This is a genomic window from Pseudomonas sp. FW305-3-2-15-E-TSA4, from assembly GCF_058787295.1.
Genome location: NZ_JBYSZP010000007.1, coordinates 1 through 55110 on the forward strand (window position 1 = coordinate 1; position 55110 = coordinate 55110).

The window sequence follows — 55110 nt, forward strand, 5'->3', positions numbered from 1 at the left end:
TCCGCTTTCGACCGAGAAGATCGAACCGTCAAAAGAGCCAAACATCACCGCTCTTTCAACTCCTTCCAGGCTTCGATAAACTGAAGCAAGCCGCTGCCGAAAACCGCGTAACTCATTGAATCTCAAGGAGTTTTCCGTTTCGACTGCGCCGGAAGTGGGGCGAATTATAGACCTCCTGAATCTGCCGTCAACCGTTAATTTCAGTTTTCTTTCAACAACTTACAGATCGGTTAAAAAACGCACAAATCCATCTATATATAGGCAGGAAACAGCCTTCTTCTATATAGAAGATAGAAGCGATACTCAAAGCACTCCATCAGCCTTGAGTGCTTCTACCGCGCCAGCGCCCAGACCCAGCACCCGCTGCAAAACCTCCAACGTATGCTCGCCCAATAAAGGAGGCGCGCGAAGGTACTCGACCGGCGTCTGCGACAGCCGGATCGGACTCGCCACCTGCGGGACCATCCCCGCCAGTGCATGCGGCAGTTCTATCGCCAACCCCCGCGCCTTCACCTGCGGATCCTCAAACACCTGGGACAGATCATTGATCGGCCCACACGGCACGCCCGCCTGCTCCAACTGCGCCACCCATTCGGCGGTGGTCTTGAATACCGTCGCCTGGCGGATCAGAGGAATCAACACCGCGCGGTTAGCCACCCGCAGCTTGTTAGTCGCGAATCGCGGATCGTCCGCCCACTGCGGCTGGCCCGCCACCTCGGCAAACTTGCGGAACTGGCCGTCATTGCCAACGGTAAGAATGAAATCACCGTCGGCCGTCGGGAAGTCCTGATAAGGCACGATGTTCGGGTGTGCATTACCCAGACGTTTCGGCGCATTGCCGGTAGTCAGGTAGTTCATTGCCTGGTTCGCCAGGCATGCGACCTGTACATCCAGCAAAGCCATATCGATGTGTTGCCCGCCACCGTCGTGATCACGATGAGCCAGCGCCGCCAGAATCGCCACGGTCGAATATAGCCCCGTAAGAATGTCCGTCAGCGCCACTCCCACCTTCACCGGCCCGGCGCCTTCATCACCTTCAGGGCGACCGGTCAGGCTCATCAGCCCGCCCAGCCCCTGGATCATAAAGTCATAACCCGCACGCTTGGCATACGGCCCGGTTTGACCGAAGCCAGTGATCGAGCAATAGATCAGATCCGGATTGATCGCCTTCAGCGACTCGTAGTCCAGCCCATAGGCAGCCAGCCCACCGACCTTGAAATTCTCGATCAGAATGTCCGACTTCGCCGCCAGCTCCCGTACCAGGTTCTGCCCTTCAGGCCGAGTGAAGTCGATCGTCACCGATTGCTTGTTGCGGTTGGCCGACAGGTAATAAGCCGCCTCGCTGGTGTTCTCACCATAAGCGTCCTTAAGGAAGGGCGGCCCCCAGGCGCGCGTGTCGTCGCCATTGCCCGGGCGCTCGACCTTGATCACCTCGGCGCCAAGGTCGGCGAGAATCTGTCCGGCCCACGGCCCGGCCAGCACGCGTGATAAATCCAGTACTCGCAGATGCGACAGCGCGCCCATGGTCGTTCTCCTATTAATAGAACGCCTGCAGACCGGTTTGCGCGCGACCGAGGATCAGCGCGTGAACGTCATGGGTGCCTTCATAGGTATTCACCACTTCCAGGTTGACCAGATGACGGGCCACACCGAACTCGTCAGAGATACCGTTACCACCCAGCATGTCACGGGCCATGCGAGCGATATCCAGCGACTTGCCACAGGAGTTGCGCTTCATGATCGAAGTGATTTCGACCGCCGCAGTGCCCTCATCCTTCATGCGCCCCAGACGCAGACAGCCTTGCAGCGCCAGAGTGATCTCGGTCTGCATGTCGGCCAGCTTCTTCTGGATCAGTTGGGTAGCGGCCAATGGACGCCCGAACTGCTGACGATCGAGGGTGTACTGGCGAGCGGTGTGCCAGCAGAACTCGGCAGCTCCCAAGGCTCCCCAAGAGATGCCGTAGCGTGCGGAGTTCAGGCAGGTGAACGGGCCTTTCAGACCGCGCACATCCGGGAAGATGTTCTCTTCCGGGACAAACACGTTGTCCATGACGATTTCGCCGGTGATCGAGGCGCGCAGGCCGACCTTGCCGTGAATCGCCGGTGCGCTCAGGCCCTTCCAGCCTTTTTCCAGTACGAAGCCACGGATGTCGCCGGCATCGTCTTTGGCCCAGACTACAAATACGTCGGCGATGGGGCTGTTGGTGATCCACATCTTGGCGCCGGTCAGGCTGTAGCCGCCGTCGACTTTGCGCGCACGGGTGATCATCGCACCCGGGTCGGAACCGTGGTTTGGCTCGGTCAGACCGAAGCAGCCGATCCATTCACCGGAGGCCAGTTTCGGCAGGTATTTCTGCTTCTGTGCTTCTGTACCGAATTCGTTGATCGGCACCATCACCAGCGAGGACTGCACACTCATCATCGAACGATAGCCGGAGTCGACGCGTTCTACTTCACGGGCGATCAGACCGTAGCTGACGTAGTTCAAGCCGCTACCGCCGTACTGCTCAGGAATGGTCGCCCCCAACAGGCCGACTTCGCCCATTTCGCGAAAGATCGCCGGATCGGTTTTCTCATGGCGGAAAGCTTCAAGCACGCGGGGCGCCAGGCTCTGCTGAGCGAATTGGGCGGCGGTGTCACGGATCATGCGCTCTTCTTCGGTGAGCTGTTGATCCAGCAGCAGGGGATCGATCCAATTGAAGCTAGCTTTACCGCCCATGAGTGTGTCCTCGCAAATCGGTGAATTAACGTGGCATTGATCCTAGGCCCGCTTTGCCAGCGCGGCAAACGAGGATTTCGCATCCTGTTGTGCTAATTTCTCACTCCGACACGTCGCTGAATGCCTTTTATGCGGCGCATTAGTGAGGTAGACGTACATGCGCAGGAAGATTCCCAGCACCACCGCCCTGATCAGCTTCGAAGCCGCCGCTCGCCACGAAAGCTTTACCAAGGCTGCCGAAGAACTTTCCCTCACTCAGGGCGCCATTTGCCGACAGATCGCCAGCCTTGAGGACTTCCTCAGCGTGGAACTGTTCCGACGCTCGCGACGCGGAGTCAAACTGACGGAAGCGGGCCTTTCCTATAGCCGTCGGGTGGCCACGCAACTGGACGCCGTCGAGCGCGACACACTCTCGGTCATGGGCCAGCAGGGCGCCAACGTGATCGAACTGGCGGTGGTGCCCACCTTCGGCACGCAATGGCTGCTACCACGGCTCAAGGACTTCCAGCTCAAACACCCGGAAGTGACGGTCAACCTGACCAACCGCACCCGCCCGTTCCTGTTTGCCGACACTGATTTCGACGCGGCGATCTACTTTGGCGACGCCGATTGGTCGGGTACTGAATCCCATAGGTTGATGGGAGAAAATCCCATGCCGGTGTGCAGCCCCGCCCTACTCGGCAGCAGGACACATCTGACACCTGACGAGATCGCCGAGCTGCCTCTGCTGCAGCAAACCACACGCCCCTACGCCTGGCGCCAGTGGTTCAACTCACAGCACCTGAACATCCCCCGCGACATGACAGGCCCGCGCTACGAGCTATTCTCCATGCTGGCCCAGGCGGCCATGCACGACATGGGGATCGCGCTGATTCCACCGTTCCTGATTCAGCGCGAACTGGCAGAGAAACGCCTGGTGATCGCCAACCCGAATGCCCTCTCCAGCATTAAGGCGTATTACCTGATGATTCCGGAGCGAAAGGTCGAATCGGCATCACTCAAGGCTTTTCGCGATTGGCTGGTCAACCAGGCACACAGCTACAGCCTAGAAGAATAAAGGCTTACAACGATTACTAACCCGGTAGTCAGGAAAATCAAAGCCCTACAGATATAAGTATTTGTCGCAAAATCGCAGACTGTATCCGAAAGTCGTACAGACGTCCCACAAGCGCCTGCCGACGTGGCTTTGAGCCTTCATCCACGACGCATTACGGCCTATTCACGCCACCGATGAGAAATTTTTTCAAATTCAGCCAGAATCCTTGCAAGGCACGGCCTACAAGGGATTCAACTGGGCATCTGCGACATTCGGTCACGGGATGACTTGTAGTTAATTTTCCGTCACCCGTCATAATCCCTTGAAGGGCATAAAGTTCGCCTGCAAAATGCCGCGCCCCGCCCTGATTTGGCGGGATCGTGCTGATCGGCCGCCCCAGTCGCACCATCCGCAGTGCCTGGGTTTACTCAATAAGATCACGCAGGAGATTTGACGTGCACATTGGTGTTCCTCTCGAAACCCAGACCGGTGAAACACGGGTTGCTGCAACCCCGGAAACCATTAAAAAGCTGATCAGCCAAGGCCATAAGGTCACTGTGCAAACCGGCGCCGGCGTTAAAGCCAGTGTTGTCGACAGTGCCTATGAAGCGGCGGGCGCAACCATTGGCAGTGCCAACGATGCGTTCGGCGCCGAGCTGATTCTCAAAGTGGTCGCTCCCAGCGACGCCGAACTGGCGCTGATCAAGCGCGGTACGGTGCTGGTGGGCATGCTCAACCCCTTCAATAACGACACCATTGCCAAAATGGCCGAGTGCGGGATCACTGCGTTCGCCCTCGAAGCGGCGCCGCGCACCTCTCGGGCGCAGAGTCTCGATGTGCTGTCGTCGCAGGCAAACATTGCCGGCTACAAGGCTGTGTTGCTGGCCGCGCACTACTATCCGCGTTTCATGCCGATGCTGATGACCGCTGCGGGCACCGTGAAAGCGGCGCGCGTACTGATTCTCGGCGCCGGTGTGGCCGGGTTGCAGGCGATTGCCACGGCGAAACGTCTGGGTGCGGTGATCGAAGCGTCTGACGTGCGTCCGGCGGTGAAGGAACAGATCGAATCCCTCGGCGCGAAGTTCGTCGATGTGCCTTACGAGTCTGACGAAGAGCGTGAATGCGCGGTCGGTGTCGGCGGTTACGCTCGTCCGATGCCGGCAAGCTGGATGCAGCGTCAGGCCCAGGCTGTGCACGAACGCGCCAAGCAGGCCGACATCGTCATCACCACCGCACTGATCCCGGGCCGCAAGGCGCCGACACTGTTGAGCGCAGACACCGTGGCGCAGATGAAGCCGGGCTCGGTGGTCATCGACCTCGCGGCAGCTCAGGGCGGCAACTGCCCGCTGACCGTCGCCGATCAGGTCGTGGTCGAGAACGGCGTGACCATCGTCGGCCCGACCAACCTGGCCGGTGAAGTCGCTGCAGACGCCTCGGCGCTGTACGCCCGCAACCTGCTGGACTTCCTCAAGCTGGTGTTCACCAAAGAAGGCCAGTTCGACGTCAACCTCGAAGACGACATCGTCGCCGCGTGCCTGATGTGCCGCGACGGCCAAGTCATCCGCAAAAACGCCTAAGCAGGGATTCAGACGATGGAAGAGCTTATCTCCCCCGGTATCTACAACCTGATCATCTTCGTGCTGGCGATTTATGTCGGTTACCACGTGGTCTGGAACGTTACACCTGCGCTGCACACGCCGTTGATGGCGGTGACCAATGCCATTTCGGCAATCGTGATCGTCGGCGCCATGCTCGCTGCTGCGCTGACCGTCACGCCGCTGGGCAAGACCATGGGCACCCTCGCCGTGGCACTGGCTGCGGTCAACGTGTTTGGTGGCTTCCTGGTCACCCGCCGCATGCTTGAGATGTTCAAGAAGAAAGCCCCGAAAGCAAAAGAAGAGGCGCCGAAGTAATGAGCATGAATCTCGTCACGACGCTCTACCTGATCGCGTCGATCTGCTTTATCCAGGCCCTCAAAGGCCTGTCGCACCCGACCACATCGCGGCGCGGCAACCTGTTCGGCATGCTCGGCATGGCGCTGGCCATCCTCACCACCGTCGGCCTCATCTATAAGCTTGGGGCTGAGCTGGCGACTGCGGGTATCGGTTACGTGATCGTCGGCCTGCTGATCGGCGGCACCGCCGGTTCGATCATGGCCAAGCGCGTTGAAATGACCAAGATGCCGGAACTGGTCGCGTTCATGCACAGCATGATCGGTCTGGCGGCGGTGTTCATCGCCATTGCCGCGGTGGTCGAGCCGCAATCGCTGGGCATCGTCAAGCAACTGGGAGACTCGATCCCGGCGGGCAACCGTCTGGAGCTATTTCTCGGAGCGGCGATCGGTGCAATCACCTTCTCCGGTTCGGTGATCGCCTTCGGCAAGCTGTCGGGCAAGTACAAGTTCCGTCTGTTCCAGGGCGCACCGGTACAGTTTGCCGGTCAGCACAAGCTCAACGCAGTACTCGGTCTGGCGACACTGGTGCTGGGCGTGACCTTCATGCTCACCGGCAACCTCGCAGCGTTCGCGCTGATGCTGGCCCTGGCGTTCGTGATGGGCGTGCTGATCATCATCCCGATCGGCGGCGCCGACATGCCGGTGGTGGTGTCGATGCTCAACAGTTACTCGGGTTGGGCTGCAGCGGGTATCGGCTTCTCGCTGAACAACTCGATGCTGATTATTGCCGGCTCGCTGGTGGGTTCGAGCGGTGCGATTCTCTCGTACATCATGTGCAAGGCGATGAACCGTTCCTTCTTTAATGTATTGCTCGGCGGTTTCGGCAATACGGCTGACGCAGGACCTGCCGGAGCGAAAGAAGCCCGTCCGGTTAAATCCGGTTCGGCCGACGACGCAACCTTCCTGCTGACCAACGCCGACACCGTGATCATCGTCCCGGGTTACGGCCTGGCGGTGGCCCGCGCGCAGCACGCCTTGAAAGAACTGACCGAGAAACTGACCCACCGTGGCGTGACCGTGAAGTACGCGATCCACCCGGTGGCCGGTCGCATGCCCGGGCACATGAACGTCCTGCTCGCCGAGGCCGAAGTGCCTTACGACCAGGTGTTCGAGATGGAAGACATCAACTCCGAGTTCGGCCAGGCCGACGTGGTGCTGGTACTCGGCGCCAACGACGTGGTCAACCCGGCCGCCAAGAACGATCCGAAATCGCCGATTGCCGGCATGCCGATTCTCGAAGCGTTCAAGGCCAAGACCATCATCGTCAACAAGCGCTCGATGGCCAGCGGTTATGCCGGTCTGGACAACGAACTGTTCTACCTGGACAAGACCATGATGGTGTTCGGCGACGCGAAGAAAGTCATCGAAGACATGGTCAAAGCGGTGGAGTAATCCTCCGCAGCTGCACCGGACGCCCCGACTTGTCGGGGCGTTTTTGTTTGCGCACAGCGTCGGACAATTTGCCGCGTTGTTGCAGATCCGGTAACGGTGTTTTACTTCAAACCCGCTAAATAGACGCCTCGTTTGCGACCTTGGTAGCGGGACAGGCGCCCGCGAAATTCACTAGACTGCGCATCCTGCTACTCGCTTCCCGAGAAATAATCCATGTACCGTGACCGTATTCGCCTGCCTTCGTTGTTGGATAAAGTGATGAGCGCCGCCGACGCCGCCGCGCTGATTGAAGACGGCATGACCGTCGGCATGAGCGGCTTCACCCGCGCGGGCGAAGCCAAAGCTGTCCCTCACGCACTGGCCGAGCGAGCCAAGGTCACGCCGCTGAAGATCAGCCTGATGACCGGCGCGAGCCTGGGCAACGACCTCGACAAGCAACTGACCGAGGCCGGCGTGTTGTCGCGGCGCATGCCGTTCCAGGTCGATAGCACCTTGCGCAAGGCAATCAACGCCGGCGAAGTGATGTTCATCGACCAGCACCTGTCGGAAACCGTCGAGCAACTGCGCAACCAGCAACTGAAGCTGCCGGACATCGCGGTGATCGAAGCCGTGGCCATCACCGAGCAAGGCCACATCGTGCCGACCACCTCGGTGGGCAACTCGGCGAGCTTCGCGATTTTCGCCAAGCAGGTGATTGTCGAGATCAACCTGGCGCACAACGCCAACCTCGAAGGCCTGCATGACATCTATATCCCGACCTATCGCCCGACGCGCACGCCGATCCCGCTGGTGAAAGTCGACGATCGCATCGGCAGCACCGCGATCCCGATCCCGCCGGAGAAGATTGTCGCCATCGTCATCACTCAGCAGGCGGATTCGCCGTCCACGGTGTCGACCCCGGATGTCGACACCAATGCCATCGCCGAGCACCTGATCACCTTCTTCAAGCAGGAAGTCAATGCCGGGCGCATGACCAACAAGCTCGGCCCGTTGCAGGCCGGGATCGGCAACATCGCCAACGCGGTGATGTGCGGCCTGATCGATTCGCCGTTCGAAGACCTGACCATGTACTCCGAAGTGCTGCAGGACTCGACCTTCGACCTGATCGACGCCGGCAAGCTGAGCTTTGCGTCGGGCAGCTCGATCACTTTGTCGGAGCGGCGCAACAGCGACGTGTTCGGCAACCTGGAGAAGTACAAGGACAAACTGGTGCTGCGCCCGCAGGAAATCTCCAACCACCCGGAAGTGGTGCGTCGTCTGGGTATCATCGGTATCAACACTGCGCTGGAGTTCGACATCTACGGCAACGTCAACTCCACCCATGTCTGCGGTACGCGGATGATGAACGGCATTGGTGGCTCGGGCGACTTCGCGCGCAACGCACACCTCGCGGTGTTCGTGACCAAGTCGATCGCCAAGGGCGGCGCCATTTCCAGCGTGGTGCCGATGGTCAGCCACGTTGACCACACCGAGCATGACGTCGACATCCTGGTGACCGAAATCGGCCTGGCCGACCTGCGCGGCCTGGCCCCGCGCGAGCGCGCCCGGGTGATCATCGACAACTGTGTACACCCGGACTATCGCCAGGCGCTGAACGACTACTTCACCGCAGCGTGCGCCATCGGCGGCCATACCCCACACATCCTGCGAGAAGCCCTGAGCTGGCACATCAACCTGGAAGAAACCGGACGCATGCTCGCGGTGTAATCACACAGTCAAACCGCTGATGCAAACACAGTTTGTGTCAGCGGATTTTTTAACCCGCCACATCTGGCAAAAACTGTACTGCTGTACCGGTTATTTCCTACAGATTTTGCCTACCTCCTTCCTCGAATTGAGCAAAAACGCACCACATTAGTGCTGACAGGTACAGTTTGCTCAATTTCGACCCGTACACCCCCTATAAACAGTTAACTGGTCACTCACAATACAGTTGAACTGTATCTAGAGAGACTAGGCAAACGAGAGGATCATGGGCACCAGTTAAACCACTACCTGATCCCGCCACAAGCGGAAGGATGTCAACCATGGAACGTACACTCAGTTCCGAACTGTTCTTCGAAGACAAAGCTGCAAAAAACCAGGCTTCCCTGCCTCTGCGCGTTATCGCCAACCTGATGTTGTGGCAGCGACGCATCTCCAGCCGCCACCAACTGGCTCGCCTGGATTCGCGTCTGCTGGCTGACGCCGGTATCAGCGAAGCACAACGCTACGAAGAGCTGAGCAAGCCGTTCTGGCGCTAAGTAGCGTCGCTGGCTCTGGTCGTTAGACCCACCGCCAGCAACCCGAATTGAACACACAAGACCCGTCGCGGGAAACCGCGACGGGTTTTGTCGTTTCAGGGTTCGAAAATGCCCGTACAGCAGAATAATCAAAGTACAGGTACAGTTCTCAATAAACAAAATCTGAACCAGTACAATTTTTCATGAGTGTATCTGCTCGCCAAACTGCATCGGGCGCAGCATGTCCTTAACCCTCCTCGGTTTAAGGAAAACGCCATGAAAGGCTTACAGGATGTTTCGACAGCTTCGACTCTACCCCGCGCTCACTCGCACCTGCTGCGGCGCTTGTTTCGACCCCTGTGGCAAGGACTGGAACGCGCCAGGACGCGGCGCCTGCTGGCTCAACTAGCCCAGCGCGACCTCGCGGATCTGGGCCTCAGCCATGCCGATCGGCTCAGAGAGCTGGAGAAACCCTTCTGGCGCTAGCATTCTGCCCACTGTCCGAACCTCGCGCGCAAGCCTAATATCCACGCCAGAACGTGGCGAATCTTCTGTAACCCGCGTCTGACTCATCAGACACAAGCCACCTCTCAATACGGTTTACTATCAGGAGATCCACCATGTCCCGTCTTCGCCTGCTCAGCGCTGCCGCCTTGCTGGCCGTGGCTGCCAACGCCAGTGCCTCCAGCTTCATCGTGACCACCGATGCCGTAGTTGGCGCGCTGAAGTCCTCCTCGGACGCCACTTCCGACGTCAGCTCTTCGCTGCGTGACAACAAAGTCGTGATCGCCGCCCGTGACGACGCTGCCAGCTTCGTCGCCAGTGAAGGCCAGATCCGTGGCGTGAAACTGGAAAGCGCCCTCGACCTGATCCGCCATCAGGCACCGCAACTGAACGCGACCGACTTCCAACTGGCGCAAGCCATCCTCGCGATCTGATCCGCCGTTGCAGCACGGGGCACGCCAGTCGTGTCCCGATGTTTCGCCGCTGGCTCTGGCCCGGGCATTTGCGCTAGCCTTGAAGCTCGTTAACCGTTACCGAGTCTCATGCGTTTATTCAGACTGCTTTTCCCTTGCGTATTGGTCAGTGCCTTCTGGGCGACCTCGGTCGATGCCTTTGATGTCTCCACACAAAACACCGTGGTCAGCGTTTGGGCGACCGGAATGGTGTCTTCCGCACCGTTCGACCGTAAACTGATCATCGCCGCTCACGATGACGCGGCGGCGTTTGTTGCCAGTGACGGTCAATTGCGCGGCGCGCAGCTCGAATCCGCCCTGCATTACTTGCGCAAATCCCGACCAAAACTTCATGTCAGCGACCTTGAACTGGCACAGGCAATTCTCGTCCAATAGTTATCATGATCCCTCGTTAACATTGCCCTCCGGAGTCGTTCCATGCGTAGCCCGCTGATTGCTGCCGCCCTTGGCCTGTTTTTGTTGGCCGATGTGGCCCAGGCACACACCCTGGTAGCCACCAGTAACATCATCGTTCGTGCCTCCCAGCGCACCATCGATTTCACCTCCGATACCACGACGTCGATTCGCGATTCGAAAATCATCCGCGAAGCCCACGACGATGCGGCCAGCTTCGTTGCCACCAACGGCGATATCCGCGGTGCGCACCTGGAAGCCGCCCTCAACACCTTGCGCACGCGCGTGCCGGAAGCCCGCGACGCCAGTGATCAGGTGCTCGCCGAAGCCATCCTCGCCCTGTGAAGTCACTCGGCGCCTGGCTACTGGCCGGGGCGTTGTTGCTGCTTGGCAACAGCGCCCACGCCAGCCTGCAATTGCGGCTCAAGACCGACGGCCTGAGCCCCGCCCAGCAGCAGGCCAGCCAGGCGCTGCTCGATGAAGCCATGCACAAGTTGCCGCCCAGCTTCGTCGAACAACTGGACCGGCGCATCGATGTCGGCTGGACCGACGACATGCCCGGTAACGCCTACGGCCAGGCGACCCTGGTTGCCGAGCTCGACCTGAACCGCAAACTGCTCGCCGGCCTCACCGACGGCAGCGCGGCCAACGAGAAAACCAATCGCCCCCACGGCACGGTGCGTCAGGAACTGCTGGCAACGGTGCTGCACGAACTCACCCACATTTACGATCGCGCGCGTCTGTGGCCCGCCGCCGAACGCACGCTGATCCAGCGCTGCACTCGCCGCAGCAACAGCGCCGGCCTGGTCGGCATTCCCGACGAGTGCCGAGGCCAGACCGAGCGCCGCTTTACCCTCAGCGATGATCCACGTCTCCTAGATCTCGCCGGCTGGCAACAGTACGTCGGGCGCCGCGGCGAGCGTGAACAGCACAACCGTCAGGTGGCCCGCAGTCCGGACCTGTATGAGATCTCCAGTCCGAAAGAGTTTGTCGCGGTCAACATGGAGTATTTCCTCCTCGACCCGAGCTACGCGTGTCGCCGTCCGGCGCTCTATCGCTACTACAAGGAGCGCTTCGGCTGGGCACCACCGGCCAAGGACACCTGCAGCAATACCTTCGCCTTTCTCAACGCCGGCAACGACTTCGCCAAACAGCCCTTGGGCCAGGTCGACCCGGAGCGGGTGTATGCCGTCGATTATCTGCTGGCTGAAGCCAACCAGAACTGGGTCAGCCGCTGGGGCCACAGCATGCTGCGCCTGGTGATCTGCGCGCCGGGTCGACCACGGGGCCCGGATTGCCGGCTCGACCTCGACCAGCATCTGGTGCTGTCCTACCGCGCCTTTGTCGGTGACGTGCAGCTGTCGAGCTGGGACGGTCTGGTTGGCAAGTACCCGTCGCGGCTGTTCGTGCTGCCGCTGGCCCAGGTGATCGACGAATACACCAAGACTGAACTGCGCAGCCTCGCCTCGGTGCCATTGAATCTGTCACGCGACGAGATCGAAGGCGTGGTCGAACACGCTGCCGAAATGCACTGGAGTTATGACGGCAACTACTTCTTCCTGTCGAACAACTGCGCGGTGGAAGGCCTGAAATTGCTGCGCAGCGGCAGCAACAACAAGCAACTCGTCGGCCTCGACAGCATCATGCCCAACGGCTTGCTCGAAGTGCTCAAAGGCCGGGGGCTGGCCGACACCAGCGTGCTCGACAATCCCAAGGAAGCCCTGCGCCTGGGCTATCGCTTCGATTCGTTCCGCGATCGCTATCAGGCGATGTTCGATGTGTTGAAAAAGCAGCTGCCGATCAAGCAAACCAGCGTCGAAGATTGGCTATCGCTGTCTGCCGAGGAACGTCGCCAGTGGTTCGAACGTGCAGACCTGCGCACCAGCGCTGCATTGCTCCTGCTGGAACAGGCGAGCTATCGCCGTCAGTTGCTGCTGGCCCAGGACGAGGTCAAGCAGCGTTACCTCGGCGCTCGGGAGCTGGAAAACGGCGGCATGGACAAGGCCAACGCCACCCTGCAGGAAATTCTCGCCAACAGCGGCTTCCTCAGTCGTCCGGCGGAACTGCTCGACAGCCGCGGCTACGGGCTGCCGCAACCAAGCGAGTTCAAGCGCCTGCAGGACGAAAGCGCCCAACGCCAGAAACAACTGCTGGCGCTGAGCGGCGATCTGGACAAGGAAGTGCGCAAGTTGCTGGAACCCAAGCGAGCGGCCGAAATTGCCGCCAGCGAAGCCAACGTGAAGCAGATCGGCGAGCATCTGCGCAGACTGCACAAGGCGTCTGGCGGACTGGAGTTGCCTTAAAAGCAAAAGATCGCAGCCTGCGGCAGTTCCTACAGAGATAAATGTAGGAGCTGCCGCAGGCTGCGATCTTTTTATTGCCTGTAAATCAGTACAAAACACCGTCCAGAATTTCGTAAACGATCCCGGTACCCACTGCGATCAGCACGATATCGCCCCCGGCGCGGCGCCACTCATAACCCGGATAAACCGGCAGACGACTCAGCGCCCGACCGTCCAGCCGCTCGCCGTAGTAACCATGCGGTAACGGCCGGCCGCGTTCCAAATGGATTCCCGGTGGCGGCGGTGCGCCGCGCACGAAGTAGCCGTGATTGTCGCGAATGGTCTGCCGTACCGGGCCGAAGTCGCGTGGCGGGCCGCCTCGGTGGTCGTTCTGCGGGCCACGGTGATCGTCACCACGGTTATCGTAGTGGCCCTGCTGCGGGCCGCCGTGGTCATGATCATCGCGTGGATCGGCGCTGACCAGCAGCGGCGTCGCGCTGAGCATCAGCACGCCCAGTCCGGCAATCAGACGTTTCGGCATTTTCATCAAGTCTTCCTCACTGCACCAACAGCAAAAAGGGATTCAGAACGTGGTTCTGAATCCCTCGGTCTTGCTCATTTAGGTTGTGTTGTGAGGCGCTAATTCCTCTGTATCAGGAACTTTACCTTCAGTTGACGCGGGCCTGACGCACGCCTTCGGACAGCGCCTTGCACAGACCCAGCACACCGTCGACAGCCTGATCCGGCGTGGTCGCATTGGCGATGTGATCGATCAGTGCCGAACCCACCACCACCCCGTCCGCCAACCGAGCGATGGACGCCGCCTGCTCCGGAGTACGGATACCAAAACCGATGCTGATCGGCAGATCAGTGTGGCGACGCAAACGGGTGACCGCCTCTTCGACGTGTTCCAGAGTCGCCGCACCGGCACCGGTCACGCCGGCCACCGACACGTAGTAAACGAAGCCCGAGCTGCCATTGAGCACTTTCGGTAGACGCGCATCATCAGTGGTCGGGGTGGTCAGGCGGATGAAGTCCAGACCCGCAGCCTGTGCCGGGTCGCACAGTTCATTGTTGTGCTCTGGCGGCATGTCGACCACGATCAGACCGTCGACGCCCGCTTCCTTGGCATCAGCGATAAAACGCCCAACGCCATACATGTGAATCGGGTTGAAGTAGCCCATCAGCACCAGCGGCGTGTCGCTGTTGCCTTCGCGGAACTCGCGAACCATTTGCAGGGTTTTCGCCAGATTCTGCTTGGCGCCCAAGGCACGGATGTTCGCCAGTTGAATCGCCGGGCCGTCGGCCATCGGGTCGGTGAACGGCATGCCCAGCTCGATCACATCGGCGCCAGCGCCGGGCAAACCTTTGAGGATCGCCAGCGAGGTGTCGTAGTCCGGATCACCGGCGGTGACGAAGGTCACCAGCGCGGCGCGATTCTGTTGCTTGAGGTCGGCAAAACGGGTTTGCAGGCGGCTCATCAGTGTTTCTCCTGCTTCGACTGTTCCATGTGATGCATGACGGTCTGCATATCTTTGTCGCCACGGCCGGAGAGGTTGACCACCATCAGGTGATCCTTCGGCAGTTTCGGTGCGCGTTTGAACACTTCAGCCAACGCATGGGCGCTTTCCAGCGCCGGGATGATGCCTTCGAGGCGGCAGCACTGGTGGAACGCGGCGAGGGCTTCGTCGTCGGTGACCGAGGTGTATTGAACGCGGCCGATGTCATGCAACCAGGCGTGCTCAGGGCCGATGCCCGGATAGTCGAGGCCGGCGGAAATCGAGTGGGCGTCGATGATTTGGCCATCGTCGTCCTGCAGCAGGAAGGTACGGTTGCCGTGCAGCACACCCGGTACGCCGCCATTGAGGCTCGCCGCGTGCTTGCCGGTTTCGATGCCGTAACCGGCCGCTTCGACGCCGATGATCTCGACGCTCTGGTCGTCAAGGAACGGGTGGAACAGGCCCATGGCGTTGGAACCGCCACCGATGCACGCCACCAGACTGTCCGGCAGACGACCTTCCTGAGCTTGCAACTGCTCGCGGGTCTCCTTGCCGATCACCGCCTGGAAGTCGCGCACCATGGCTGGGTACGGGTGCGGGCCGGCCACGGTGCCGATCAGGTAGAAAGTGCTGTCGACGTTGGTCACCCAGTCACGCAGCGCTTCGTTCATCGCGTCTTTCAGAGTGCCGGTGCCGGCCACCACCGGGATCACTTCGGCGCCCAGCAGCTTCATGCGGAACACGTTGGCCTGCTGACGTTCGATGTCCGTGGTGCCCATGTAGATCACGCAGTCCAGACCGAAACGCGCGGCCACGGTAGCGGTCGCCACACCGTGCATACCGGCGCCGGTCTCGGCGATGATGCGTTTCTTGCCCATGCGCCGCGCCAGCAGGATCTGGCCGATGCAGTTGTTGATCTTGTGCGCGCCGGTGTGGTTCAGCTCTTCGCGCTTGAGGTAGATCTTCGCGCCACCGCAGAACTCGGTCAGACGCTCGGCGAAGTACAGCGGGCTAGGACGTCCGACGTAGTCACGCTGGAAGTAGGCCAGCTCTTCCTTGAAAGCCGGATCTTCTTTGGCCGCCTCGTATTCGCGGGCCAGATCGAGGATCAACGGCATCAGGGTTTCCGCCACGTAGCGGCCGCCGAACGCGCCGAACAGGCCGTTATCGTCAGGGCCGCTGCGCAGGTTGGAGGTGTTCGAAGTCTGGGTCATGATGTGCTCCAGGTGAATTCGGGTAAGAAGACAATGGCGTCCACTCTACCCCTGACCTTCCAGGCTGAAAACCGATAAGATCGCCGCAACCTGTCAGGAAAACTCACAGATACCATGAGCCACGACCTTCCCCCGCTGAACGCCTTGCGCGCGTTCGAAGCCACCGCCCGGCTTAACAGCGTCAGTCAGGCGGCCGAACAGCTGCACGTCACTCATGGTGCAGTCAGCCGTCAGCTCAAAGTGCTCGAAGAGCATCTGGGCGTGAGCCTGTTCGTCAAGGATGGTCGCGGCTTGAAACTCACAGATGCCGGTGTTCGTTTGCGAGATGCCAGCGGTGAGGCCTTTGATCGGTTGCGCAGTGTGTGTGCCGAGCTGACGCAAAACACCGCTGATGCGCCGTTCGTGCTCGGCTGCTCCGGCAGTCTGTTGGCGCGCTGGTTCATCCCACGCCTGGGGCGGCTCAACGCCGATCTGCCGGACTTGCGTCTGCACTTGTCAGCCGGTGAAGGTGATCTTGACCCGCGGCGCCCTGGACTCGATGCCTTGCTGTTGTTCGCCGAGCCGCCATGGCCGGCAGACATGCAGGTTTACGAACTGGCCGCAGAACGCATCGGCCCGGTGATGAGCCCGCTGTTCAGTGGCTACCAACGCCTGCAAGCGGCGCCGGCGTCAGCCTTGCTCAGCGAGCCGCTGCTGCACACCACATCGCGCCCGCAAGCCTGGCCGAGTTGGGCACAGCAAAATCACCTCGACGCCAAGGCGTTGAAGTTGGGGCAAGGTTTTGAGCATTTGTATTATCTGCTGGAAGCCGCAGTGGCCGGACTCGGCGTGGCAATCGCGCCAGAGCCGCTGGTGGCCGAAGACTTGAAGGCCGGTCGCCTGGTTGCGCCGTGGGGCTTTTGCGAAACCCCGGCGCAACTGGCGTTGTGGCTACCCAAGCGCGCCGCAGACGGACGCGCCCGGCAACTGGCGCAATGGCTCAAGAATGAGCTGCGCCAGACGGATCACTCGCCGCGCTTGAACAGCAAATAAGCAGCCAGCAGACCGATTGCACCGACCGCCACACCGGCGGTGGTCCAAGGGTGTTCCTGAGCGTAATCGCGGGTGGCGATGCCGGTCTCGCGGGTTTTCACTTTGACTTCTTCGTAGGCATCGCTGAGCAGGCTGCGCGAATGTTTCAGCGCGCTTTCAGCGTTGCTCTTGAGCGCCTTGAGGGTCTTGCGCGACTCGTCGGACGCGTCGTCCTTCAGGCTTTCCAACGATTTGAGCAGACTCTCGATCTCGGCTTCCATGCTTTGCAACGAGGCTTTACGTAAAGAGGTGTTGGCCATGGTGGCTCTCCTGCATTGGTGATGAGTGGCGTGTGTTGGTTGGGACTTCAGCGGTTTGAGAAAGTGCAGAAAATCTGAACTTCGCTTGCATTGAGCCGCCGAAATCAACAGTGCAGATTCACTGCTAGTCTCAAATCCACACATCCAGGAGATCGCCATGAGTGACCATCACACGTACAAGAAAGTCGAGCTGGTCGGCTCGTCCACCAGCAGCATCGAAGACGCCATCAACAACGCGTTGGCCGAAGCCAACAAGAGCATCAAACATCTGGAATGGTTTGAAGTGGTCGAGACCCGAGGCCACATCAAGGACGGCAAGGCTGCGCATTTCCAGGTCACACTCAAAGTCGGCTTCCGGATTGCCAGCAGCTGAGTTTGGGCTACGCTTCTGAACTTGCGCGCTGGCCGAGTGCCATAGGAATGGCAAAGCGCTACAAGGTGAGTGCATCGGGAGACCTGATGCCCACCTCTTTTAATCCGACCAGGGAGTGCGACCGATGAAGAAGTTCATATTGGCAGTAGGTTTGTTGAGCCTTGCGGGTGGCGCGTTTGCTGCTGGCAAGCCTTGTGAAGAGCTGAAAGGCGAGATTGCAGCGAAGCTGGATGCCAAGGGCGTTGCAGGGTATTCGCTGGAGGTTGTCGACAAGGGAGCCAATGGCGGAAAAGTTGTGGGCACCTGTGAAGGCGGCACCAAGGAAATCGTCTACAAACGCGGGTGATCGCGATTGAAATGCAAAAGCCGACGCGAAGGCGTCGGCTTTTTTGTGGGCCACTGGTTCCCAATGTGGGAGCGGGCTTGCTCGCGAAAGCGTTATGTCAGCCGACCTCCAGGGTGTCTGACACTCCGTCTTCGCGAGCAAGCCCGCTCCCACAGAAGCCGTATTCCAGAGTCAGCCCTTCATGACTTGGGCCAGCAACTCATAGGAATGCAGGCGATCGGCATGCTCATACAGATCGCAGGTGAAAATCAGCTCATCGGCCTGGGTCTGCTCGACCAGCACCTCCAGCTTCGCACGGATCTTCTGCGGGCTGCCGACCATCGCCAGACCGAGGAAATCTCCCACCGCCTCGCGCTCATGGGGCAGCCACAGGCCGTCCATGGTTTTCACCGGCGGACGCTGCACCAGACTCTGCCCACGCATCAGCGCGAGAATTCGCTGGTACACCGAGGTCGCCAGGTAGTCGGCCTGCTCATCGGTATCGGCCGCCACCAACGGCACCCCGAGCATCACGTACGGTTTATCGAGCACTGCCGACGGCTTAAAGTGGTTGCGGTAGACGCGAATCGCCTCGTGCATGAAGCGCGGGGCGAAGTGCGAGGCGAAGGCGTAGGGCAAACCACGCTCACCGGCCAGCTGCGCGCTGAACAGGCTGGAACCGAGCAACCAGATCGGCACGTTGGTGCCGGTGCCGGGCATGGCGATCACCCGTTGATCCGGGGTGCGCGGGCCGAGGAAGCGCGCCAGCTCGGCGACGTCTTCCGGGAAATCATCGGCACTGCCGGAGCGCTCACGACGCAGGGCGCGGGCGGTCATCTGGTCGGAGCCGGGCGCGCGGCCCAGACCCAGATCGATGCGTCCCGGGTACAGGCTTTCGAGAGTGCCGAACTGTTCGGCAATCACCAGCGGCGCGTGGTTGGGCAGCATCACCCCGCCGGAGCCGACGCGAATCGTCGAGGTACCGCCGGCCAGGTATCCCAGCAACACCGAGGTGGCAGAACTGGCGATGCCGTCCATGTTGTGGTGTTCGGCCACCCAGAAGCGGGTATAGCCGAGTTTCTCGACATGCTGTGCCAGATCAAGCGAGTTGCGCAGCGATTGCGTCGGGCTGCCGTTCTCGCGCACGGGCACCAGATCAAGGGTGGAAAACTTTACGTCGGACAGTTGCTTCATAAACCTGCGTCTCCGAATGAGGAGGCAGGTTTTTCTTGCGAACGAAAACCTGCCCAATCCATAAGCGTGTTTTATGCAATGAGGGCATATACCCGAGTTTCAATAGCCGCGATGAAATTTCCTACTAAAAAAGTCAACGATTCAGCCGGGCTGAACTTTGTCCCGACGTCTATCCTCAGAAGCCTTGCAAGTAAAAACCACGACGGCGCGGCGTTCCGCGCCAGATCTTGAGGAGGCAGACATGGCTATCGTGAAGAAAGCATCCGCACATTGGGCAGGCGATCTGAAAACCGGCATCGGCTCGATCTCTACCGAGACTGGCGTCCTCAGAGAAGCCCCCTACGGCTTCAAGGCACGCTTCGAGGGCGGCAAGGGCACCAACCCGGAAGAACTGATCGGCGCGGCGCATGCCGGCTGTTTTTCCATGGCGTTCTCGATGATTCTCGGTGATGCGGGCCTGAAGGCCGAGAGCATCGACACCCAGGCTGAAGTCACCTTGGATCAGGTCGAGGGTGGCTTTGCCATCACCGCGATCAAGTTGATCCTCAAGGCGAAAATCCCGGGCGCTACTCAGGCGCACTTTGAAGAGCTGAGCAACAAGGCCAAGGAAGGGTGCCCGGTGTCCAAGGTACTGAATGCGAAGATTACCCTTGAGGCTTCGCTGGTTAGCTGAATCGGCGCTGACTGACCCACTCGCGAGCAGGCTCGCTCCCACATTGGAATGCACTTCAAATGTGGGAGTGAGCCTGCTCGCGAATGTAATCCACAAATCAGCGCAGTTATTGAAGATGTGAGCGAAGTCAGAACCCGCCCTGCAAAAATATGGTCGAATAAGTGACAGCAGCTTCAGCGCACGCCCGTGCGCGCTGCATCAGGGAGCTTCATCTATGAAACGTATTGGCTTGGCGATTCTTTGCAGTGCACTGGCCACAACGGTTCTCGCCGCACCGAAAGACTGCGAAGAATTGAAGAAAGAGATCGAAGTAAAGATCCAGGCGAATGCAGTGCCGTCTTACACACTGGAAACTGTCAGCAAGGAAGAGGCCGACAAGCACGACGTGGCGATGGTTGTCGGCACCTGCGAAAACGGCACCAAAGCGATCGTCTACCAGAAGAACGACATCTGACAGTCCGCTCAAGGCACGCAGTTGATCTGGCGCTCTTCGGCAACTATCTGCCCTTGGCGATTGATCAACCGAGCACTCGGCGTGAACGCCAGCGACCGGGCTTCAAGTCGGTAACGTTGCCCGGCTTCGAAATGATCGTAGCGCACGGTCATGTAACACAGGCGTTCCTGCGGGTCGGTGTCCAAGCCCTGGCTGCCACCGAAGATCTCGAAATCGAAGCGCACCGTCAGCTCATGACTGCCCGGCGCGACCTGGAAAAAGCGCCCGTCCCGCAGGCGCACGTTGTCCAGCCGTTCAGCCATCAGCACCTTACCGCCGGGTGTCGGCATCGAAAAGTCGACCCAGGCCTTGCCGGGATCGGCTGCCGGCATCGGGCTCTGGCAGCCAGCAAGCAGACTTGCAGCGAGCAACAACGTCAACCTGTGCATGATCAATGTCCCGTGATTTGGACATCCAGCATAATCCCGATCAGGTTTTCTGGCAGCCTGCGGGTGTGCCCTGCCCTACGACTTTGCGCTGTTCATCATAAAGCCTGGCCCACGGCCGAAAACCGATGCTGCCGGCTTGCAACTGATAGCGCTGACCGGCGTTGAAGTCCTTGAATTTCACCTTCAACTGACAATCGCGCCACAGCGGTTCGGCGTCGGGGCCGATGTTGGTGGCTTCGACCGGAAACTGATAACGCACCTTCAACTCATGGCTGCCGGGCTGCACTTCGAAATAACGTTTGTCGACAGTTGCCTTGTCATCGACTTTCAGCGCTTGCAACGCCGTGTCCTGTTGCCGGGCATCGAGATCAATCCAGGCTTGCGAGGGGTCAGGATCGGGCATTCCGAATCCGGCACAACCGGCCAGCGTCAGCAGGCCTCCTGTCAGCAACAACATGCGCATAGCGAAGCTCCAAATGGCGGGATAGTCTTGCGGGCAGACTTTCCAAAGGATTTTTATTTTGAGCAGGCCGCTTCCAAGCCATGGGTTACTTGATCGCGTTTTTCGGATTTTGTTTCCGGGGGTGATGTTTTTGTTGCTCAACGGTTGTTCCAGCGTCAGCTATTACAGCCAGTTGGCCAGCGGTCAGTTGCAGTTGTTGCGCGCGCGTGAGCCGGTGGCCAAGGTGATTGCCGACCCAAGCCGCGATGCAACCCTGCGCACGCACCTGACCCAGTCGCAAAAGGCCCGGGACTTCGCCAGCGAACAGCTGCACCTGCCGGACAACCAGAGCTATCGGCTGTACGCCGACATCGGCCGGCCGTATGTGGTGTGGAACGTGTTCGCCACCCCGGAGTTTTCCCTGACCCCGCAGAACCATTGCTTCCCGATCGCCGGTTGCGTGGCCTATCGCGGCTACTACAGCCAGAGCGCTGCCCGGGGCGAAGCGGCAATTCAGCGCCTGCAAGGCATGGACGTGGCGATTGGCGGCGTCGAGGCCTATTCAACCCTCGGCTGGTTCAATGACCCGATCCTCAATTCGATGATGGGCTGGGGCGATGAGCGTCTGGCCACGCTGATCTTTCATGAACTGGCGCATCAGCGCTTCTATGTGAAAGACGACACCGAGTTCAATGAGTCGTTTGCCACGTTTGTCGAGCAGGAAGGCACCCGCCAGTGGCGGGCGTTTCGTGGCCTGCCGCCGGACACCGATGCCAGGCTCAGGCAGCGCGATCAGTTCATCGAACTGGTGCTGGAAACGCGCTCGCGCCTGGAAAAACTCTACGCTCAGCCGCTGCCGGCCGAGCAGATGCGCGAGCGTAAAGCAGCGCAATTCGAGCGATTTCGGCGCGATTACCGGGTGACGCGCGACAGCCAGTGGGCCGGGGACAAGCGCTATGACGCGTGGGTGAATATGCCGCTGAACAATGCGCGGTTGTTGCCGTTTGGCCTGTATGACCAGTGGGTGCCGGCGTTTGCGGCACTGTTCAGGCAGGTTGGGGGGGATTGGGTGCGGTTTTATGTTGAGGTTGAGAAGCTGGGCGGGCTACCTGTCGCGGAGCGTAAGGCGGCACTAAGAGCGCTGGCAGAATCCTGATTTCGCATTGGCTGAACTGGCCTCTTCGCGAGCAGGCTCGCTCCCACATTGAAGCGGGGTGCAACAAAAATCCCCCGTGGGAGCGAGCCTGCTCGCGAAAGCAATTTCATCAGCGCCGCAAAAACGCCTGATGCAACTCAGCCAAAGTCTCAAAGTGATAAGCCGGCGCTTCGGCACTCAACTCTTCAAAACTGCCAAACCCATAACCCACCGCCGCCGCGTCCACGCCGTTGCTGCGCGCGCCGATCAGATCATGCTTGCGGTCGCCGATCATCAGCGTATTGGCCGGATCCAGCCCTTCTTCGGCGATCAGGTGCGCAATCAGCTCGACCTTGTTGGTCCGCGTGCCATCCAGCTCACTGCCGTAGATCACCTTGAAGTGTTTGGCGAAGTCGAAGTGCCGGGCGATTTCCCGGGCGAATTCCCAAGGTTTGGAGGTCGCGATGTACAGCTGCCGCCCCTGGCCGCTCAGGGTTTCCAGCAACGGCGTGACGCCGTCGAACACACGGTTCTCGTACAGGCCGGTGACCTTGAAGCGCTCACGATAGAAATTCACCGCCTCCCAGGCCTTGGCCTCGTCGAAGCCATAAAACTGCATGAACGCCTGCAACAGCGGCGGGCCGATGAAGTGTTCGAGTTTGCTCAGGTCCGGCTCGTCGATGCCGAGTTTGCTCAAAGCGAACTGGATGGAACGGGTGATGCCCTCACGCGGGTCGGTCAGGGTGCCATCGAGGTCGAACAGTACGGTCTGGTAGTGCATGAGAAATCCTGAGCAGGTGTAGGTCGATTCAGAGCTGGTCGTAGCCTTCGGCCAGATGCAGGTCCTTGAGCTTCACGTAGTTCGCCGCGCTGTAGGTGAAGAAGGCTTGTTCCTTGTCGGTCAGCGGGCGGATCTGCTTTACCGGGCTGCCCACGTAGAGGAAACCGCTTTCCAGGCGCTTGCCCGGCGGCACCAGGCTGCCGGCGCCGATGATCACATCGTCCTCGACCACCGCGCCGTCCATGACGATGCTGCCCATACCGATCAGCACACGGCTGCCAACGCTGCAGCCATGCAGCATGACCTTGTGGGCGATGGTCACGTCATCGCCGATCAGCAGCGGGAAACCATCCGGGTTGAACGGGCCGGCGTGGGTGATGTGCAGCACGCAGCCGTCCTGCACGCTGGTGCGCGCGCCGATACGGATGCGGTGCATGTCGCCACGGATCACGGTCAGCGGCCACACGGAGCTGTCTTCGCCGATTTCGACGTCGCCGATCACCACCGCGGAGGCGTCGACAAACGCGCCCTTGCCGAGTTGCGGGGTGTGATTCTGGTACTTGCGAACGGGCACGATAAGTTCTCTCTCTGTCGCCGATAGCTGCGGTGAGTGTCGATTGTAATTAAGATGGGCGCATGTTTCTTCCAGCCAAGGTGCCAACCGTGAGCGTGAACAACCCTCTTCTGCAGTCCTACGACCTGCCGCCGTTCTCCACGATCCGTGCCGAACACGTGCTGCCAGCCATCGAAACGATCCTGGCCGACAACCGCGCCGCCATCGCCGAAATTCTCAAGACCCAAGGCCAGAACCCGACCTGGGCCGGCCTGGTACTGGCGATGGACGAACTCAACGATCGCCTCGGCGCTGCCTGGAGCCCGGTCAGCCACCTCAATGCCGTGTGCAACAGCGCCGAACTGCGCGAAGCCTACGAGTCGTGCCTGCCGGCCCTGAGCGCCTACTCCACCGAGATGGGCCAGAACCGCGAGCTGTTCCAGGCCTATGAAGCGCTGGCCAACAGCCCGGAAGCCGCCGGTTTCGACGTTGCGCAAAAAACCATTCTGGAACACGCCCTGCGCGATTTCCGTCTGTCGGGTATCGACCTGCCGGAAGCCGAACAGAAGCGCTACGCCGAAGTGCAGAGCAAACTGTCCGAGCTGGGCAGCCGCTTCTCCAACCAACTGCTCGACGCCACACAAGCCTGGACCAAGCACGTCACTGAGGAGGCTGCCCTCGCCGGCCTGACTGATTCGGCCAAGGCGCAAATGGCCGCCGCCGCCCAGGCCAAAGGCCTCGATGGCTGGCTGATCACCCTGGAGTTCCCGAGCTACTACGCGGTGATGACCTACGCCCAGGACCGCAAGCTGCGCGAAGAGGTCTACGCCGCCTACTGCACCCGTGCGTCGGACCAAGGCCCGAACGCCGGGCAGAACGACAACGGCCCGGTCATGGAAGAGATCCTCGACCTGCGTCAGGAACTGGCAAAACTCTTGGGCTTCGCCAGTTTCTCCGAGCTGAGCCTGGCCACGAAAATGGCCGAGTCCAGCGATCAGGTGCTGAGCTTCCTGCGCGACCTGGCCAAACGCAGCAAGCCGTTCGCTGCGCAGGATTTACAGCAGCTGCGCGCCTACGCCGCCGAACAGGGCTGCGCCGATCTGCAAAGCTGGGACAGCGGTTTCTACGGGGAAAAACTCCGCGAGCAGCGCTACAGCGTCGCTCAGGAAACCCTGCGTGCGTACTTCCCGATCGATAAAGTTCTCAGCGGTCTGTTCGCTATCGTCCAGCGTCTGTACGGCATCGAAATCGCCGAGCTGAAAGGCTTCGACACCTGGCACCCGGACGTGCGCCTGTTCGAAATCAAGGAAAACGGCCAGCACGTCGGGCGCTTCTTCTTCGACCTCTACGCCCGCGCCAACAAGCGTGGCGGTGCGTGGATGGACGGCGCCCGCGACCGTCGTCGCACAATCGATGGCGTGTTGCAAAGCCCGGTCGCCAACCTGGTGTGCAACTTCACCCCGGCCGACAGCGGCAAGCCTGCGCTGCTGACCCACGATGAAGTGACCACCCTGTTCCACGAATTCGGTCACGGCCTGCATCACCTGCTGACCCGCGTTGATCACGCCGGTGTTTCCGGGATCAACGGCGTGGCGTGGGATGCGGTCGAGCTGCCAAGCCAGTTCATGGAAAACTGGTGCTGGGAGCCGGAAGGCCTGGCGCTGATCTCCGGTCACTACGAAACCGGCGAGCCGCTGCCACAGGACCTGCTGGAGAAAATGCTCGCGGCGAAGAACTTCCAGTCCGGGCTGATGATGGTGCGGCAACTGGAATTCTCGCTATTCGACTTCGAGCTGCACGCCACCCACGGTGATGGCCGCAGCGTGGCGCAAGTGCTGGAAGGCGTGCGCGACGAGGTGTCGGTGATGCGTCCACCGGCGTACAACCGCTTCCCCAACAGCTTCGCGCACATATTCGCCGGCGGTTACGCCGCGGGTTACTACAGCTACAAGTGGGCGGAAGTGCTGTCAGCCGATGCCTTCTCCAGGTTCGAAGAAGACGGCGTGCTCAACGCCGAAACCGGTCGCGCCTTCCGCGAAGCGATTCTGGCGCGCGGTGGCTCACAGGCACCGATGGTGCTGTTCGTCGACTTCCGTGGCCGTGAGCCATCGATTGACGCACTCTTGCGCCATAGCGGCCTGAGTGAGGACGCAGCAGCATGAGTGAGGCACCTGTGATTACCAAAAAGCGCTTTATCGCCGGGGCTGTCTGCCCGGCGTGCAGCGAGCCGGACAAACTGATGATGTGGAACGAGGACAGCGTGCCGCACCGTGAGTGTGTGGCCTGCGGTTACTCGGATACATTGAACGAGCAAGGGCTGTCGGTTCCGAAGGAACTGGGCACGCGGGTCAATACCACCGCGCTCAAGCCGGCGCCGGACAAGAGCGTCCAGGCCGTGCAATTCTTCCCGAATCCGAAGCTGAAGAAAAAGTCCGAAGACTGAGCCGGCGCATGACCCTCCACGGTGCAATGCCGTGGAGGATGCGGCTTACTTGAGGTTGACCGACTGGAACCAGCTCTTCATCGAGCAAGTGGCAAAGGCACTGGTGCTGCAGTCGCCGTTGGCCAGCGCGGTGCGCAGCTTGTCGACATCGGCCTGCATCACGTAGCGCACGCCATCCTTGAAATGGCCGCTTTCACCAAAACCGCCCTGCGTCATTTCATTCAGCGCGTCTTCCTTGCTCCAGCCCTGCACCACGATCCGGTACATCGCCGCCATCAGGCCGGTGCGGTCGGAACCATGTTTGCAATGCATCAGCACCGGGCCATTGGCTTCGGCAGCCTGAATCGCGCGCAGGGTCTTGAGCACATCGGCGTCATCGACATGGTTGGTGCGATAAGGCAGTTGCACTTGATTGATGCCCGGTTCGGACAGCCAGCTGCTGTCAGCTTCGGGCAGGAAGTTGATCACCGTTGCCACTTTCAGGTTCTTCAGCAACGGCACTGCGCCGCCATCCGGCAAGGCGCTGCGGTAGAGGGTTGGCGACATCTGGAACAGGTTGTACTGCACTTCAACCGGTTGCGCCCATTCAGGGGGACGCGATGTTGCAGCGGCGTCAGCCTGGGCCGGCATCAAGTGCAACAAGGCAACAAGCGACAAACACAAAGCAGGGAAAAGGCGCACTCGAGACATGCTGGGCTGACCGTATCGGAATTCATCAATGAAAGGCCTCGCAGCTTCCACGTCTGACGGTCAAAGCCCTGTGAGGCACTTGTCAAAGAATCGTGAATCCGTGCGATTTCATTGAGCACTCAGGTAAAAAACCGCAGCTTTTTCCGCTGAATCGGTTCAACCCGATGCATAGCCTGCTACCATTTGTCACACGATGTTGCAGGCGTCCCCCTTTTCCCGGTCAACCACCGGGCCACGCCGCGACGAAAAAATGCTCACGCCGTTCGCAGAAACGGCGGACAACCATCAATGCCTGATGAGGTGCACCCCCATGTCTGACGCAGATCGAGACAACCCGCGGCGTGAGTTCTTGCGCAAATCCCTGACCCTGATTCCCGTGGTCACCCTCGCCGGTAGCGGTCTGGGCAGCAGCGTGTTGCAAGCGGCGCCTGAAGCGGCCCCGTCGACGCCCGCAGCAACACCGGCCAAAGCTGACGCCAGCGCTTACCAGCCGAGCTATTTCACCGCCGAAGAATGGGCCTTCATCAACGCCGCCGTGGCGCACCTCATCCCCAACGACGAGCAAGGCCCGGGGGCTCTGGAAGCCGGCGTGCCGGAATACATCGACCGCCAGATGAACACCCCGTACGCCGCCGGTGCCCTGTGGTACATGCAAGGTCCGTTCAACGCGGACGCTGCGCCGGAGATGGGCTGGCAGAGCAAACTGGTGCCAAAAGAGATCTATCGCCTGGGCATCGCTGCCACGGATCAGTGGGCAAAATCGCTCAACGGTAAAACATTTGCTGAGCAAGACAGCGCTACCCGAGAAGATTTGCTCAAGCAGCTCGAAGCCGGCAAACCGCAGTTCGATGCGGTTCCAGCGAAGATTTTCTTCAGCCTGCTGCTGCAAAACACCAAGGAAGGGTTCTTCTGCGACCCGATCCACGGCGGCAATAAAGGCATGGTCGGCTGGACCATGATCGGCTTCCCCGGCGCCCGCGCCGATTTCATGGATTGGGTGGAACGCAACGAGCAATACCCCTTCCCGGCAGTTTCGATTCGCGGCGAGAGGGCTTGAGCATGGCAACCGTAATGAAGAAGGTCGACGCAGTGATCGTCGGTTTCGGCTGGACTGGCGCGATCATGGCCAAGGAGCTGACCGAGGCCGGGCTCAACGTGCTGGCGCTGGAGCGCGGGCCGATGCAGGACACCTACCCCGACGGCAACTATCCACAGGTGATCGACGAACTCACCTACAGCGTGCGCAAAAAACTCTTTCAGGACATCTCGAAAGAAACCGTCACCATCCGCCACAGCGTCAACGACATCGCCCTGCCGAATCGCCAGTTGGGTGCGTTCCTGCCGGGCAATGGCGTCGGCGGCGCCGGTCTGCACTGGTCGGGCGTGCACTTTCGCGTCGATCCGATCGAGCTACGCATGCGCAGCCACTACGAAGAGCGTTACGGCAAAAGTTTTATCCCTAAGGACATGACCATCCAGGACTTCGGCGTCAGCTATGAAGAGCTGGAGCCGTTCTTCGATTTCGCCGAAAAGGTCTTCGGCACCTCCGGCCAGGCCTGGACCGTGAAGGGCCAACTGGTCGGTCAAGGCAAGGGCGGCAACCCTTACGCGCCGGATCGCTCCAATCCGTTCCCGCTGCAAGCGCAGAAAAACACCGTTTCCGCGCGGTTGTTCGGCAAAGCGGCGACAGAAGTTGGTTACAAACCCTACAACCTGCCGTCGGCAAATACCTCAGGCCCGTACACCAATCCCTACGGCGCACAGATGGGCCCGTGCAACTTCTGCGGGTTCTGCAGCGGTTACGTTTGCTACATGTACTCCAAGGCCTCTCCGAACGTGAACATTCTGCCGGCGCTCAAGCCACTGCCGAATTTCGAGCTGCGGCCCAACTCGCATGTGCTGCGGGTCAACCTCGACAGCACCAAGTCCAAGGCCACCGGCGTGACGTACATCGACGGCCAGGGCCGCGAGATCGAGCAACCGGCGGATCTGGTGATCCTCGGCGCCTTCCAGCTGCACAACGTGCGCCTGATGCTGCTCTCGGGCATCGGCAAGCCGTACGACCCGATCAGCGGCGAAGGCGTGGTCGGGCGTAACTTCGCCTACCAGAACATGGCGACCATCAAGGCCTTCTTCGACAAGGACACCCACACCAACAACTTCATCGGTGCCGGCGGCAACGGCGTGGCGCTGGACGATTTCAACGCCGACAACTTTGACCACGGCCCGCATGGCTTCGTCGGCGGCTCGCCTATGTGGGTCAACCAGGCGGGCAGCCGCCCGATTGCCGGCACCTCGAACCCGCCCGGCACCCCGGCCTGGGGCAGCCAGTGGAAACGCGCGACCGCCGATTACTACACCCACCAGGTGTCGATGGATGCCCACGGCGCGCATCAGTCCTACCGTGGCAACTACCTCGATCTGGATCCGGTGTATCGCGATGCCTACGGCTTGCCGCTGCTGCGCATGACCTTCGACTGGCAGGAAAACGACATCAAAATGAACCGCTTCATGGTCGAGAAAATGGGCAAGGTCGCTCAAGCCATGGGCCCGAAAGCCATCGCGGTGATCGGCAAGCAGGTCGGTGATCATTTCAACACTGCGGCCTACCAGACCACCCACCTCAACGGTGGCGCAATCATGGGCACCGATCCGAAGAAGAGTGCCCTGAACCGTTACCTGCAGAGCTGGGACGTGCACAACGTATTCGTGCCAGGTGCGTCGGCGTTCCCGCAAGGCTTGGGTTACAACCCGACCGGGCTGGTGGCGGCGTTGACCTACTGGTCGGCCAAGGCGATCCGCGAGCAGTATCTGAAAAACCCCGGCCCGCTGGTTCAGGCATAAGGAGCGATGACCATGAAAAATCTCGTTATCGCCACCCTGGCCCTGCTCGGCAGCACGGCTGTACACGCCGCCGACGTTGATCAGGCGTTGATCAAACAAGGCGAATACCTCGCCCGCGCCGGTGACTGCGTGGCCTGCCACACCGCCAAGGGCGGCAAGCCGTTCGCCGGCGGCCTGCCGATGGAAACGCCGATCGGCACGATCTACTCGACCAACATCACCCCGGACAAAAACGGCATCGGTGATTACAGCTTCGAGGATTTCGACAAAGCCGTGCGCCACGGTGTCGCCAAAAACGGCAGCACGTTGTACCCGGCGATGCCGTACCCGTCCTACGCCCGGGTCAGCGAAACCGACATGCAGGCGCTGTACGCCTACTTTATGCACGGTGTCGAACCGGTGGCGCAGGAGAACAAGGCCAGCGACATTCCATGGCCGCTGAGCATGCGCTGGCCGCTGATGGGCTGGCGCTGGCTGTTTGCGCCGAAAGTCGAGGACTACAAGACCACCTCGGATGATCCGGTGATCGATCGCGGCGCCTATCTGGTCGAAGGCCTCGGCCATTGCGGCGCCTGCCATACGCCACGGGCGCTGACCATGCAGGAGAAATCCCTGAGCGCGGCAGATGGCAAGAGCTTCCTCGCCGGCAGCGCACCGCTGGAAGGCTGGATCGCGAAAAGTCTGCGCGGTGATCACAAGGATGGCCTGGGCAGCTGGAGCGAAGCGCAGCTGGTGCAGTTCCTCAAGACCGGACGCAGTGACCGTAGCGCGGTGTTCGGCGGCATGAGCGATGTGGTCACCCACAGCATGCAATACATGACCGACGCCGACCTGACCGCGATCGCCCGCTACCTCAAGTCGCTGCCGGCAGTTGATCCAAACGATCAGCCGCACCAGTACGACGAGAAAGCGGCCAAAGCCCTGTGGAACGGCGACGACAGCCAGCGTGGCGCAGCGGTGTACATCGACAACTGCGCGGCCTGCCACCGTACCGACGGCCACGGCTACACCCGGGTGTTCCCGGCGCTCGCGGGCAATCCGGTGCTGCAATCGGAGGATCCGACATCGCTGATCCACATCGTGCTCAAGGGCGGCACCCTGCCGGCGACGCACACGGCACCCTCGACCTTCACCATGCCGGGTTTCGCCTGGCGGTTGTCGGATCAGGAAGTGGCGGATGTGGTGAGTTTCATCCGTGGCAGCTGGGGCAACAAAGGTGCGCCGGTGAAAGCCGCTGACGTCGCCGAGTTGCGTAAGGAGGATATGAAGCACACCTCCGGCGATGACCTCGGTCAGGTCACGCAACACAACTGACCAGTCGCCCGACGGCACTAGCCAGATGAGCAACGCCCCGATACTGTATATGCACACAGTATCGGGGCGTTTTCATGTCTACTCCATTGCCACCGCGCGGCCGCGGCACCGCGACCAACCCGCACAACCGCTTTGCGCCGAACCGTTCGGTGGCCGAGGACGACGGCTGGTATCAGGAAGTGCCCGAAACGCAGAACACCGAGGTGATGATCGAGACCGCGAAAACCATCATCACCCGCAACACCTCGCCAGACCTGCCCTTCGATCGCTCAATCAACCCCTATCGCGGCTGCGAGCACGGTTGCATCTATTGCTACGCGCGACCCAGCCACGCCTATTGGGACATGTCGCCGGGGCTGGATTTCGAAACTCGGCTGATCGCCAAGACCAACGCCGCCCAGGTGCTTGAGGAACAGTTGAGCAAACGCGGCTACCAATGCGCGCCGATCAATCTTGGCTCCAACACCGATCCGTATCAGCCTATCGAGCGCGAGCACAGGATTACCCGGCAGACCCTCGAAGTACTGCTGCGCTACCGGCACCCGGTGACCATCGTTACCAAGGGTTCGCTGATTCTGCGCGACCTCGACCTGCTCACCGAGCTGGCGCAGCAACGGCTGGTGGCGGTGATGATCAGCCTGACCACGCTGGACGATGAACTCAAACGCATCCTCGAACCCCGTGCCGCTGCACCGAAAGCACGGCTGCGGGCGATCCGGGTGATGCGCGAAGCAGGCATTCCGGTGGGGGTGCTGTGTTCGCCGATGATCCCGATGATCAACGACAGCGAAATCGAAAGCCTGCTGACCGAAGCCCATGCGGCTGGTGCGCAAAGCGCCGCGTACATGATGCTGCGCCTGCCGCTGGAAGTGGCGCCGTTGTTCGAGGAATGGTTGCAGGCGCACTATCCGCAGCGCGCGGCCCATGTCCTGAGCCTGATCCGCCAGAGCCGAGGTGGTGAGCTCTACGACTGCCGGTTCGGTGCGCGGATGCGCGGCGAGGGGCCGTTCGCCGACCTGCTCGCGCAACGTTTCGCCAAAGCCATTAAACGTCTCGGTTTAAACCACCGTGAGGGCTATAACCTGGACTGCACGGCCTTCTGTCCGCCGGGTCGCCAGATGTCGTTGATTTAGCGACAATTGCCTATGGTTGCCGGGTTGGAATCCTTCCGTCGAAATGCCTCAGTCACGTTTTTTGTGACCTGGAACACACGTTCTAGAGCGCTCGATTCAGTTTGAGTTAAGTTTCGGCGGCTACCTTGTTCATCGAGTGACTGACGGGTCTGGATGACCCGGATGTTTTAAACAGCCACTGGCTTCATACCGGAATACACGGGAACGACTCCCCGAATCCGCCAAAGAGGATGAATCATGAGTGACAAGGATAAACAGCCGTTGGCTGCGTCGGCGCAAGCCGTCCCTGGGGCGGAATCCGCCGATGCAGCGTTGCGTACGATCGTTGACGGCTTTTTGCATTTTCATCATGAGGTCTTCCCGCAGCAGGAAGAACTCTTCAAGAAACTCGCCACGGCGCAATCGCCACGGGCAATGTTCATCACCTGCGCCGACTCGCGCATCGTGCCCGAGCTGATCACCCAGAGTTCGCCAGGCGATCTGTTCGTGACCCGTAACGTCGGCAACGTTGTACCGCCTTACGGCCAGATGAACGGTGGCGTTTCCACTGCCATCGAATACGCGGTACTGGCGCTGGGCGTGCAACACATCATCATCTGCGGCCACTCCGATTGCGGTGCCATGCGCGCAGTGCTCAATCCGGACAGCCTGGAAAAAATGCCGACGGTCAAAGCCTGGTTGCGCCACGCCGAAGTGGCAAAAACCATGGTGCACGAAAACTGTAACTGCACCGAAGAAAAAGAAAGCATGCCGATCCTCACCGAGGAGAACGTCATCGCCCAACTGCAGCACTTGCGTACCCATCCTTCGGTAGCCTCACGCATGGCGAACGGTCAACTGTTCATCCATGGCTGGGTCTACAACATCGAAACCAGCGAAATCAAGGCTTACGACGCGGATCAGGGACGCTTCCTGCCGCTCGACGGCAGCCATCCGATTCCGGTGGCGACGCCCAAAGCGCGCTTCTAAATCCTCCTAAAAATCTGTGTGGCTTGATGCCGGCCGCTGTTTCAGCGGTTCGGCGAAGCCATGCCTGAAGAAAGCTTCGGGAGAGTCATCATGCGTGCTGCTCAATTGAAAGCGGTGTTGCCACGGGAGCTGCTGGCTTCGGTGGTTGTGTTTCTGGTCGCGCTGCCGCTGTGCATGGGTATCGCGATTGCTTCCGGGTTGCCACCGGCCAAAGGTCTGATCACCGGGATCATCGGCGGTCTGGTGGTGGGTTGGCTGGCAGGCTCGCCGTTGCAGGTCAGCGGGCCGGCGGCCGGTCTGGCGGTGTTGGTGTTCGAGCTGGTGCGCCAGCACGGGATCGAGATGCTCGGGCCGATTCTGTTGCTTGCGGGTTTCCTGCAACTGGTGGCCGGGCGCCTGAAGCTCGGGTGCTGGTTTCGGGTCACGGCGCCAGCGGTGGTCTACGGCATGCTCGCCGGGATCGGCGTGCTCATCGTGCTCTCGCAAGTACATGTGATGCTCGATGCCAAGCCACAACCGTCCGGGCTGGATAACCTCACGGCCTTCCCCGGCGCAGTGGCGCAAGCCTTGCCGTCGTTCGGCTGGCAAGCCGGCTTGCTCGGCCTGGCGACCATTGCGGTGATGTGGCTGTGGGAGAAATTTCGCCCGCATTCGCTGCGCTTCATTCCCGGTGCGCTGCTCGGTGTTGGCCTGGCGACCGGCGCCAGCCTGTTGCTGGCGTTGCAGGTTAAACGGGTCGAGGTGCCGGAGAATCTGGCCGAAGCCATTGACTGGCTGAAACCGGCGGACTTGCTCAGCCTCGCTGATCCAACCCTGCTGATTGCGGCTTTTGCCGTGGCGTTCATCGCCAGCGCCGAAACACTGTTGTCCGCTGCTGCGGTGGATCGCATGCACAACGGCGTGCGCTCGGATTTCGACCGTGAGCTGTCGGCGCAAGGTGTCGGCAACATGCTCTGCGGTCTGGTCGGTGCGCTGCCGATGACCGGGGTGATCGTGCGCAGCTCGGCCAACGTCCAGGCCGGTGCAACCACCCGTTACTCGACGATCTTCCATGGTCTGTGGCTACTGGCGTTCGTGCTGTTGCTGTCGAGCATGCTGCAAAGCATTCCGGTGGCGAGTCTGGCGGGCGTGTTGGTGTACACCGGGTTCAAACTGGTGGACCTCAAAGCGTTTCGCGGTCTGAGCCGTTACGGGCGGATGCCGATGTTCACCTATGCCGCCACGGCGCTGGCGATCATCTTCACCGACCTACTGACCGGTGTGTTGATCGGTTTCGGCCTGACGATGTTGAAACTGGCGTTCAAGGCTTCGCGATTGAAGATCAGCCTGATCGATCTGCCGCAGGACGGCGAGATGGAGTTGCGTCTGATCGGTGCGGCGACATTCCTCAAAGTGCCGGCGCTGACGCAAGTGCTGGGCAGTATTCCGCAAGGCACGACGGTGCACGTGCCGCTCAATAACCTGAGCTACATCGACCATTCGTGTCTGGAGTTACTGGAAGAGTGGGGCCGGGCGAATGCGGCCAAGGGGTCGAAGCTGCTGATCGAGTCGCGTGGGTTGAAGCGACGGTTGGAGGGGCGGGTTCGGACCAATACCGGGATCGGCGCGGCCGGCTAAAAAACCCGTTGTGCATACAAACCCTGTGGGAGCGAGCCTGCTCGCGAAAGCGATGTATCAGCCAACAGAAGATGTTGAATGATCGACCGCATTCGCGAGCAGGCTCGCTCCCACATTGGATCTATGGCGTATGAGGATTACGCGGCAGGCTGGTCCAGCTCCAGTCCCACACCCAGGCGACGGCCCATGCATGGCCAGCGCTTCCACGCAGCACCGGTATCCGGGCTGCTCAGTTTGTCGCGGTAGGCCTCTACCGATTCCAGCGCAAAACTCTCGTCGTCGAGCATCTCGTCGATAGTGTGATGCACCACTTCGTCCAGTTGATTGGCAAATTCCTCACCGAGCAATTGGTGAGCAATCAGGTTGGCGACCGTCATGTCCAAGGGGATCAGTGGCTGGCCGAGGTGTTTGATGTACAGGTCGTTGACCTCTTCGACAAAGCGGTGCGCCAGATAGGCTTCGTCCAGCAGGCTGTCCAGACCGACCGGCGGCTGGAGGAAGTACTGCTCGGCGATTTTCAGCACCGGCTTGATCTGCGACTCGATTCCCGCTTCCCTGGCAACTTCATTGGCTGCGTCCAGCATGTCTGGTACTTCATCGATATAGGCGGTGACAAAACTCGTCAACGCGTCTTCGCGGTTAGCGTCCGGCAACTGAATGGCCGAATGCAGATGAGGCAACTTGGCTTCCAGCTGACGCTTGAGCCGTCCGGTTTCGTTTTCGGTCTGTCGGGCTTTTTGGATCTGCTCGCGCAATGCGGCGGTGTTCATGAAAACTCCAGGGAACAAGGCAATGAAATAGGGAAGACATAACTTAGCTGGCTTACGAAAAATGCTAAGACGCATTTGTCATAATTATTTCATCCTTGATGCAGCAGCGTTATATCGGTTCGCCACCACTCGTCTGCATCCTTCTCCATTCGTACCCTTGAGCGCAAGCCCCGGCTGTTTCAGATCATTTACGCGTCGACATTGCAATTCCCGGTGGCTGTCTATACTCGCCATTGAATGGAGTTAGCTGATGACGCCCGACTGCCCACGCAGCAAGGCCCGGCGATTCAAGTTCGTAGTCTGATGCAGCCGCTCCCTTGCCGAAGGCGTTGCGCCTACGGGATAACAAGAACGATAAGGGGAACCCGCAATGATGCGACATCCACACGTCTGGATGGGCCTCCTGTTGTGGTCGATTTTCAGCCCGGCTCAAGCGGCCTGGACTGTGAATATGGCGCCTGGAGCGACTGAAATCAGTCACGCAGTATTCGACCTGCACATGACCATTTTCTGGATCTGTGTGGTGATCGGGATCATCGTCTTCGGCGCCATGTTCTGGTCGATGATCGTGCATCGCCGCTCGACCGGGCAGGTCGCCGCAAAATTCCACGAAAGTACCACCGTCGAAATTCTCTGGACGGTCGTGCCGCTGCTGATCCTGGTGGCGATGGCGGTTCCGGCGACCGCCACCCTGATCCGCATGTACGACACCAGTGAGCCGGATATCGATATCCAGATCACCGGCTACCAGTGGAAGTGGCACTACAAATACCTCGGCCAGGACGTCGAGTTCTTCAGCAACCTGGCCACCCCCGCCGAACAGATCCACAACAAGGAAGCCAAGGGCGAGCACTACCTGCTCGAAGTCGACAAGCCGCTGGTGCTGCCGGTCGGCGCCAAGGTGCGCTTCCTCGTGACTTCCGCCGACGTCATTCACTCATGGTGGGTGCCGGCCTTCGCGGTCAAGCGCGATGCGATCCCGGGTTTCGTCAACGAAGCCTGGACGCGCATCGACAAGCCCGGCCTCTACCGTGGCCAGTGCGCCGAACTGTGCGGCAAGGACCACGGCTTCATGCCGATCGTGGTCGACGTCAAGGAGAAGGCCGACTACGACAAGTGGCTTGCCGACCGCAAAGCCGAAGCCGCGCAGCTCAAGGAGCTGACCAGCAAGGAATGGACGCTGGACGAGCTTAAAGAGCGCGGCGACAAGATCTATCACACCACCTGCGTGGCCTGTCACCAGGCTGAAGGTCAGGGCCTGCCGCCGATGTTCCCGGCGCTCAAGGGCTCACCGATTGCCACCGGGCCCAAAGCCGACCACCTGCACCGCGTGTACTTCGGCAAACCCGGCACCGCCATGGCGGCGTTCGGCAAACAGTTGTCGGAAGTCGATATCGCAGCGGTGGTGACCTACGAACGTAACGCCTGGGGCAACAACAAGGGCGACATGGTCACGCCAAAAGAAGTGCTTGAGCTCAAACAGGCGGAAAGCAAATGAGCCGGTCTATCGCGTACTTCGTGAATCGGTCGGGGCAATGCGCCCCGGCCCGCCCCGTCCACTCACGTAAAGGAGACCGGCCATGAGCGCTGTAATCGATGACCACGGTCATGCCGACCACGCCCACGGCCCCGCCAAAGGCCTGATGCGTTGGGTGCTGACCACCAACCACAAGGACATCGGTACGCTGTACCTGTGGTTCGCGTTCTGCATGTTCCTGCTCGGCGGCACGTTCGCCATGGTGATCCGCGCCGAGCTGTTCCAGCCCGGGCTGCAGATCGTCGAACCGGCGTTCTTCAACCAGATGACCACCATGCACGGCCTGGTGATGGTCTTCGGCGCGGTGATGCCGGCGTTCGTCGGCCTCGCCAACTGGATGATCCCGTTGATGATCGGCGCGCCGGACATGGCCCTGCCACGGATGAACAATTTCAGCTTCTGGCTGCTGCCGGCGGCGTTCCTGCTGCTGGTCTCGACCCTGTTCACCGCCGGTGGCGGGCCGAACTTCGGCTGGACGTTCTACGCCCCGCTGTCCACCACCTACGCACCGGAAAGCGTCACCTACTTCATCTTCGCCATCCACTTGATGGGGATCAGTTCGATCATGGGCGCGATCAACGTGGTCGCGACCATCCTCAACCTGCGCGCCCCCGGCATGACCCTGATGAAAATGCCGCTGTTCGTCTGGACCTGGCTGATCACCGCGTTCCTGCTGATCGCGGTGATGCCGGTGCTGGCCGGGTGCGTGACGATGATGCTGATGGACATCCACTTCGGCACCAGTTTCTTCAGCGCCGCCGGTGGCGGTGACCCGGTGTTGTTCCAGCATGTGTTCTGGTTCTTCGGCCACCCCGAGGTGTACATCATGATCCTGCCGGCGTTCGGCGCCGTCAGCCAGATCATCCCGACTTTCTCGCGCAAGCCGCTGTTCGGCTACACCTCGATGGTCTACGCCACGGCGAGCATCGCGTTCCTGTCGTTCATCGTCTGGGCGCACCACATGTTCGTGGTCGGCATCCCACTGGTGGGCGAGTTGTTCTTCATGTACGCGACCATGCTCATCGCCGTGCCGACCGGGGTGAAGGTGTTCAACTGGGCCAGCACCATGTGGCAAGGCTCGCTGACTTTCGAGACACCGATGCTGTTCGCCGTAGCGTTTGTGATCCTGTTTTCCATCGGCGGTTTTTCCGGGCTGATGCTGGCCATTGCCCCGGCGGACTTCCAGTACCAGGACACCTACTTCGTGGTCGCGCACTTTCACTACGTGCTGGTGCCGGGGGCGATCTTCGGGATCTTCGCTTCGGCCTATTACTGGCTGCCGAAGTGGACCGGGCACATGTACGACGAAACCCTCGGCAAGCTGCACTTCTGGCTGTCGTTCGTCGGCATGAACCTGACCTTCTTCCCGATGCACTTCGTGGGATTGGCGGGGATGCCGCGACGGATTCCGGACTACAACCTGCAGTTCGCCGACTTCAACATGGTTTCCTCGATCGGCGCGTTCATGTTTGGCGCTACGCAGATCTTCTTCCTGTTCATCGTGATCAAGACCATTCGCGGTGGCGCGCCAGCCCCGGCGAAACCCTGGGATGGCGCCGAAGGCCTGGAGTGGAGCGTGCCGTCGCCGGCGCCGTATCACACCTTTACCACGCCGCCGGAAGTGAAATGAAACGCCTGGCCTTTGTGGGAGGGGGCTTGCTCCCGAATGCGTCAGATCATTCAACTCATGGGTTGAATGATGAATTGCATTCGCGAGCAAGCCCGCTCCCACAGGGGATCTCGGTGGAGGCTGACAAACATGGCTGATTCGATCTCGCTGAAAAAACTGGTCACCCGTCTGCTCGGCGTGGTGGTGGCAATGTTTGTCTTCGGCTTTGCCTTGGTGCCGATCTACGACGTGATGTGCAAGGCCTTCGGCATCAATGGCAAAACCGCCGGGCAGTACGAGGGCGAGCAAATGGTGGACAGCTCGCGCCAGGTGCGCGTGCAGTTTCTCTCGACCAACAACATCGACATGCCCTGGGAGTTTTACCCCAAACACGACGAGTTGACCGCCAACCCCGGCGCGGTCAACGAGATGATTTTCGTGGCGCGCAACCCCACCGACAAACCGATGAGTGCGCAAGCTGTGCCGAGCATCGCGCCGAGCAACGCGGCGGCGTATTTCCACAAGACCGAATGCTTTTGCTTTACCCAGCAGGTGCTGCAGCCGGGTCAGCAGATCGAGATGCCGGTGCGTTTCATCGTTGACCGCGACATGCCCAAGGACGTGAAGCACCTGACGCTGTCCTACACGCTGTTCGATATCACCGCCCGACATCCTCCGGTGGCTGCAAACACTGGCGGTTAAGCGTGCCCGATAAGGAGAACAATAAATGGCAACTCATGAGCACTATTACGTCCCGGCCCAGAGCAAATGGCCAATCATCGCCACGTTCGGCATGGTTATCACCGTGTACGGCCTGGCGACCTGGTTCAACGATCTGAAGGCAGCGCGTCCGGAATCCCACGGCCCGTACATCTTTTTCGTCGGCGGGCTTTTGCTGGCGTACATGCTGTTCGGCTGGTTCGGGGCGGTGATCAAGGAAAGTCGCGCCGGGCTGTACAGCCCGCAGCTCGATCGCTCGTTCCGCTGGGGCATGAGCTGGTTCATCTTTTCCGAGGTGATGTTCTTCGTCGCCTTCTTCGGTGCGCTGTTTTACGTGCGCCACGTCTCGGGGCCCGCTCTGGGTGGTGAAGGCCCGAAAGGTATCGCCCACATGCTGTGGCCGAACTTCCAGTTCACCTGGCCGCTGCTGCACACCCCGGATCCGAAACTGTTCCCGCCGCCCAAAGAAGTCATCAGCCCGTGGGGCCTGCCGCTGATCAACACGATCCTGCTGGTCAGCTCCAGCGTGACCATCACCATCGCCCACCATGCCTTGAAAAAGGGCCATCGCGGCGCACTGAAAATCTGGCTGGCGATCACCGTTCTATTGGGCTGCGGCTTCCTCGCCTTGCAGGCCGAGGAATACATGCACGCCTACCACGAACTGGGCCTGACCCTGGGTTCGGGCATCTACGGCGCGACGTTCTTCATGCTCACCGGTTTCCACGGTGCCCACGTGACCATCGGCACGATCATTCTGTTCGTGATGCTGATGCGCATCATGAAGGGCCATTTCGATGCCGAGCATCAGTTCGGCTTCGAGGCGGCGAGCTGGTACTGGCACTTCGTTGATGTGGTGTGGATCGGCCTGTTCATCTTCGTTTACGTGCTCTGAGCACTGATCACCAAGGCGCGTGCGACACCAGTTGGCCGCTGTAGAAGCCCCAGGCGATCAAGCCGACGGTGGCAGCGGCCAGTGCCACCCGAACACTCAAGGCGATCACCAGGCGATTGGAGCTGCTGTCGTCCTTGACCAGGAAAAACAGGCCGCTGAACAGGCTGATCACCGTGGCAATCAGCAGCAGGACGATGGCTGCTTTGAGCATGGGAAGACTCCGGGGGACAGGCGATGCAGTTGAGTATAGCGATCGCGACGACTGACTTTGTGGCACGGCCATGAAGCGCTTCCGGCCGGGCGTGATACCGACCGTGGTGGTGGCGCTGTTGCTGCCGCTGCTGATGTCGCTGGGTTTCTGGCAGCTCGGTCGGGGCGCGGAGAAAACCGCCCTGCTCGCCACTTATGCCGAGCGCCGCGCGGCTGATCCGATGGCCAGCAGCGAATTGCTGCACAGCGCCGACCCGGCCTTTCGCCGTGTGCATCTGTACGGCCAGTTCGATGGCGCCCACAGCCTGCTGCTCGACAACCGCCAGCGCAACGGCAAGGTCGGTATCGAGCTGCTGCAACCGTTTCAGGATCGGGCCACCGGCCAGTGGCTGCTGGTCAATCGCGGCTGGTTGCCATGGCCGGATCGCCGGGTAACACCAAAATTTTCCACCCCCGCCGACACGGTCAACCTGGACGCCTGGGTCTACGTCGCCCCCGGCGCAACCTTCCAGTTGCACGCCGACCCGGCCAGCAGCACCTGGCCGCAAACGATCACCGCCGTCGAGCCGGCGAAGCTGTGGAAAACCCTCGAACGCGACGGCTTCGCCTACGAACTTCGTGCCGAACCCGGCCCCGCCAGCTATGAGGCCGACTGGCCGGTCGTCGCCATGGGCCCGGAAAAACACCTTGGATACGCCGTGCAGTGGTTCGCCATGGCCACCGCCCTGCTCGGCCTCTACCTCTACCTTGGATTGCACAACGCAAAGGAGAAACACCATGGGAACGGCCATGAATCCACCCAGCATGTCTGAGGCGAAAACCCCGGCCACCCGCCGCCGCGGGCGGATTCAGCTGCTGCTGATTGTGCTCGGCGTGGTCGGCCCGATGGTGCTGGCGACCGGCATGTACAAACTGCAGTTCTGGGTACCGGAAGGTCGCAGCTACCACGGCGAACTGATCGGCAACGGCCAGACACGCGCCGACCTCGGCGTGCAAGCCGATGAACAGCGCTGGCAGATGCTGGTGACCGCGCCGAAGGATTGCGCGGTGGACTGCCAGCAACTGGTGTACCTCGCCCGGCAGATCCAGATCGGCCTCGGTCGCGACGCCGGGCGCGCCAGCCACGCCCTCGCCGCCGCGCAACCGTTGAGCGCCGACTACGAAGCCAAGCTGAGCCGCGAATATCCGCAGCTGCAACGCTACCCGCTGGACAGCGCAGCGTTGAGCAAGGCCACCGGCGACAAGGCCACACCGCAACTGTGGATCATCGACCCCCACGGCAACCTGGTGCTGCGCTACGAGCCGAGCGTGAAGGGCAAGGATCTGCTCAACGACCTGCGCCACCTGCTGAAACTGTCGAACATCGGATAAGGGCATCGTCATGGCCAAACCTGGATTTCGCCTCGCGCTGTTTGCCACCCTGCTGGCACTGCTCGTCGTGCTGCTCGGCGCCTACACTCGCCTGACCCACGCCGGTCTCGGCTGCCCGGACTGGCCGGGCTGCTATGGCTTTATCAGCGTGCCGAAAAGCGAAGCCCAACTGGCCCATGCCGAACTGCATTACCCCGACTCGCCGGTGGTGGCGCACAAGGGCTGGAACGAGATGATCCACCGCTACTTCGCCGGCACTCTCGGCCTGCTGATTGCGATTCTGGCCGGGCGTGCTTGGGTCAATCGTGGTCATCCGGGCCAGCCGCTGAAACTGCCGCTGTTTCTGCTGGCGGTGGTGTTCGCCCAAGCGGCGTTCGGCATGTGGACGGTGACGCTCAAGCTCTGGCCGCAAGTGGTCACCGGGCATCTGCTCGGCGGTTTTGCGACCTTGAGTCTGCTGTTTTTGCTGACCTTGAGATTGTCCGGGGTGCTGCCGGCACTGACCGTGCCCAAGCGCTTGCAGTATTGGGCAACGGCGGGGCTGTTGCTGGTGATCGGCCAGATCGCACTGGGTGGTTGGGTCAGTTCCAACTACGCGGCGGTGGCCTGCATCGACTTCCCGACCTGCCACGGTCAATGGCTGCCACCGGCGGACTTTGCCAACGGCTTTCACCTGACCCAGCACATCGGCCCCAATTATCTCGGCGGCCAACTCGACAGCGATGCACGCACAGCGATTCACCTGACCCACCGCATCGGCGCGCTGCTGGTGACGATCGTCCTGCTCGGTCTGGCCTGGCAACTCAGGGCTGTCGGCATGACGCGTTTGGCCGGGCTAGTCGTCATTGCCCTCGGCGCACAGATCACCCTCGGCATCAGCAACGTGCTGTTCCATCTGCCGCTGCCGGTGGCCGTGGCCCACAACGCCGGTGGCGCCGCGCTACTGCTGAGCATGGTGCTGGTCAATTATCACGCGCGCACCAGTCTGGTCCGGGTCAAACAGCCGATGTTGGCGCGCTGGCGTCTGAGCCCGCGTAAACATTCGGCTGCGCCCATCACCATTAAAGGAGAAACGCCATGGCGCTTCTGATCGGCGAACGTCCCGCGCAAGCGCTGTGGCGTGACTATCTGGAGCTGACCAAGCCGAAAGTGGTGGTGCTGATGCTGATCACCTCGCTGGTCGGCATGTTCCTCGCGACCCGCGCCGGGGTGCCGTGGACGGTACTGGTGTTCGGCAATCTGGGGATTGCGTTGTGTGCCGGCGGCGCGGCGGCGGTCAATCATGTGGTCGATCGGCGTATCGACGCGGTGATGGCGCGCACGCACAAACGGCCATTGGCCGAGGGCCGGATTTCGCCGGCAGCGGCGCTGACCTTTGCGCTGGTGCTGGCGCTGCTCGGGCAGGCGATGCTGCTGACGTTCACCAATGCGCTGACCGCGTGGCTGACCCTCGCTTCGTTACTCGGCTACGCGGTGATCTACACCGGCTTCCTCAAACGCGCGACGCCACAGAACATCGTCATCGGCGGTCTTGCCGGCGCCGCCCCTCCGCTGCTCGGCTGGACCGCCGCTACCGGCCATATCAGCGCCGAACCGTTGCTGCTGGTGCTGATCATCTTCGCCTGGACCCCGCCGCACTTCTGGGCGCTGGCGATCCATCGCAAGGAGGAGTACGCCAAGGCCGACATCCCGATGCTGCCGGTAACCCACGGCGAGCACTACACCAAGGTGCATATTCTGCTGTACACCTTCGCCCTGCTCGCGGTGAGCCTGCTGCCGTATGTGATCCATATGAGCGGCCTGCTGTATCTGGTTTGCGCGCTGGCGCTGGGCGCAAGGTTTCTGCAATGGGCCGTGGTGCTGTACCGTGGCACTCGGCCGCACGCGGCGATCAACACCTTCAAGTACTCTATTTATTACTTGTTCCTGTTGTTCATCGCCCTGCTCGTAGACCACTACTTACTGTTGAACCTATGACTCGAACCCAGAAAACCGTCTTCATCCTCGTCGCCGTGATCGCGCTGATCCTGGGACTTACCGTCAACAAAGTGTTGAGTGGCAAGGGCCAGGGCGACCCCACCGCGCTGATCGACGCCGGCATCATCCTGCTGCCGCAGAGCCGCACCCTGCCGGGCGTGACCATGACCAATCAGGACGGCCAACCGGTCGCCATCGACGAGTTGAAAGGCAAGTGGAGCCTGCTGTTCTTCGGCTACACCTTCTGCCCGGACATCTGCCCAACCACCCTCGCCCAACTGCGCCAGATCAAGAGCGAATTGCCCAAAGACGCGGTGGATAAGTTGCAGATCGTGCTGGTCAGTGTCGACCCGAACCGCGACAACCCGCAGCAGTTGAAGCAGTACCTGGGCTACTTCGATCCACAGTTCGTGGGCCTGACGCCGAAGTCGATCGAAGAGCTGCAGAAAGTCGCGAATGCGGTGAGTATTCCGTTCATTCCCGCCGATACCAGCAAGCCGAATTACACGGTGGATCACAGTGGCAACCTGGCGGTGATCGGCCCGGACGGGACGCAGCGTGGGTTCATCCGGGCGCCGCTGAACAACGCCAAACTGGTTGCGCAGCTCCCGGTAATGCTTAACCGCAAGTAGCAACAACACTGAACCATTGTGGGAGCGGGCTTGCTCGCGAATGCAATGGGTCAGATAAAGAAATGTTGGCTGACACACCGCATTCGCGAGCAAGCCCGCTCCCACAGGGACGGTGTTCCGGGCACAAAAAAGGGGGCGCTCATGGCGCCCCCTTTTCGTTGCAGCAATCTAAATCAGAACGCCGGCAATACCGCGCCTTTGTACTTCTCGGTAATGAATTTCTTCACTTCCGGGCTGTGCAGCGCAGCCGCCAGTTTCTGCATCGCGGCGCTGTCCTTGTTGTCCGCACGGGACACCAGGATGTTGACGTACGGCGAGTCGTTGCCTTCGATCACCAGCGCGTCCTTGGACGGATCTAGTTTGGCTTCCAGCGCGTAGTTGGTGTTGATCAGCGCCAGATCGACCTGGGTCAGCACGCGCGGGATGGTCGCGGCTTCCAGTTCACGGATTTTCAGGTCTTTCGGGTTCTGCGCGATGTCTTTCGGGGTCGACAGAATGTTGGTCGGATCCTTCAGGGTGATCAGGCCAGCCTTGGCCAGCAGCAACAGCGCACGGCCGCCGTTGGTGGCATCGTTCGGGATCACCACGTTGGCGCCGCTTGGCAGATCCTTCAGATCCTTGATCTTGTTCGAGTAAGCGCCCAGCGGCTCCAGATGCACGCCGGTCACCGCCACCAGGCTGGTGCCCTTGGCCTTGTTGAACTCATCGAGGTACGGCTGGTGCTGGAAGAAGTTGGCGTCCAGGCGCTTTTCAGCCACCTGCACGTTCGGCTGAATGTAGTCGGTGAAGACCTTGACCTTCAGATCCACGCCTTCTTTGGCCAGGGCCGGCTTCACGAATTCGAGGATTTCCGCGTGCGGCACCGGGGTAGCGGCAACGGTCAGGGTTTCAGCGTGGGCCGAAAAAGCGGCTACGGCAGCGAAAGCAGCGATCAGTTTTTTCATTCAGCTAACTCCTTATGAGGCGCCCGTCTGGCGCCTGCCAGCGAATGGCCGGCTCATCTCTTGATTACAAAAACCGGTTATTTGCGCGAGAAATGCACGACCAGTCGGTCGCCGACCATTTGCAGCACTTGTACCAGAATCAGCAGCAACACCACGGTGACGATCATCACATCCGTCTGGAACCGCTGGTAGCCGAAACGGATCGCCAGGTCACCCAGACCACCGGCGCCGACCACACCGGCCATCGCCGTGTAGGACACCAGAGTAATCGCGGTCACCGTAATCGCCGCAAAGATGCCCGGACGGGCTTCCGGCAGCAAGGCGTTCATGATGATCTGCCGGGTGGTCGCGCCCATCGACTGGGTGGCTTCGATGATGCCGCGATCGACTTCACGCAGGGCGGTTTCTACCAGACGCGCGAAGAACGGCGTCGCACCTACCACCAACGGCGGAATCGCACCGGCCACGCCCAGCGAGGTGCCGGTGATCAGCACGGTGAACGGAATCATCACGATCAGCAGAATGATGAACGGCAACGAACGCAGGATGTTCACCGCCAACGACATGAAGGCGTAGAGGCCACGGTTTTCCAGCAACTGACGCGGGCTGCAGAGGAACAGCAGCACACCCAACGGCAGGCCGAGCAATACGGTGAACAGCAGCGAACCACCGAGCATCAACATGGTGTCGCCAGTGGCCAGCCAGATTTCCAGCCAATCGATGTTTTCGAAGAAAGCCTTGAGCATTTCCATTAACGCAGCACCTCCATATGAACGTCAGCGGCGGTGAAGCGGGCGAAGGCCGCTTCCATGTCGCCACCGGTGACGGCGAGGGTCAACTGCCCGTAAGGAATGTCTTTGATGCGGTCGATGCGGCCGGCGAGGATGCTGTAGTCGACCCCGGTTTCCCGGGCCACGGTACCGAGCAACGGCGCGTAGGTCGCTTCGCCCTGGAAGGTCAGACGCACGATGCGACCCGGTACGTGAGCGAAGTCATCGCGCTGTTCGCTTTCGTCGATCTGCTCGCTTTCCTGAACGAAACGCTTGGTGGTCGGGTGCTGCGGATGCAGGAACACATCGGCCACCGAACCTTGCTCGACGATCACCCCGGCATCCATCACTGCCACCTGATCGCAAACGCGACGGATCACGTCCATCTCGTGGGTGATCAGGACGATGGTCAGCTTCAGTTCACGATTGATCTCGGCCAGCAGTTGCAGAACCGACGCGGTGGTCTGCGGGTCGAGGGCGCTGGTGGCCTCGTCGCACAGCAGAATTTTCGGCTTGGTCGCCAGGGCGCGGGCGATGCCGACGCGCTGTTTCTGGCCGCCGGACAATTGTGCCGGGTACTTTTTGGCGTGATCGGACAGACCGACCCGGGCCAGCAACTCGGCGACGCGTTGATTGATTTCGCTGCTCGACAGTTCGCCGGCCAGGGTCAGCGGCAGCGCAACGTTGTCGGCCACGGTCTTGGAGGCGAGCAGGTTGAAGTGCTGGAAGATCATCCCGACCTGCTGGCGGAAGCGGCGCAGGCCGTTGGCGTCCAGCGCGGTGACTTCTTCGCCGTCGACGATGATCTTGCCGCCGCTGGAATCTTCCAGGCGATTGATCAGACGCAGCAGGGTACTTTTGCCCGCACCGGAATGGCCGATCAGGCCGAAGACCTGACCGTTTTCAATCGAAAGACTGGTCGGGTGCAGGGCGGGGATGTCCTTACCGGCGACGCGGTAAGTTTTGTGGACGTTTTGAAACTCGATCACGTAGCGAACCTTGTGGGGCGCGTTAGAAAAGGATCAGCGGTTAGCCGGGCGCGCATTTTAGCCTGTCCGTATAGAGGTTCTTAGCATTTATTTCGCAATTAACCTTCGATTTGGCAATAACAAGATCAAAGGTCATAAAAAAGGAACGCCCGTTCCCGCTCATTGGTCACTAGTTAAGCGACTTGAAACCCTGGGTAACCGTGCCCGGAAACGCTCAAGAGTCCCCGTAAAAAGGGGTCAACCGAGGAGTTTACGTCTGATGAGCAGCAAGAAACCTACGACCGACAAAAGCCAACTGGCCGGAACCGATACCAAGGATCGCGCCAACACCAACGCCAAACTCGACAGCCTGGAGAAATTTCGCTCCGACGCTACCGGCCAGGCCCTGCGCACCAATCAGGGGGTGAAGGTCGCCGATAACCAGAACACCCTCAAGGCCGGCCCGCGCGGGCCGTCGTTGCTGGAAGACTTCATCATGCGTGAGAAAATCACGCACTTTGACCACGAACGCATTCCGGAGCGCATTGTTCACGCGCGCGGCACTGGCGCGCATGGTTTCTTCCAGGCCTATGAGAACCATTCGACGCTGACCAAGGCCGGCTTCCTGCAGGATCCGGGGAAAAAGACTCCGGTATTCGTACGTTTTTCCACGGTGCAGGGGCCGCGCGGTTCCGGTGACACCGTGCGCGACGTGCGCGGTTTCGCGGTGAAGTTCTTCACCGACGAGGGCAACTTCGATCTGGTCGGCAACAACATGCCAGTGTTCTTCATCCAGGACGCGATCAAGTTCCCCGACTTTGTCCACGCGGTGAAACCCGAGCCGCACAACGAAATCCCCACTGGCGGCTCGGCCCACGACACCTTCTGGGACTTCGTCTCGCTGGTGCCGGAATCGGCGCACATGGTGATCTGGGCGATGTCCGACCGGGCAATCCCGAAAAGCCTGCGCAGCATGCAGGGCTTTGGCGTGCACACCTTCCGCCTGGTCAACGCCGAGGGCAAATCGCGCTTCGTCAAATTCCACTGGCGCCCTACCGCCGGCACCTGTTCGCTGGTGTGGGACGAGGCGCAGAAGCTCGCCGGTAAAGACACCGACTACCACCGTCGCGACCTCTGGGAAGCCATCGAGATGGGCGACTACCCGGAATGGGAGCTGGGTGTGCAGATCATCGAGGAGGAAAACGAACATGACTTCGATTTCGACATCCTCGACCCGACCAAGCTGATCCCCGAAGAAATCGTGCCGATCACCCCGCTGGGCAAGATGACCCTGAACCGCAACCCGGACAACTTCTTCGCCGAGACCGAGCAGGTCGCATTCTGCCCCGGCCACATCGTGCCCGGCATCGATTTCTCCAATGACCCGCTGCTGCAAGGCCGGCTGTTTTCCTACACCGATACGCAGATCAGCCGACTCGGTGGGCCGAACTTTCATGAGCTGCCGATCAACCGCCCGGTGGCGCCATTCCACAACGGCCAGCGCGACGCGCAGCACCGCACAGTGATCGACAAGGGGCGCGCGTCCTACGAGCCGAACTCGATTGATGGCGGCTGGCCGAAAGAGACTCCGCCAGCCGCGCAGGACGGCGGCTTCGAGAGCTACCCGGAACGCATCGATGCGAACAAGATCCGCCAGCGCAGCGAGTCGTTCAGCGATCACTTCTCGCAAGCGCGGCTGTTCTTCAACAGCATGAGTGAGCACGAGAAGGAGCACATCATTGCCGCCTACAGCTTCGAGCTGGGCAAGGTCGAACGCGAGTTCATCCGTGCACGGCAGGTGAACGAGATTCTCGCCAACATTGACCTGGAACTGGCCAAACGTGTCGCGGCCAACCTCGGGTTGCCGGCGCCGAGCAAAGGCACGGTCGAGGTGCGCAAGACTTCGTTCGATCATTCGCCAGCGCTGAGTCAGGCGAATCTGCTGCCAGAGGACATCAAAACTCGGAAAGTGGCGATTCTTGCCGCTAACGGCGTCGATGGTGCAGCGATTGATGCGATGAAAAAGGCCTTGGAAGCAGAAGGTGCGCACGCCAAGCTGCTCGGCCCGACCTCGGCACCGGTGAAGACTGCCGACGGCAAAGCCCTGCCGGTGGACGCATCCATGGAAGGTATGCCTTCAGTGATCTTCGATGCGGTGTTCGTGCCGGGTGGTGCGGCGTCGATCAAGGCGTTGAGTGGCGACGGCGTGGCGCTGCATTACCTGCTGGAAGCCTACAAACACCTCAAGGCGATTGCGCTGCACGGCGAGGCCAAGCAGTTGCAGGATCTGCTGAAGCTGGAAGCGGATGCAGGACTGCTGCAGGGCAAGGATGTGCCGGGGTTGACCAAGCCGTTCTTCGCGGCGATCGGGCAGCATCGGGTCTGGGCGCGGGAGCCTAAGGCTAAGGCCATTCCAGCTTAAGTTCTTGGCTGGCTGAGAGGACGCTTTCGCGAGCAAGCCCGCTCCCACAGGGTTCACGCTTTACCTGTGGGAGCGAGCCTGCTCGCGAAGCTTTTAGGGTTTGGCTGGAATCAGAACCATCTGCGCCGGCACCGTGCGCAGGATCTGTTTTTCAATCTTCAGCTCAAAATCCGGATTGAGTTTCTTCACGCGCTTGCTCAGCAACGTCGCCAGCCATGGGTAATCCTGGGTGCGCGGCGCCTGAATGCTCACGGCACACTCATAATTCACCACATCGGCGGCGATCGCGTCGAGTTGCCGGCGAAGTTTGCGGCTATCGTTGATGTTCAGCGCCACCGTGGTGCTTTCGGCAGTCGGATCGATGACCTTGGCTTTCGGCTTGGCTTCGGCCGCCAGCAGCGCCGCTTCGGCTTTCTCCAGCTCGGCTTTGCGCGCTTCGGTGATGGCACCATTGACGCCACCGGTCAGCGCCGGGGCTTTCGGCATCAGGGCACGGGCACGGCTCAGCGCAGTGGCTGCGGCGTTCACATCACCCTTTTGCAATACGATCTGGCTGCGGCGCAGGTAGGCCTCAGCCAACTGGCGCTGGTATTGCTCCAGGGACTGATCGTTGGGGGTTTGTGCCTGCAAGGCGGCCAGTTGGTCTTCGGCGGTGGCCAGTTCGCTGCTGGCCAGGCTTTGCTCCAGCTGTGCGATGGCCGTGGCCCGCGCGTCGGGGGCTTCGGCCACCGGCGGCGTGCTTTGGCAGGCGCCCAGCAGCACGGAAAATGCGACAAGGAGCAGATAACGGGAGGCGAACGGCTTCATTCCTGCGACTCTCTAATTGCGCAAAAAGCGAGCAAGTCTACACCCCTCGACGGGGCAGAACAAAACTCAGCAGAAACAGTGCGGCCGCCGTCACAACGATCGACGGCCCCGCCGGGGTGTCTTTGAACCATGACAACGCCAGCCCGCCACATACGGCGAGCATGCCCAGCAGGCTCGCGCCCACGGCCATCTGCTCCGGCGAGCGGGCGTGACGCTGTGCCGCAGCCGCCGGAATGATCAGCAGCGAAGTAATCAGCAACACACCGACGATTTTCATCGCCACCGCGATCACCACCGCAATCAACAGCATCAGCGCCATGCGCAGGCCCGCCACCGGCAGGCCTTCGACCTTGGCCAATTCCTCATGCACGGTGATCGCCAGCAGCGGCCGCCACAGCGTCACCAGCAACACCAGCACCGCCGCGCTGCCGCCGAGGATCCACGCCAGATCGGTCGGGCTGATCGCCAGCAGGTCGCCGAACAGATAGGCCATCAGGTCGATCCGCACTTCATGCATGAAGCTTAGTACCACCAGCCCGAGAGAGAGCGTGCTCGGTGCGAGAATTCCCAAAAGCGTGTCGGAGGCCAGCGGCTGACGCTGTTGCAAGGTCACCAGCAGCACCGCCAGCAACAGGCAGCCGACGGTCACCGCGACCGTTGGGCTGACATCCAGCAGAAAGCCCAGGGCCACGCCGAGCAGCGCGGCGTGGGACAGGGTGTCGCCGAAGTAGGCCATGCGCCGCCAGACCACGAACGAACCCAACGGCCCGGCGACCAGCGCCAGCGCCAGACCTGCAAGCAGGGCATACAACAGAAAATCAGCCATGCTTGCAGTGGTCTCCGTGAACGTGGGTGTGGCCCGCACCGGGCGCCTTGACCACCGAACCGTGCAGGTCGTGGGCGTGGTCGTGATGGTGGTGATAGATCGCCAGGCTCGGCGCATTCTTGCCGAACAGTTCGACGAACGCCGGATCGCCGCTGACCTGCTCGGGATGCCCGGAGCAGCAGACGTGGCGATTCAGGCACACCACCTGATCGGTGGTGCTCATCACCAGATGCAAATCGTGGGACACCATCAGCACGCCGCAACCGTGACGGTCGCGCAGGCGGGTAATCAGGCTGTATAGCTCGGCCTGCCCGGCGACGTCGACGCCCTGCACCGGCTCATCCAGCACCAGCAGCTCAGGCTCGCGCAAAAGCGCCCGAGCCAGCAGCACGCGCTGCATTTCACCGCCGGAAACACTTTGCACCGGGCTGTCGATGACATGTTCGGCGCCGACTTCCTTGAGCGCCGCCAATGCACGCGGACGGTCTACGCCGGGCACCAGGCGCAGGAAGCGCAGTACCGACAGCGGCAAGGTCGGATCGACGTGCAGCTTTTGCGGCATGTAGCCAACGCGCAGTTTCGGCTTGCGCCAGACGCTGCCGCTGTCCGGTTTCAGCAGCCCGAGCACGGCGCGCACCAGAGTGGTCTTGCCGGCGCCGTTGGGGCCGATCAGGGTGACGATCTGCCCCGGTTCGACGCTCAGCTCGATGTTGTCCAGCACGGTCTGCCCGGCAAAAGTGACGGCGACCTGCTCAAGACGGATCAACGGGTTGCTCATCAAGCCCCCTGGCAACCGGAGCACAGGCCGACCACTTCGACGGTCTGCGCTTCGACGATGAACCCGACATCCCTGGCGCTGTGGATGATCGCGTCGCTGATGGCTTTCTGTTCCAGCTCGATCGCGGCGTGGCACTCGCGGCAGATCAGGAACTGGCCCTGATGCGCATGCTCGGGATGCACACAACCGACGAAAGCGTTGAGCGAGGAGATGCGGTGCACCAGGCCGTTTTCCAGAAGGAAATCCAGCGCACGGTACACGGTCGGCGGCGCGGCGCGGCGGCCGTCCTGCTCGCTGAGCACCGCCAGAATGTCGTAGGCGCCCAGCGGCTTGTGGCTCTGCCACACCAGCTCCAGCACCCGCCGGCGCAACGCAGTCAGGCGCAGGCCTTTCTGGGCGCACAAGGTATCGGCCTCGGTCAGTGCGCTGTGCACGCAATGAGAGTGGTCGTGGGGACGGCTGGCAATCGGTGTAATAGGCATGGGCGGCGACGCGTTTTGATAGAGACGTTATTATGTTACCCGTTCTCGCCTCCTTGAGTGGTCATCGTGTCCCGACTTTTTTCTGTTTTTGTGGCGTTTATCGCCAGTTTTCTGCTGATCGGTTCGGCTCAGGCCGAGGTCAGGGTTCTCACCAGCATCAAACCGCTGCAGTTGATTGCCGCCGCGGTGCAGGACGGCGTGGCCATCCCGGAAGTGCTGCTGCCGCCGGGCGCGTCGCCGCACAACTACGCGTTGCGCCCGTCCGACGTGCGCAAGGTGCAATCGGTGGACCTGCTGTACTGGATCGGCCCGGACATGGAAGGTTTCCTGCCGCGCGTGCTCAACGGTCGTACGCTGCCAAGCGTTGCCGTGCAGGATCTGCCCGGCATGAAACTGCGCCGCTTTGCCGAAGACAGCCATTCCCACGCCGAAGACGCCGACGAGCATGATCACGATCACCGCCCGGGCACGCTCGATGCGCATTTGTGGCTATCGCCGGTCAACGCGCGGGTTATTGCCGCCAAAATGGCGACTGATTTGAGCGCTGCCGACCCAGCCAACGCCGAACGCTATCAGAGCAATGCAAAAGCCTTCGACGAACGCCTCGATGCGCTGGATGCACGACTGAAAAACCGTCTGGCCGGCATTGAAGGCAAACCCTACTTCGTGTTCCACGAAGCCTTCGATTACTTCGAAGACGCTTACGGCCTGAAACACACTGGCGTGTTCAGCGTTGCCGCCGAAGTGCAGCCGGGTGCGCAGCATGTGGCTGCGATGCGCAAGCGTCTGCAGGAAGTGGGCAAGACCTGTGTGTTCAGCGAACCGCCGCTGCGTCCACGTCTGGCGGAAACCCTGGTGGCGGGCCTGCCGGTGAAACTGGCGGAGCTGGATGCGTTGGGCGGCTATACACCGGCGACAGCTCAGGGGTATGAGCAGGTGCTGGAGAAGCTGGGCAAAGATTTGGCCGGGTGCCTGGAATCGTTGTAAACCCCAACTTCTGCTCGCGAAAGCGGTGGGGCGTTCAACATAGATGCTGAATTTGCCGGTCCATTCGCGAGCAAGCCCGCTCCCACGTGGACATTTGTCGTTCGCAAATCCAATGTGGGAGCGGGCTTGCTCGCGAAGCTTTTAAAGAGCAAAAGGTAGCGGTGTATGCACCTGCTGCCGCTGCGCCAAGCGCTGCTCGAACTCCCGCGGATCGTGAATCAGCACGTCCTGCCCGGCAAACTGCTCGGCGGCGATCAACCGCGACAGCCAGAACCGCACACACGCCACACGCAGCAGGGTCGGCCATAGCTCCGCTTCAGCGGCAGTGAACGGACGCAGCGCCGCATAGGCGCCGAGGAATGCGCGGGCACGCGGCCCGTCAATCAAGCCTTCCTCGTCCGAACACCAGTCGTTCAAGGCAATCGCCACGTCATAGAGCATCGGTCCCGAGCAGGCGTTGTAGAAGTCGATCAAGCCGGTCAGGTGCGTGCCTTCGAACATCGCATTGTCGCGGAACAGATCCGCATGAATGTTGGCCCGTGGCAGCGCGAGGATTCTTTCTTTCTGCACAGTGATTTCATCCAGCGCCTTGCGCAGCAGCACACGCGGCTCGTCCGCCAGATGCGAAAGAAACTCCGTGCCCTCCTCCAGCATCCAGTCCAGGCCACGATCGGTCTTGCGCTTGATCATGCGCTCGCCCTGGGTCGCCAAGTGCAGATGCGCCTGCAACTCACCGACCTGCGCGCAATGCTGAGCGTTGGCGACTTTGATGTGCTTGCCGGACAGCCGCGGCTGGAGCAATGCCGGTTTACCCTTCAGTTCACGCAGGGCCACGCCGTCAGTGGTACGCAGCGCGTAGGGCACCGGCAGATCAGCCTCGTGCAGCACGTCGAGCAGGTCGATGAAGAACGGCATTTCCTGCACCGGGCCGCGTTCGACCAGGGTCAGGACGAATTCGCCCTGCTCCAGGCTGATGAAGAAATTGGTGTTTTCGCTGCCGGCGGCGATCCCCTGGAAATCAAGCAGACGGCCGAGCCCATAAGGGGCGAGAAAGGTTTCCAGCTCGGGCCGAGCCAGGGGGGTGAACACAGACATGGTTAAAAACTGCTCAGTTCGGGCGCCGCGATCAAGCGGCGCCGATTAAAAGTCGGGAATCTTACTTCCAGGTAAAGATTTCCCACGACGGAATCAGCATATCCGGCTGGTCGGAACGGATGTAGTTCGCGTCCGAACCATCGGCGCGCACCAGGAAATACGGTTTGCCGCCCTTCGGCGTGACCTTGATCGCATACACAAAGCCACTGCGGCTGTATTCCTGAATGACCTTGTCGCCTTCGGTGTGCGTGTTAATGGTAACTTCCGGCTCCTTTGACGGCGCATCATCCGCCGCCATCGCGGCCAATGGTGAGGCCGCAATCAAACCGACCAGCAGCAAGCGATTTAACGTACGCATGATAACCTTGTCCCTTTGTCGTCAACGGTCCCGCTATTCTAGCGCCGGGCCCGCCGAAAAGGTTGATTCTGCTCATGAGCCAAGCCCCCCTCGTCCTGGTGGACGGTTCGTCTTACCTGTACCGCGCTTTCCACGCCCTGCCACCGCTGACCACCTCCAAAGGCCTGCCGACCGGCGCGGTCAAAGGTGTGCTGAACATGCTCAAGAGTCTGCGCAAGCAGTACCCGGACAGCCCGTTCGCCGTGGTCTTCGACGCCAAGGGCGGGACGTTTCGCGATGAGATGTACGCCGAATACAAGGCCAACCGCCCAAGCATGCCCGACGACATGCGGGTGCAGATCGAACCGCTGCACCAGAGTGTGATCGCCCTCGGTTTCCCGCTGCTGTGCGTGGAAGGCGTCGAGGCGGACGACGTGATCGGCACCCTCGCCCGCAGCAGCGCGGCGGCGGATCGTCCGGTGATCATCTCCACCGGCGACAAAGACATGGCACAACTGGTCGATGGCCACATTACCTTGGTCAACACCATGTCCGGTAGCTCGATGGATGTGGAGGGCGTGAAGGA

Annotated in this window: 60 protein-coding genes (1 of these 60 only partly in view); 37 read left to right on the plus strand and 23 right to left on the minus strand. The window is 60.8% G+C overall.

The genetic code is table 11. The features are described from left to right. Positions 1-303: 303 nt before the first annotated feature. Entirely contained in the window at positions 304-1524 is a 1221-nt protein-coding gene (locus tag AC3WMV_RS11105) for a CaiB/BaiF CoA transferase family protein (protein ID WP_098966520.1), read from the minus strand. A gap of 13 nt (positions 1525-1537) precedes the next feature. Next, positions 1538-2719, minus strand: coding sequence for an acyl-CoA dehydrogenase (locus AC3WMV_RS11110; protein WP_003220420.1), 1182 nt, complete (start codon positions 2717-2719; stop codon positions 1538-1540). 157 nt (positions 2720-2876) lie between these two features. Here AC3WMV_RS11110 and AC3WMV_RS11115 point away from each other — a divergent pair, with 157 nt between their 5' ends. The 11 genes from AC3WMV_RS11115 (at position 2877) to AC3WMV_RS11165 (ending at position 12996) form a co-directional block, all read left to right on the plus strand. Next, positions 2877-3776: a LysR family transcriptional regulator gene (locus AC3WMV_RS11115; protein ID WP_103368014.1), complete on the plus strand. Its 900-nt coding sequence runs from the start codon at positions 2877-2879 to the stop codon at positions 3774-3776. A gap of 434 nt (positions 3777-4210) precedes the next feature. After that, positions 4211-5332 carry a Re/Si-specific NAD(P)(+) transhydrogenase subunit alpha gene (locus tag AC3WMV_RS11120; protein WP_103368013.1) on the plus strand — a complete coding sequence of 374 codons (1122 nt, stop codon included), beginning with the start codon at positions 4211-4213 and terminating at the stop codon, positions 5330-5332. Positions 5333-5347: 15 nt separating this feature from the next. Beyond that, on the plus strand, positions 5348-5668 hold the full coding sequence (locus AC3WMV_RS11125) for an NAD(P) transhydrogenase subunit alpha part 2 (RefSeq protein WP_003220416.1): 321 nt from the start codon (positions 5348-5350) through the stop codon (positions 5666-5668). Further along, complete coding sequence (locus tag AC3WMV_RS11130) at positions 5668-7101, plus strand: NAD(P)(+) transhydrogenase (Re/Si-specific) subunit beta (RefSeq protein ID WP_095139707.1); 1434 nt, start codon at positions 5668-5670, stop codon at positions 7099-7101. The genes AC3WMV_RS11125 and AC3WMV_RS11130 overlap by 1 nt, the downstream gene beginning before the upstream one ends. A gap of 213 nt (positions 7102-7314) precedes the next feature. After that, positions 7315-8808 carry a succinyl-CoA:acetate CoA-transferase ScpC gene (gene scpC / locus AC3WMV_RS11135; protein WP_027610193.1) on the plus strand — a complete coding sequence of 498 codons (1494 nt, stop codon included), beginning with the start codon at positions 7315-7317 and terminating at the stop codon, positions 8806-8808. Positions 8809-9128: 320 nt separating this feature from the next. Next, positions 9129-9344: a DUF1127 domain-containing protein gene (locus AC3WMV_RS11140; protein WP_007962833.1), complete on the plus strand. Its 216-nt coding sequence runs from the start codon at positions 9129-9131 to the stop codon at positions 9342-9344. A 255-nt stretch (positions 9345-9599) separates the two neighbouring features. Further along, complete coding sequence (locus AC3WMV_RS11145) at positions 9600-9809, plus strand: DUF1127 domain-containing protein (RefSeq protein ID WP_103368012.1); 210 nt, start codon at positions 9600-9602, stop codon at positions 9807-9809. A gap of 134 nt (positions 9810-9943) precedes the next feature. Continuing rightward, the gene (locus AC3WMV_RS11150; RefSeq protein ID WP_007962831.1) at positions 9944-10261 is read left to right on the plus strand and encodes a DUF2388 domain-containing protein; all 318 of its coding nucleotides are present in this window, start codon (positions 9944-9946) and stop codon (positions 10259-10261) included. 108 nt (positions 10262-10369) lie between these two features. Beyond that, complete coding sequence (locus AC3WMV_RS11155; RefSeq protein ID WP_027610195.1) at positions 10370-10675, plus strand: DUF2388 domain-containing protein; 306 nt, start codon at positions 10370-10372, stop codon at positions 10673-10675. Between the two features lie 42 nt (positions 10676-10717). Next, positions 10718-11038: a DUF2388 domain-containing protein gene (locus tag AC3WMV_RS11160; protein WP_007911662.1), complete on the plus strand. Its 321-nt coding sequence runs from the start codon at positions 10718-10720 to the stop codon at positions 11036-11038. Then, positions 11035-12996, plus strand: coding sequence for a DUF7844 domain-containing protein (locus AC3WMV_RS11165; protein ID WP_103368011.1), 1962 nt, complete (start codon positions 11035-11037; stop codon positions 12994-12996). The genes AC3WMV_RS11160 and AC3WMV_RS11165 overlap by 4 nt, the downstream gene beginning before the upstream one ends. Positions 12997-13081: 85 nt before the next feature. Here the strand turns inward: AC3WMV_RS11165 and AC3WMV_RS11170 are convergent, their stop codons facing one another. The 3 genes from AC3WMV_RS11170 to trpB form a co-directional block, all read right to left on the minus strand. Beyond that, positions 13082-13522 carry an anti-virulence regulator CigR family protein gene (locus AC3WMV_RS11170; RefSeq protein WP_103368010.1) on the minus strand — a complete coding sequence of 147 codons (441 nt, stop codon included), beginning with the start codon at positions 13520-13522 and terminating at the stop codon, positions 13082-13084. A 121-nt stretch (positions 13523-13643) separates the two neighbouring features. Next, complete coding sequence (gene trpA / locus AC3WMV_RS11175) at positions 13644-14456, minus strand: tryptophan synthase subunit alpha (protein ID WP_103368009.1); 813 nt, start codon at positions 14454-14456, stop codon at positions 13644-13646. Continuing rightward, positions 14456-15688, minus strand: a complete 1233-nt coding sequence (gene trpB / locus AC3WMV_RS11180) for a tryptophan synthase subunit beta (protein ID WP_041074734.1) — start codon at positions 15686-15688, stop codon at positions 14456-14458. Before trpB ends, trpA begins: the two co-directional genes overlap by 1 nt. 114 nt (positions 15689-15802) lie before the next feature. Between trpB and AC3WMV_RS11185 the strand changes: the two genes are divergently transcribed. Continuing rightward, the gene (locus tag AC3WMV_RS11185) at positions 15803-16720 is read left to right on the plus strand and encodes a LysR family transcriptional regulator (protein WP_096797305.1); all 918 of its coding nucleotides are present in this window, start codon (positions 15803-15805) and stop codon (positions 16718-16720) included. On the opposite strand, the gene AC3WMV_RS11190 is transcribed toward AC3WMV_RS11185, so the two are convergent. Then, positions 16693-17019, minus strand: coding sequence for an ElaB/YgaM/YqjD family protein (locus AC3WMV_RS11190; protein ID WP_003220391.1), 327 nt, complete (start codon positions 17017-17019; stop codon positions 16693-16695). The two genes, AC3WMV_RS11185 and AC3WMV_RS11190, sit on opposite strands and share 28 nt — an antisense overlap. Positions 17020-17176: 157 nt before the next feature. Here AC3WMV_RS11190 and AC3WMV_RS11195 point away from each other — a divergent pair, with 157 nt between their 5' ends. Both AC3WMV_RS11195 and AC3WMV_RS11200 read left to right on the plus strand, forming a co-directional pair. Continuing rightward, positions 17177-17392: a dodecin gene (locus tag AC3WMV_RS11195; RefSeq protein WP_027610201.1), complete on the plus strand. Its 216-nt coding sequence runs from the start codon at positions 17177-17179 to the stop codon at positions 17390-17392. 124 nt (positions 17393-17516) lie between these two features. Then, on the plus strand, positions 17517-17738 hold the full coding sequence (locus AC3WMV_RS11200) for a DUF1161 domain-containing protein (protein ID WP_027610202.1): 222 nt from the start codon (positions 17517-17519) through the stop codon (positions 17736-17738). Positions 17739-17909: 171 nt separating this feature from the next. Here the strand turns inward: AC3WMV_RS11200 and AC3WMV_RS11205 are convergent, their stop codons facing one another. Next, a complete protein-coding gene (locus tag AC3WMV_RS11205) occupies positions 17910-18911 on the minus strand; it encodes an LLM class flavin-dependent oxidoreductase (RefSeq protein ID WP_103368008.1) in 1002 nt (333 codons plus the stop codon). Between the two features lie 241 nt (positions 18912-19152). On the opposite strand from AC3WMV_RS11205, the gene AC3WMV_RS11210 reads away from it, so the two are divergent. Together AC3WMV_RS11210 and AC3WMV_RS11215 are read left to right on the plus strand one after the other, a co-directional pair. After that, the gene (locus tag AC3WMV_RS11210; RefSeq protein WP_103368007.1) at positions 19153-19584 is read left to right on the plus strand and encodes an OsmC family protein; all 432 of its coding nucleotides are present in this window, start codon (positions 19153-19155) and stop codon (positions 19582-19584) included. 214 nt (positions 19585-19798) lie between these two features. Beyond that, positions 19799-20038: a DUF1161 domain-containing protein gene (locus tag AC3WMV_RS11215; protein WP_103368006.1), complete on the plus strand. Its 240-nt coding sequence runs from the start codon at positions 19799-19801 to the stop codon at positions 20036-20038. Between the two features lie 8 nt (positions 20039-20046). Here AC3WMV_RS11215 and AC3WMV_RS11220 read toward each other — a convergent pair whose 3' ends face one another. Together AC3WMV_RS11220 and AC3WMV_RS11225 are read right to left on the minus strand one after the other, a co-directional pair. Then, positions 20047-20466 carry a PA0061/PA0062 family lipoprotein gene (locus tag AC3WMV_RS11220; protein ID WP_027610206.1) on the minus strand — a complete coding sequence of 140 codons (420 nt, stop codon included), beginning with the start codon at positions 20464-20466 and terminating at the stop codon, positions 20047-20049. A 40-nt stretch (positions 20467-20506) separates the two neighbouring features. Further along, on the minus strand, positions 20507-20929 hold the full coding sequence (locus tag AC3WMV_RS11225) for a PA0061/PA0062 family lipoprotein (protein WP_027610207.1): 423 nt from the start codon (positions 20927-20929) through the stop codon (positions 20507-20509). A 58-nt stretch (positions 20930-20987) separates the two neighbouring features. Between AC3WMV_RS11225 and AC3WMV_RS11230 the strand changes: the two genes are divergently transcribed. Then, complete coding sequence (locus AC3WMV_RS11230; RefSeq protein ID WP_103368005.1) at positions 20988-22064, plus strand: aminopeptidase; 1077 nt, start codon at positions 20988-20990, stop codon at positions 22062-22064. A 109-nt stretch (positions 22065-22173) separates the two neighbouring features. Here the strand turns inward: AC3WMV_RS11230 and AC3WMV_RS11235 are convergent, their stop codons facing one another. Both AC3WMV_RS11235 and AC3WMV_RS11240 read right to left on the minus strand, forming a co-directional pair. Next, positions 22174-22824 (minus strand): HAD family hydrolase, encoded by a 651-nt coding sequence (locus tag AC3WMV_RS11235; RefSeq protein WP_041074751.1) that lies wholly within the window; start codon positions 22822-22824, stop codon positions 22174-22176. Positions 22825-22852: 28 nt separating this feature from the next. Beyond that, a complete protein-coding gene (locus AC3WMV_RS11240; protein ID WP_003220373.1) occupies positions 22853-23398 on the minus strand; it encodes a gamma carbonic anhydrase family protein in 546 nt (181 codons plus the stop codon). Between the two features lie 62 nt (positions 23399-23460). On the opposite strand from AC3WMV_RS11240, the gene prlC reads away from it, so the two are divergent. Beyond that, positions 23461-25539 carry an oligopeptidase A gene (prlC, locus tag AC3WMV_RS11245; RefSeq protein ID WP_178085237.1) on the plus strand — a complete coding sequence of 693 codons (2079 nt, stop codon included), beginning with the start codon at positions 23461-23463 and terminating at the stop codon, positions 25537-25539. Further along, on the plus strand, positions 25536-25820 hold the full coding sequence (locus AC3WMV_RS11250) for a YheV family putative zinc ribbon protein (RefSeq protein WP_103368004.1): 285 nt from the start codon (positions 25536-25538) through the stop codon (positions 25818-25820). The genes prlC and AC3WMV_RS11250 overlap by 4 nt, the downstream gene beginning before the upstream one ends. A gap of 45 nt (positions 25821-25865) precedes the next feature. Here the strand turns inward: AC3WMV_RS11250 and AC3WMV_RS11255 are convergent, their stop codons facing one another. Further along, on the minus strand, positions 25866-26510 hold the full coding sequence (locus tag AC3WMV_RS11255) for a dual specificity protein phosphatase family protein (RefSeq protein WP_027610212.1): 645 nt from the start codon (positions 26508-26510) through the stop codon (positions 25866-25868). Positions 26511-26820: 310 nt separating this feature from the next. Here AC3WMV_RS11255 and AC3WMV_RS11260 point away from each other — a divergent pair, with 310 nt between their 5' ends. The 6 genes from AC3WMV_RS11260 to AC3WMV_RS11285 all read left to right on the plus strand — a co-directional run bounded on the left by AC3WMV_RS11260 (position 26821) and on the right by AC3WMV_RS11285 (position 34387). Beyond that, on the plus strand, positions 26821-27567 hold the full coding sequence (locus tag AC3WMV_RS11260; protein ID WP_027610213.1) for a gluconate 2-dehydrogenase subunit 3 family protein: 747 nt from the start codon (positions 26821-26823) through the stop codon (positions 27565-27567). Positions 27568-27569: 2 nt separating this feature from the next. After that, positions 27570-29354 carry a GMC family oxidoreductase gene (locus tag AC3WMV_RS11265; RefSeq protein WP_103368003.1) on the plus strand — a complete coding sequence of 595 codons (1785 nt, stop codon included), beginning with the start codon at positions 27570-27572 and terminating at the stop codon, positions 29352-29354. Between the two features lie 12 nt (positions 29355-29366). Then, positions 29367-30668 carry a cytochrome c gene (locus AC3WMV_RS11270; protein WP_103368002.1) on the plus strand — a complete coding sequence of 434 codons (1302 nt, stop codon included), beginning with the start codon at positions 29367-29369 and terminating at the stop codon, positions 30666-30668. Positions 30669-30742: 74 nt separating this feature from the next. Then, positions 30743-31801 (plus strand): PA0069 family radical SAM protein, encoded by a 1059-nt coding sequence (locus AC3WMV_RS11275; RefSeq protein WP_103368001.1) that lies wholly within the window; start codon positions 30743-30745, stop codon positions 31799-31801. A gap of 237 nt (positions 31802-32038) precedes the next feature. Beyond that, complete coding sequence (locus tag AC3WMV_RS11280) at positions 32039-32770, plus strand: carbonic anhydrase (RefSeq protein WP_027610217.1); 732 nt, start codon at positions 32039-32041, stop codon at positions 32768-32770. Positions 32771-32860: 90 nt separating this feature from the next. Next, the gene (locus AC3WMV_RS11285; RefSeq protein WP_103368000.1) at positions 32861-34387 is read left to right on the plus strand and encodes a SulP family inorganic anion transporter; all 1527 of its coding nucleotides are present in this window, start codon (positions 32861-32863) and stop codon (positions 34385-34387) included. A 137-nt stretch (positions 34388-34524) separates the two neighbouring features. Here the strand turns inward: AC3WMV_RS11285 and AC3WMV_RS11290 are convergent, their stop codons facing one another. After that, entirely contained in the window at positions 34525-35157 is a 633-nt protein-coding gene (locus AC3WMV_RS11290; protein WP_027610219.1) for a hypothetical protein, read from the minus strand. Positions 35158-35527: 370 nt separating this feature from the next. Between AC3WMV_RS11290 and coxB the strand changes: the two genes are divergently transcribed. The 4 genes from coxB to AC3WMV_RS11310 all read left to right on the plus strand — a co-directional run bounded on the left by coxB (position 35528) and on the right by AC3WMV_RS11310 (position 39918). Beyond that, complete coding sequence (gene coxB, locus AC3WMV_RS11295) at positions 35528-36655, plus strand: cytochrome c oxidase subunit II (protein ID WP_027610220.1); 1128 nt, start codon at positions 35528-35530, stop codon at positions 36653-36655. A gap of 82 nt (positions 36656-36737) precedes the next feature. Next, positions 36738-38324, plus strand: coding sequence for a cytochrome c oxidase subunit I (ctaD, locus tag AC3WMV_RS11300; protein WP_027610221.1), 1587 nt, complete (start codon positions 36738-36740; stop codon positions 38322-38324). Positions 38325-38453: 129 nt separating this feature from the next. Next, complete coding sequence (locus AC3WMV_RS11305) at positions 38454-39005, plus strand: cytochrome c oxidase assembly protein (RefSeq protein ID WP_103367999.1); 552 nt, start codon at positions 38454-38456, stop codon at positions 39003-39005. 25 nt (positions 39006-39030) lie between these two features. Continuing rightward, the gene (locus AC3WMV_RS11310; RefSeq protein ID WP_007962783.1) at positions 39031-39918 is read left to right on the plus strand and encodes a cytochrome c oxidase subunit 3; all 888 of its coding nucleotides are present in this window, start codon (positions 39031-39033) and stop codon (positions 39916-39918) included. Between the two features lie 7 nt (positions 39919-39925). Here AC3WMV_RS11310 and AC3WMV_RS11315 read toward each other — a convergent pair whose 3' ends face one another. Further along, entirely contained in the window at positions 39926-40129 is a 204-nt protein-coding gene (locus tag AC3WMV_RS11315) for a twin transmembrane helix small protein (RefSeq protein WP_003220344.1), read from the minus strand. Between the two features lie 70 nt (positions 40130-40199). On the opposite strand from AC3WMV_RS11315, the gene AC3WMV_RS11320 reads away from it, so the two are divergent. Genes AC3WMV_RS11320 through AC3WMV_RS11340 form a run of 5 tightly spaced genes read left to right on the plus strand, consistent with a single transcriptional unit; the run spans position 40200 to position 44108 of the window. Then, positions 40200-40940, plus strand: a complete 741-nt coding sequence (locus AC3WMV_RS11320) for an SURF1 family protein (RefSeq protein ID WP_103367998.1) — start codon at positions 40200-40202, stop codon at positions 40938-40940. Beyond that, positions 40906-41499, plus strand: coding sequence for a PA_0111/PP_0108 family redox-active disulfide protein (locus AC3WMV_RS11325; protein ID WP_027610225.1), 594 nt, complete (start codon positions 40906-40908; stop codon positions 41497-41499). The genes AC3WMV_RS11320 and AC3WMV_RS11325 overlap by 35 nt, the downstream gene beginning before the upstream one ends. Before the next feature lie 10 nt (positions 41500-41509). Beyond that, positions 41510-42589 carry a COX15/CtaA family protein gene (locus tag AC3WMV_RS11330; RefSeq protein ID WP_027610226.1) on the plus strand — a complete coding sequence of 360 codons (1080 nt, stop codon included), beginning with the start codon at positions 41510-41512 and terminating at the stop codon, positions 42587-42589. After that, positions 42577-43476 (plus strand): heme o synthase, encoded by a 900-nt coding sequence (cyoE, locus tag AC3WMV_RS11335; RefSeq protein WP_027610227.1) that lies wholly within the window; start codon positions 42577-42579, stop codon positions 43474-43476. Before AC3WMV_RS11330 ends, cyoE begins: the two co-directional genes overlap by 13 nt. Further along, the gene (locus AC3WMV_RS11340; protein WP_007962772.1) at positions 43473-44108 is read left to right on the plus strand and encodes an SCO family protein; all 636 of its coding nucleotides are present in this window, start codon (positions 43473-43475) and stop codon (positions 44106-44108) included. Before cyoE ends, AC3WMV_RS11340 begins: the two co-directional genes overlap by 4 nt. 173 nt (positions 44109-44281) lie before the next feature. Here AC3WMV_RS11340 and AC3WMV_RS11345 read toward each other — a convergent pair whose 3' ends face one another. The 3 genes from AC3WMV_RS11345 to AC3WMV_RS11355 all read right to left on the minus strand — a co-directional run bounded on the left by AC3WMV_RS11345 (position 44282) and on the right by AC3WMV_RS11355 (position 46811). After that, positions 44282-45052: a MetQ/NlpA family ABC transporter substrate-binding protein gene (locus AC3WMV_RS11345; protein WP_027610228.1), complete on the minus strand. Its 771-nt coding sequence runs from the start codon at positions 45050-45052 to the stop codon at positions 44282-44284. Between the two features lie 77 nt (positions 45053-45129). Then, entirely contained in the window at positions 45130-45804 is a 675-nt protein-coding gene (locus tag AC3WMV_RS11350) for a methionine ABC transporter permease (RefSeq protein WP_027610229.1), read from the minus strand. Continuing rightward, a complete protein-coding gene (locus tag AC3WMV_RS11355) occupies positions 45804-46811 on the minus strand; it encodes a methionine ABC transporter ATP-binding protein (RefSeq protein WP_027610230.1) in 1008 nt (335 codons plus the stop codon). Before AC3WMV_RS11355 ends, AC3WMV_RS11350 begins: the two co-directional genes overlap by 1 nt. A 259-nt stretch (positions 46812-47070) precedes the next feature. Between AC3WMV_RS11355 and katE the strand changes: the two genes are divergently transcribed. Continuing rightward, entirely contained in the window at positions 47071-49212 is a 2142-nt protein-coding gene (gene katE, locus AC3WMV_RS11360) for a catalase HPII (RefSeq protein ID WP_098966480.1), read from the plus strand. Positions 49213-49305: 93 nt separating this feature from the next. On the opposite strand, the gene AC3WMV_RS11365 is transcribed toward katE, so the two are convergent. The 4 genes from AC3WMV_RS11365 to AC3WMV_RS11380 are packed head-to-tail and all read right to left on the minus strand — an operon-like array spanning position 49306 to position 52105. Then, positions 49306-50019, minus strand: coding sequence for a PA5502 family lipoprotein (locus tag AC3WMV_RS11365; protein ID WP_103367997.1), 714 nt, complete (start codon positions 50017-50019; stop codon positions 49306-49308). Between the two features lie 37 nt (positions 50020-50056). Further along, a complete protein-coding gene (znuB, locus tag AC3WMV_RS11370; protein ID WP_008081222.1) occupies positions 50057-50845 on the minus strand; it encodes a zinc ABC transporter permease subunit ZnuB in 789 nt (262 codons plus the stop codon). Continuing rightward, a complete protein-coding gene (gene znuC / locus AC3WMV_RS11375; protein ID WP_027610233.1) occupies positions 50838-51623 on the minus strand; it encodes a zinc ABC transporter ATP-binding protein ZnuC in 786 nt (261 codons plus the stop codon). The genes znuB and znuC overlap by 8 nt, the downstream gene beginning before the upstream one ends. After that, positions 51623-52105 carry a Fur family transcriptional regulator gene (locus AC3WMV_RS11380; protein ID WP_097090199.1) on the minus strand — a complete coding sequence of 161 codons (483 nt, stop codon included), beginning with the start codon at positions 52103-52105 and terminating at the stop codon, positions 51623-51625. The genes znuC and AC3WMV_RS11380 overlap by 1 nt, the downstream gene beginning before the upstream one ends. A 66-nt stretch (positions 52106-52171) precedes the next feature. Here AC3WMV_RS11380 and AC3WMV_RS11385 point away from each other — a divergent pair, with 66 nt between their 5' ends. Beyond that, positions 52172-53092: a zinc ABC transporter substrate-binding protein gene (locus AC3WMV_RS11385; RefSeq protein ID WP_103368015.1), complete on the plus strand. Its 921-nt coding sequence runs from the start codon at positions 52172-52174 to the stop codon at positions 53090-53092. A gap of 141 nt (positions 53093-53233) precedes the next feature. Here the strand turns inward: AC3WMV_RS11385 and AC3WMV_RS11390 are convergent, their stop codons facing one another. Then, the gene (locus AC3WMV_RS11390; protein WP_027610236.1) at positions 53234-54187 is read right to left on the minus strand and encodes a homoserine kinase; all 954 of its coding nucleotides are present in this window, start codon (positions 54185-54187) and stop codon (positions 53234-53236) included. 61 nt (positions 54188-54248) lie between these two features. Continuing rightward, entirely contained in the window at positions 54249-54545 is a 297-nt protein-coding gene (locus tag AC3WMV_RS11395; RefSeq protein ID WP_047597035.1) for a DUF2782 domain-containing protein, read from the minus strand. 74 nt (positions 54546-54619) lie between these two features. On the opposite strand from AC3WMV_RS11395, the gene polA reads away from it, so the two are divergent. Further along, positions 54620-55110, plus strand: partial view of a DNA polymerase I gene (gene polA, locus AC3WMV_RS11400; RefSeq protein WP_103367996.1) — the beginning only. The gene runs 2314 nt beyond the window's last position; 491 of the gene's 2805 nt are visible here — the first part of the coding sequence; it begins with the start codon at positions 54620-54622; its stop codon lies beyond the right edge, outside the window.

Bases quoted from the DNA above. Each gene is read 5' to 3' on its own strand.
- AC3WMV_RS11205 (WP_103368008.1), bottom strand. From the start codon at position 18,911: ATGAAGCAACTGTCCGACGTAAAGTTTTCCACCCTTGATCTGGTGCCC.
- AC3WMV_RS11320 (WP_103367998.1), top strand. From the start codon at position 40,200: ATGAAGCGCTTCCGGCCGGGCGTGATACCGACCGTGGTGGTGGCGCTG.
- katE (WP_098966480.1), top strand. From the start codon at position 47,071: ATGAGCAGCAAGAAACCTACGACCGACAAAAGCCAACTGGCCGGAACC.
- AC3WMV_RS11345 (WP_027610228.1), bottom strand. From the start codon at position 45,052: ATGAAAAAACTGATCGCTGCTTTCGCTGCCGTAGCCGCTTTTTCGGCC.
- AC3WMV_RS11305 (WP_103367999.1), top strand. From the start codon at position 38,454: ATGGCTGATTCGATCTCGCTGAAAAAACTGGTCACCCGTCTGCTCGGC.
- AC3WMV_RS11250 (WP_103368004.1), top strand. From the start codon at position 25,536: ATGAGTGAGGCACCTGTGATTACCAAAAAGCGCTTTATCGCCGGGGCT.
- AC3WMV_RS11255 (WP_027610212.1), bottom strand. From the start codon at position 26,510: ATGTCTCGAGTGCGCCTTTTCCCTGCTTTGTGTTTGTCGCTTGTTGCC.
- AC3WMV_RS11160 (WP_007911662.1), top strand. From the start codon at position 10,718: ATGCGTAGCCCGCTGATTGCTGCCGCCCTTGGCCTGTTTTTGTTGGCC.
- AC3WMV_RS11315 (WP_003220344.1), bottom strand. From the start codon at position 40,129: ATGCTCAAAGCAGCCATCGTCCTGCTGCTGATTGCCACGGTGATCAGC.
- AC3WMV_RS11235 (WP_041074751.1), bottom strand. From the start codon at position 22,824: ATGCACTACCAGACCGTACTGTTCGACCTCGATGGCACCCTGACCGAC.
- scpC (WP_027610193.1), top strand. From the start codon at position 7,315: ATGTACCGTGACCGTATTCGCCTGCCTTCGTTGTTGGATAAAGTGATG.
- trpA (WP_103368009.1), bottom strand. From the start codon at position 14,456: ATGAGCCGCCTGCAAACCCGTTTTGCCGACCTCAAGCAACAGAATCGC.
- AC3WMV_RS11285 (WP_103368000.1), top strand. From the start codon at position 32,861: ATGCGTGCTGCTCAATTGAAAGCGGTGTTGCCACGGGAGCTGCTGGCT.
- AC3WMV_RS11265 (WP_103368003.1), top strand. From the start codon at position 27,570: ATGGCAACCGTAATGAAGAAGGTCGACGCAGTGATCGTCGGTTTCGGC.
- AC3WMV_RS11110 (WP_003220420.1), bottom strand. From the start codon at position 2,719: ATGGGCGGTAAAGCTAGCTTCAATTGGATCGATCCCCTGCTGCTGGAT.
- AC3WMV_RS11215 (WP_103368006.1), top strand. From the start codon at position 19,799: ATGAAACGTATTGGCTTGGCGATTCTTTGCAGTGCACTGGCCACAACG.
- AC3WMV_RS11395 (WP_047597035.1), bottom strand. From the start codon at position 54,545: ATGCGTACGTTAAATCGCTTGCTGCTGGTCGGTTTGATTGCGGCCTCA.
- AC3WMV_RS11325 (WP_027610225.1), top strand. From the start codon at position 40,906: ATGGGAACGGCCATGAATCCACCCAGCATGTCTGAGGCGAAAACCCCG.
- AC3WMV_RS11130 (WP_095139707.1), top strand. From the start codon at position 5,668: ATGAGCATGAATCTCGTCACGACGCTCTACCTGATCGCGTCGATCTGC.
- AC3WMV_RS11340 (WP_007962772.1), top strand. From the start codon at position 43,473: ATGACTCGAACCCAGAAAACCGTCTTCATCCTCGTCGCCGTGATCGCG.
- AC3WMV_RS11310 (WP_007962783.1), top strand. From the start codon at position 39,031: ATGGCAACTCATGAGCACTATTACGTCCCGGCCCAGAGCAAATGGCCA.
- cyoE (WP_027610227.1), top strand. From the start codon at position 42,577: ATGGCGCTTCTGATCGGCGAACGTCCCGCGCAAGCGCTGTGGCGTGAC.
- AC3WMV_RS11195 (WP_027610201.1), top strand. From the start codon at position 17,177: ATGAGTGACCATCACACGTACAAGAAAGTCGAGCTGGTCGGCTCGTCC.
- AC3WMV_RS11140 (WP_007962833.1), top strand. From the start codon at position 9,129: ATGGAACGTACACTCAGTTCCGAACTGTTCTTCGAAGACAAAGCTGCA.
- AC3WMV_RS11220 (WP_027610206.1), bottom strand. From the start codon at position 20,466: ATGCACAGGTTGACGTTGTTGCTCGCTGCAAGTCTGCTTGCTGGCTGC.
- AC3WMV_RS11125 (WP_003220416.1), top strand. From the start codon at position 5,348: ATGGAAGAGCTTATCTCCCCCGGTATCTACAACCTGATCATCTTCGTG.
- AC3WMV_RS11190 (WP_003220391.1), bottom strand. From the start codon at position 17,019: ATGGCCAACACCTCTTTACGTAAAGCCTCGTTGCAAAGCATGGAAGCC.
- AC3WMV_RS11200 (WP_027610202.1), top strand. From the start codon at position 17,517: ATGAAGAAGTTCATATTGGCAGTAGGTTTGTTGAGCCTTGCGGGTGGC.
- AC3WMV_RS11105 (WP_098966520.1), bottom strand. From the start codon at position 1,524: ATGGGCGCGCTGTCGCATCTGCGAGTACTGGATTTATCACGCGTGCTG.
- AC3WMV_RS11155 (WP_027610195.1), top strand. From the start codon at position 10,370: ATGCGTTTATTCAGACTGCTTTTCCCTTGCGTATTGGTCAGTGCCTTC.
- AC3WMV_RS11150 (WP_007962831.1), top strand. From the start codon at position 9,944: ATGTCCCGTCTTCGCCTGCTCAGCGCTGCCGCCTTGCTGGCCGTGGCT.
- AC3WMV_RS11390 (WP_027610236.1), bottom strand. From the start codon at position 54,187: ATGTCTGTGTTCACCCCCCTGGCTCGGCCCGAGCTGGAAACCTTTCTC.
- AC3WMV_RS11350 (WP_027610229.1), bottom strand. From the start codon at position 45,804: ATGGAAATGCTCAAGGCTTTCTTCGAAAACATCGATTGGCTGGAAATC.
- ctaD (WP_027610221.1), top strand. From the start codon at position 36,738: ATGAGCGCTGTAATCGATGACCACGGTCATGCCGACCACGCCCACGGC.
- AC3WMV_RS11260 (WP_027610213.1), top strand. From the start codon at position 26,821: ATGTCTGACGCAGATCGAGACAACCCGCGGCGTGAGTTCTTGCGCAAA.
- znuC (WP_027610233.1), bottom strand. From the start codon at position 51,623: ATGAGCAACCCGTTGATCCGTCTTGAGCAGGTCGCCGTCACTTTTGCC.
- AC3WMV_RS11365 (WP_103367997.1), bottom strand. From the start codon at position 50,019: ATGAAGCCGTTCGCCTCCCGTTATCTGCTCCTTGTCGCATTTTCCGTG.
- AC3WMV_RS11330 (WP_027610226.1), top strand. From the start codon at position 41,510: ATGGCCAAACCTGGATTTCGCCTCGCGCTGTTTGCCACCCTGCTGGCA.
- AC3WMV_RS11185 (WP_096797305.1), top strand. From the start codon at position 15,803: ATGAGCCACGACCTTCCCCCGCTGAACGCCTTGCGCGCGTTCGAAGCC.
- znuB (WP_008081222.1), bottom strand. From the start codon at position 50,845: ATGGCTGATTTTCTGTTGTATGCCCTGCTTGCAGGTCTGGCGCTGGCG.
- AC3WMV_RS11115 (WP_103368014.1), top strand. From the start codon at position 2,877: ATGCGCAGGAAGATTCCCAGCACCACCGCCCTGATCAGCTTCGAAGCC.
- AC3WMV_RS11225 (WP_027610207.1), bottom strand. From the start codon at position 20,929: ATGCGCATGTTGTTGCTGACAGGAGGCCTGCTGACGCTGGCCGGTTGT.
- AC3WMV_RS11280 (WP_027610217.1), top strand. From the start codon at position 32,039: ATGAGTGACAAGGATAAACAGCCGTTGGCTGCGTCGGCGCAAGCCGTC.
- AC3WMV_RS11170 (WP_103368010.1), bottom strand. From the start codon at position 13,522: ATGAAAATGCCGAAACGTCTGATTGCCGGACTGGGCGTGCTGATGCTC.
- AC3WMV_RS11275 (WP_103368001.1), top strand. From the start codon at position 30,743: ATGTCTACTCCATTGCCACCGCGCGGCCGCGGCACCGCGACCAACCCG.
- AC3WMV_RS11145 (WP_103368012.1), top strand. From the start codon at position 9,600: ATGAAAGGCTTACAGGATGTTTCGACAGCTTCGACTCTACCCCGCGCT.
- prlC (WP_178085237.1), top strand. From the start codon at position 23,461: ATGTTTCTTCCAGCCAAGGTGCCAACCGTGAGCGTGAACAACCCTCTT.
- AC3WMV_RS11210 (WP_103368007.1), top strand. From the start codon at position 19,153: ATGGCTATCGTGAAGAAAGCATCCGCACATTGGGCAGGCGATCTGAAA.
- trpB (WP_041074734.1), bottom strand. From the start codon at position 15,688: ATGACCCAGACTTCGAACACCTCCAACCTGCGCAGCGGCCCTGACGAT.
- coxB (WP_027610220.1), top strand. From the start codon at position 35,528: ATGATGCGACATCCACACGTCTGGATGGGCCTCCTGTTGTGGTCGATT.
- AC3WMV_RS11380 (WP_097090199.1), bottom strand. From the start codon at position 52,105: ATGCCTATTACACCGATTGCCAGCCGTCCCCACGACCACTCTCATTGC.
- AC3WMV_RS11290 (WP_027610219.1), bottom strand. From the start codon at position 35,157: ATGAACACCGCCGCATTGCGCGAGCAGATCCAAAAAGCCCGACAGACC.
- AC3WMV_RS11270 (WP_103368002.1), top strand. From the start codon at position 29,367: ATGAAAAATCTCGTTATCGCCACCCTGGCCCTGCTCGGCAGCACGGCT.